At 60.0% G+C, this 41,979-nt stretch carries 37 protein-coding genes; 16 read left to right on the top strand and 21 right to left on the bottom strand.

The genetic code is table 11. From position 1 onward, the window contains the following. Window positions 1–98: 98 nt before the first annotated feature. The gene (gene lpdA / locus AC07YV_RS25585) at window positions 99–1,499 is read right to left on the bottom strand and encodes a dihydrolipoyl dehydrogenase (protein WP_102701952.1); all 1,401 of its coding nucleotides are present in this window, start codon (window positions 1,497–1,499) and stop codon (window positions 99–101) included. Window positions 1,500–1,708: 209 nt separating this feature from the next. Between lpdA and hflK (AC07YV_RS25590) the strand changes: the two genes are divergently transcribed. The 5 genes from hflK (AC07YV_RS25590) (at window position 1,709) to cfaB (ending at window position 9,072) form a co-directional block, all read left to right on the top strand. Beyond that, a complete protein-coding gene (gene hflK / locus AC07YV_RS25590) occupies window positions 1,709–3,667 on the top strand; it encodes a protease modulator HflK (protein WP_102701951.1) in 1,959 nt (652 codons plus the stop codon). Continuing rightward, window positions 3,664–4,707 carry a protease modulator HflC gene (gene hflC / locus AC07YV_RS25595; RefSeq protein WP_102701950.1) on the top strand — a complete coding sequence of 348 codons (1,044 nt, stop codon included), beginning with the start codon at window positions 3,664–3,666 and terminating at the stop codon, window positions 4,705–4,707. Before hflK (AC07YV_RS25590) ends, hflC begins: the two co-directional genes overlap by 4 nt. Then, on the top strand, window positions 4,704–5,762 hold the full coding sequence (hflK, locus tag AC07YV_RS25600) for a protease modulator HflK (protein ID WP_102701949.1): 1,059 nt from the start codon (window positions 4,704–4,706) through the stop codon (window positions 5,760–5,762). Before hflC ends, hflK (AC07YV_RS25600) begins: the two co-directional genes overlap by 4 nt. Continuing rightward, complete coding sequence (locus AC07YV_RS25605) at window positions 5,759–7,669, top strand: cation-translocating P-type ATPase (RefSeq protein ID WP_102701948.1); 1,911 nt, start codon at window positions 5,759–5,761, stop codon at window positions 7,667–7,669. The genes hflK (AC07YV_RS25600) and AC07YV_RS25605 overlap by 4 nt, the downstream gene beginning before the upstream one ends. Before the next feature lie 218 nt (window positions 7,670–7,887). Continuing rightward, the gene (gene cfaB / locus AC07YV_RS25610) at window positions 7,888–9,072 is read left to right on the top strand and encodes a C17 cyclopropane fatty acid synthase CfaB (protein WP_102701947.1); all 1,185 of its coding nucleotides are present in this window, start codon (window positions 7,888–7,890) and stop codon (window positions 9,070–9,072) included. On the opposite strand, the gene cls is transcribed toward cfaB, so the two are convergent. Next, window positions 9,069–10,508 carry a cardiolipin synthase gene (gene cls / locus AC07YV_RS25615; RefSeq protein WP_102701946.1) on the bottom strand — a complete coding sequence of 480 codons (1,440 nt, stop codon included), beginning with the start codon at window positions 10,506–10,508 and terminating at the stop codon, window positions 9,069–9,071. The genes cfaB and cls overlap by 4 nt on opposite strands. Before the next feature lie 133 nt (window positions 10,509–10,641). Here cls and AC07YV_RS25620 point away from each other — a divergent pair, with 133 nt between their 5' ends. Next, window positions 10,642–11,163 (top strand): DUF3617 domain-containing protein, encoded by a 522-nt coding sequence (locus AC07YV_RS25620; protein WP_102701945.1) that lies wholly within the window; start codon window positions 10,642–10,644, stop codon window positions 11,161–11,163. A gap of 97 nt (window positions 11,164–11,260) precedes the next feature. On the opposite strand, the gene AC07YV_RS25625 is transcribed toward AC07YV_RS25620, so the two are convergent. The 4 genes from AC07YV_RS25625 to AC07YV_RS25640 form a co-directional block, all read right to left on the bottom strand. Further along, entirely contained in the window at window positions 11,261–12,139 is an 879-nt protein-coding gene (locus AC07YV_RS25625; protein WP_102701944.1) for a His/Gly/Thr/Pro-type tRNA ligase C-terminal domain-containing protein, read from the bottom strand. Between the two features lie 149 nt (window positions 12,140–12,288). Beyond that, complete coding sequence (locus tag AC07YV_RS25630; RefSeq protein ID WP_102701943.1) at window positions 12,289–12,849, bottom strand: gamma carbonic anhydrase family protein; 561 nt, start codon at window positions 12,847–12,849, stop codon at window positions 12,289–12,291. Then, entirely contained in the window at window positions 12,846–13,772 is a 927-nt protein-coding gene (gene folE2, locus AC07YV_RS25635) for a GTP cyclohydrolase FolE2 (RefSeq protein WP_102701942.1), read from the bottom strand. Before folE2 ends, AC07YV_RS25630 begins: the two co-directional genes overlap by 4 nt. 181 nt (window positions 13,773–13,953) lie before the next feature. After that, complete coding sequence (locus tag AC07YV_RS25640; protein ID WP_102701941.1) at window positions 13,954–14,331, bottom strand: glutamine synthetase; 378 nt, start codon at window positions 14,329–14,331, stop codon at window positions 13,954–13,956. A gap of 142 nt (window positions 14,332–14,473) precedes the next feature. Between AC07YV_RS25640 and zigA the strand changes: the two genes are divergently transcribed. Beyond that, window positions 14,474–15,679 (top strand): zinc metallochaperone GTPase ZigA, encoded by a 1,206-nt coding sequence (gene zigA, locus AC07YV_RS25645; protein WP_102701940.1) that lies wholly within the window; start codon window positions 14,474–14,476, stop codon window positions 15,677–15,679. A gap of 15 nt (window positions 15,680–15,694) precedes the next feature. Here zigA and AC07YV_RS25650 read toward each other — a convergent pair whose 3' ends face one another. Further along, window positions 15,695–16,051 (bottom strand): NADH:ubiquinone oxidoreductase, encoded by a 357-nt coding sequence (locus tag AC07YV_RS25650; RefSeq protein WP_102701939.1) that lies wholly within the window; start codon window positions 16,049–16,051, stop codon window positions 15,695–15,697. 27 nt (window positions 16,052–16,078) lie between these two features. Between AC07YV_RS25650 and AC07YV_RS25655 the strand changes: the two genes are divergently transcribed. Continuing rightward, entirely contained in the window at window positions 16,079–17,050 is a 972-nt protein-coding gene (locus AC07YV_RS25655) for a CobW family GTP-binding protein (protein WP_102701938.1), read from the top strand. Window positions 17,051–17,054: 4 nt separating this feature from the next. Here the strand turns inward: AC07YV_RS25655 and AC07YV_RS25660 are convergent, their stop codons facing one another. Continuing rightward, entirely contained in the window at window positions 17,055–17,468 is a 414-nt protein-coding gene (locus tag AC07YV_RS25660) for a DUF3301 domain-containing protein (RefSeq protein WP_007971681.1), read from the bottom strand. A gap of 119 nt (window positions 17,469–17,587) precedes the next feature. On the opposite strand from AC07YV_RS25660, the gene pdxY reads away from it, so the two are divergent. Beyond that, window positions 17,588–18,460, top strand: a complete 873-nt coding sequence (gene pdxY, locus AC07YV_RS25665) for a pyridoxal kinase PdxY (protein ID WP_015097416.1) — start codon at window positions 17,588–17,590, stop codon at window positions 18,458–18,460. 64 nt (window positions 18,461–18,524) lie between these two features. On the opposite strand, the gene AC07YV_RS25670 is transcribed toward pdxY, so the two are convergent. Continuing rightward, a complete protein-coding gene (locus tag AC07YV_RS25670; protein ID WP_007971685.1) occupies window positions 18,525–19,007 on the bottom strand; it encodes an acyl-CoA thioesterase in 483 nt (160 codons plus the stop codon). 286 nt (window positions 19,008–19,293) lie between these two features. Between AC07YV_RS25670 and AC07YV_RS25675 the strand changes: the two genes are divergently transcribed. After that, window positions 19,294–21,057 carry a cation:proton antiporter gene (locus AC07YV_RS25675; RefSeq protein ID WP_095964378.1) on the top strand — a complete coding sequence of 588 codons (1,764 nt, stop codon included), beginning with the start codon at window positions 19,294–19,296 and terminating at the stop codon, window positions 21,055–21,057. Window positions 21,058–21,079: 22 nt separating this feature from the next. Here the strand turns inward: AC07YV_RS25675 and AC07YV_RS25680 are convergent, their stop codons facing one another. The 4 genes from AC07YV_RS25680 to uvrD all read right to left on the bottom strand — a co-directional run bounded on the left by AC07YV_RS25680 (window position 21,080) and on the right by uvrD (window position 25,454). Then, window positions 21,080–21,487 (bottom strand): SMI1/KNR4 family protein, encoded by a 408-nt coding sequence (locus AC07YV_RS25680; protein ID WP_003187120.1) that lies wholly within the window; start codon window positions 21,485–21,487, stop codon window positions 21,080–21,082. Window positions 21,488–21,625: 138 nt separating this feature from the next. Continuing rightward, on the bottom strand, window positions 21,626–22,504 hold the full coding sequence (locus tag AC07YV_RS25685) for a Tim44 domain-containing protein (RefSeq protein ID WP_095943446.1): 879 nt from the start codon (window positions 22,502–22,504) through the stop codon (window positions 21,626–21,628). A 179-nt stretch (window positions 22,505–22,683) separates the two neighbouring features. Continuing rightward, window positions 22,684–23,124 carry an EamA family transporter gene (locus tag AC07YV_RS25690; RefSeq protein WP_102701937.1) on the bottom strand — a complete coding sequence of 147 codons (441 nt, stop codon included), beginning with the start codon at window positions 23,122–23,124 and terminating at the stop codon, window positions 22,684–22,686. Between the two features lie 146 nt (window positions 23,125–23,270). Further along, on the bottom strand, window positions 23,271–25,454 hold the full coding sequence (gene uvrD, locus AC07YV_RS25695; protein WP_102701936.1) for a DNA helicase II: 2,184 nt from the start codon (window positions 25,452–25,454) through the stop codon (window positions 23,271–23,273). Between the two features lie 257 nt (window positions 25,455–25,711). Between uvrD and AC07YV_RS25700 the strand changes: the two genes are divergently transcribed. After that, window positions 25,712–28,582 (top strand): EAL domain-containing protein, encoded by a 2,871-nt coding sequence (locus AC07YV_RS25700; protein WP_102701935.1) that lies wholly within the window; start codon window positions 25,712–25,714, stop codon window positions 28,580–28,582. A gap of 60 nt (window positions 28,583–28,642) precedes the next feature. On the opposite strand, the gene AC07YV_RS25705 is transcribed toward AC07YV_RS25700, so the two are convergent. Then, window positions 28,643–28,957 carry a hypothetical protein gene (locus tag AC07YV_RS25705; RefSeq protein WP_102701934.1) on the bottom strand — a complete coding sequence of 105 codons (315 nt, stop codon included), beginning with the start codon at window positions 28,955–28,957 and terminating at the stop codon, window positions 28,643–28,645. A 351-nt stretch (window positions 28,958–29,308) separates the two neighbouring features. On the opposite strand from AC07YV_RS25705, the gene hexR reads away from it, so the two are divergent. Both hexR and AC07YV_RS25715 read left to right on the top strand, forming a co-directional pair. Beyond that, window positions 29,309–30,175: a transcriptional regulator HexR gene (gene hexR / locus AC07YV_RS25710; RefSeq protein WP_007954250.1), complete on the top strand. Its 867-nt coding sequence runs from the start codon at window positions 29,309–29,311 to the stop codon at window positions 30,173–30,175. Window positions 30,176–30,376: 201 nt separating this feature from the next. Beyond that, window positions 30,377–30,586 carry a PA3496 family putative envelope integrity protein gene (locus AC07YV_RS25715; RefSeq protein ID WP_007971698.1) on the top strand — a complete coding sequence of 70 codons (210 nt, stop codon included), beginning with the start codon at window positions 30,377–30,379 and terminating at the stop codon, window positions 30,584–30,586. On the opposite strand, the gene AC07YV_RS25720 is transcribed toward AC07YV_RS25715, so the two are convergent. Then, window positions 30,528–31,490, bottom strand: coding sequence for a LysR family transcriptional regulator (locus AC07YV_RS25720; RefSeq protein ID WP_007971700.1), 963 nt, complete (start codon window positions 31,488–31,490; stop codon window positions 30,528–30,530). The genes AC07YV_RS25715 and AC07YV_RS25720 overlap by 59 nt on opposite strands. 192 nt (window positions 31,491–31,682) lie before the next feature. Here AC07YV_RS25720 and AC07YV_RS25725 point away from each other — a divergent pair, with 192 nt between their 5' ends. Further along, window positions 31,683–33,098 carry an acetyl-CoA carboxylase biotin carboxylase subunit gene (locus AC07YV_RS25725; RefSeq protein ID WP_007971702.1) on the top strand — a complete coding sequence of 472 codons (1,416 nt, stop codon included), beginning with the start codon at window positions 31,683–31,685 and terminating at the stop codon, window positions 33,096–33,098. Window positions 33,099–33,109: 11 nt separating this feature from the next. Continuing rightward, window positions 33,110–34,918 carry a sodium-extruding oxaloacetate decarboxylase subunit alpha gene (gene oadA, locus AC07YV_RS25730; RefSeq protein ID WP_102701933.1) on the top strand — a complete coding sequence of 603 codons (1,809 nt, stop codon included), beginning with the start codon at window positions 33,110–33,112 and terminating at the stop codon, window positions 34,916–34,918. A 137-nt stretch (window positions 34,919–35,055) separates the two neighbouring features. Here oadA and AC07YV_RS25735 read toward each other — a convergent pair whose 3' ends face one another. From AC07YV_RS25735 to AC07YV_RS25745, 3 genes are read right to left on the bottom strand one after another with little or no spacing between them, the layout of a single operon-like run. Continuing rightward, window positions 35,056–35,727: a GNAT family N-acetyltransferase gene (locus AC07YV_RS25735; protein WP_102701932.1), complete on the bottom strand. Its 672-nt coding sequence runs from the start codon at window positions 35,725–35,727 to the stop codon at window positions 35,056–35,058. Window positions 35,728–35,744: 17 nt separating this feature from the next. Further along, window positions 35,745–36,191 (bottom strand): GNAT family N-acetyltransferase, encoded by a 447-nt coding sequence (locus AC07YV_RS25740; RefSeq protein ID WP_102701931.1) that lies wholly within the window; start codon window positions 36,189–36,191, stop codon window positions 35,745–35,747. A gap of 10 nt (window positions 36,192–36,201) precedes the next feature. Further along, window positions 36,202–36,825, bottom strand: a complete 624-nt coding sequence (locus AC07YV_RS25745; protein WP_102701930.1) for an FMN-binding negative transcriptional regulator — start codon at window positions 36,823–36,825, stop codon at window positions 36,202–36,204. 92 nt (window positions 36,826–36,917) lie between these two features. Between AC07YV_RS25745 and pdxR the strand changes: the two genes are divergently transcribed. Then, on the top strand, window positions 36,918–38,471 hold the full coding sequence (pdxR, locus tag AC07YV_RS25750) for a MocR-like pyridoxine biosynthesis transcription factor PdxR (protein WP_102701929.1): 1,554 nt from the start codon (window positions 36,918–36,920) through the stop codon (window positions 38,469–38,471). Between the two features lie 63 nt (window positions 38,472–38,534). Here pdxR and AC07YV_RS25755 read toward each other — a convergent pair whose 3' ends face one another. The 3 genes from AC07YV_RS25755 to AC07YV_RS25765 form a co-directional block, all read right to left on the bottom strand. Then, complete coding sequence (locus tag AC07YV_RS25755; RefSeq protein ID WP_102701928.1) at window positions 38,535–39,635, bottom strand: polyamine ABC transporter substrate-binding protein; 1,101 nt, start codon at window positions 39,633–39,635, stop codon at window positions 38,535–38,537. 11 nt (window positions 39,636–39,646) lie between these two features. Then, complete coding sequence (locus tag AC07YV_RS25760) at window positions 39,647–40,678, bottom strand: histone deacetylase family protein (protein ID WP_102701927.1); 1,032 nt, start codon at window positions 40,676–40,678, stop codon at window positions 39,647–39,649. A 173-nt stretch (window positions 40,679–40,851) separates the two neighbouring features. After that, complete coding sequence (locus tag AC07YV_RS25765) at window positions 40,852–41,844, bottom strand: AraC family transcriptional regulator (protein WP_102701926.1); 993 nt, start codon at window positions 41,842–41,844, stop codon at window positions 40,852–40,854. Window positions 41,845–41,979: the final 135 nt, after the last annotated feature.

Below are 41,979 nucleotides of genomic sequence, written 5' to 3' on the forward strand. Positions count from 1 at the left end.
AGCCCGCTCCCACATTGGTTTTGTGTGCGCCACAAATCAAATGTGGGAGCGGGCTTGCTCGCGAAGGCGATAGATCAGTCACCGCAACGCTTCAAGTCTTACATCTGCGTCGCCATCCCCTCCACATTCATCGCCGCCTGGCGCAACGCCTCGGAGCGGGTCGGGTGTGGGTGGCAGGTCAAGGCGATGTCTTCGGCCGAGGCGCTGAACTCCATGGCCACGCAATACTCGCCGATCATTTCACTGACACTCGGGCCAACCAGATGCACGCCGAGGATTTCGTCCGTGCGCTCATCGGCCAGCACTTTGGCGAAGCCTTCGGTTTCATGGTTGATCTTCGCCCGGCTGTTGGCAGTGAACGGAAATTTGCCCACCTTATATGCCCGGCCTTCGGCCTTGAGCTGCTCCTCGGTCTTGCCGACGCTGGCCAGCTCCGGCCGGGTGTAGACCACGCTGGGAATCAGGTTGTAGTTGACCTCGCCAGCCTTGCCGACGATCTGTTCGACGCAGGCCATGGCTTCGTCCTCGGCCTTGTGCGCGAGCATGGGGCCGGAGGTCACGTCACCAATCACCCAGACTCCGGCGGCTTCGGTGCGATGCCCCTTGTTGGCGAGCATGCCGCGCTTGTCCGTGGCGAGGCCGACGTTCTCCAGGCCCAGGCCCTGTGTATAAGGTCGGCGCCCGATGGCCACCAACACATAATCCGCTTCCAGCAACTCGGCAGTGCCGCCTGCGGCAGGCTCGATGCTGAGCTGTACGCCGGTGGCGGAGGTGGTGGCGCTGGTCACTTTTGAACTCAACTTGAAGCTCAAGCCTTGCTTGCTCAGGGAGCGTTGCAGGGTTTTGCCGGCTTCGATGTCCACGCCGGGGCAGATCCGGTCAAGGAACTCGACCACCGTCACCTGCGCCCCCAGGCGCCGCCATACCGAACCCAGCTCCAGGCCGATCACGCCAGCGCCGATCACCACCAGATGCTTGGGCACCTCGGTCAGCGCCAGGGCACCGGTGGAGTCGAGGATGCGCTTGTTATCGATGTCCACGCCGGGCAGGGGAGTGGGCTCGGAACCGGTGGCGATGATGATGTCCCTGGCGCTCAGTTCGGTCTTGCCACCGGCGCTGTCGGTCACCGTGACTTTGCCCGGCCCGTCGATGTGGCCCCAGCCCTTGATCCAGTCGACTTTGTTCTTGCGGAAAAGAAACTCGATGCCCTTGGTCAGCCCGGTAACGCTTTCATCCTTTTGCTTCATCATCTGGGCGAGGTTGAGGCTGGGCTTGACGTCGATCCCCAGGTTGGCGAATTCGGCGCCCATGGCCGCGTCGTACAGTTCGGAGGCATGCAGCAATGCCTTGGATGGCATGCAGCCGACATTCAGGCAGGTACCGCCGAGTGTGGCGCGCCCTTCCACGCAGGCCGCCTTCAGACCCAGTTGTCCGGCGCGGATCGCCGCGTTGTAACCGCCGGGGCCACCGCCGAGTATCACGACGTCATAAGTGCTCATGGATGTACTCCTGGATCGAAAGGGGATGGGTAAAAGTAGTTCCTGAATAAAATTACGAACGTAATATGTGCGCGCCGCAGCCTTTCGGTCAAGGCTTCAGCCAAGCGACAGGTTGGGCATCTTTAGATAGCGCGCTTGAATACGGAAATTTCACTATTTTCGTTATATCGTAACGAATTGTCCTGTAAGCGAAGACGCTCTGGGGTGGTATGCAAGTCGATCTCGATGTTGATGAAACGCCGCTGGCCGGGTTGCCCCGTTTTCAGCAGGCGTTCATTCAAGGGCGGCGTTTGCGCCAGTTCGCCATCGGTGCGGGCGTACTCGCCACCGTGGCTGTGTTGCTGGCGTTTTTTGCCGGGCTGTTCGCCTCGAAAACGCTGTGGCCAGCGTTGTTGTTGAATTTGAGCGCTGCGTTTGTGGTGCTGATAGCGGGCTTGCAATCGGCCGGGTGGGTCGCCCAATGGCGTGCCCGCGCCATGAATCCCGTGACGCCGGTGGTTGTAGTGGAGGAATCTGCCGAGCCTTTGGGCTGGTATGAACGTTTGCTGGACCGGATCAGCCGGCAATCGCACAACCTGCTCGGGCAAATTGGCGCGCCGACACTGTGGCTTGGCGGTTGGGCATTGTTGGCAGTATTGAGCGTCGAACAGGCCTGGGACCTTTCTTTGCCCCCGTCAGGGCTGGGGTTGGCAACCACTGTCGGGGCGGCGTGCTCATTGCTGTTGGCCTTCGGCCTGTTGGTGATGGAGCGCCATCTGGCGCAGGAAAATACCGCGCAATGGCCTGAAGCCGCCGCGTTGGCGCAATTGACCCGTGTGCCGATCATCAGCCTGTTACTCGCTGCGTTTTGTCTGTTGTTTGCCGATGAAACCTCGGTATGGCCCGTACGCCTGGCGGTGTTGTCCGGACTGTTGCCGGGGCTGGTGGCGGCAGAGCTGTTGCTGCGTGCGGTGTTGTCATTGTTCAGTCCGCGCCGCGAACGCCTTGAGCCGGAGCTACTGGCGCGCAGCTTTGTCGCCGACATGCTGCGCTGGCCACCACAGCCATTGCTGGCGTTACAGCACGAATTACACAACCGCTTCGGTATAGATCTGCGGCAGATCTGGGCTTTCACTTACATGCGTCGGGCGTTACTGCCGGTTTTTGGGGTGGTTACGCTGGTTGGCTGGTCGCTGACGGGCATTCACGAAATTGCGCTGCAAGGGCGTGGCATTTATGAACGATTCGGTAAGCCGGTGGAGGTGTTTGGCCCGGGTTTGCATCTAGGTCTGCCTTGGCCATTGGGCCGGGTGTTGCGCGTCGAGAATGGCGTGGTTCACGAGTTGGCCACCAGTGTTGGCGAAACCACGATCCCTGATCAGGCCGACCCTGCTGAAGGCCCGGCTCCGGCAATTGCCAATCGCCTGTGGGACGCCAGCCATGTGAACGACAAATCCCAGGTGATCGCCAGCAGCCGAGCCGACAAGCAGAGCTTTCAGATCGTCAACATGGATGTGCGCTTCGTCTATCGCATCGGTCTGAGCGATGAGGCGGCATTGGCCGCGACCTATAACAGTGCCGATGTGCCGATGTTGATTCGCAGCACGGCCAGCCGAATTCTGGTTCACGATTTTGCCTCGCGCACCCTCGACGGTTTACTGGGTGAGGACAGGGTAGGGCTGGCGGAAGAAATCGGCCGCGCCGTACAGGCGGACCTGGAAAAACTCGACAGCGGCGTGGAAATTCTCGCCACGGTGGTCGAGGCGATTCACCCGCCGGCCGGTGCCGCCAACGCCTATCACGGCGTGCAAGCGGCGCAGATTGGGGCGCAAGCCTTGATTGCCCGTGAACGCGGTGCCGCCGCCGAAGCCACCAACCAGGCGCAGTTGCAGGCCAGCATCGCCCGCGATCAGGCGACGGCCAGCGCCCGTGAAATCAATGCAGGCGCCCAGGCTGCGGACCTGAAATTCAACGCTGAGCAGAAAGCCTATGCCAGCGCTGGCCAGGCCTTCATGCTGGAGCAGTATTTCAGTCAGTTGTCCCAGGGTTTGGCCAACGCCAGATTGCTGGTGCTCGATCATCGTCTGGGTGGCAGCAGCAATGCGCCGACCATCGACCTCCGTACTTTCACGCTGCCGGTTGACCCCGCGCCGTCGCGTAAAACCGCTCAGCCAGGAGCCGCCAATTGAGCCAGTCCCAGACGCACGATCACGATGACCACAGCGGCCACGATCACGGCCATGGCGGGCATCACCATCACGGCCATCACCATCATCACCACGGCGATCCGCAGGAGGCCGGTCCATTCCCGTGGCGCCGCATGGGCTGGGCGGCATTGCTGGTGGCGTTTGCAGTCGCCGCCGCGAGCCTGGTGCAGGTGCGTTCGGGGGAGGCCACAGTGATCACGCGCTTCGGCAACCCTTCACGGGTCTTGCTGGAGCCGGGGTTGGGCTGGCGCTGGCCGGCGCCGTTCGAGGCGGCGATTCCGGTGGATCTGCGGCTGCGCACCACGTCCAGCGGTTTGCAGGATGTCGGCACCCGGGACGGTTTGCGCATCATCGTCCAGGCCTATGTGGCGTGGCAGGTGCAGGGCGATCCGGACAATGTGCAACGCTTCATGCGGGCGGTGCAGAACCAGCCTGATGAGGCTGCGCGGCAGATTCGTACCTTTGTCGGCTCCGCACTGGAGACCACCGCCAGCAGTTTTGATCTGGCGAACCTGGTCAATACCGATGCCAGCCAGGTACGCATCGCCGATTTCGAAGCGCAACTGCGCAAGCAAATCGATCAGCAGTTGCTCAGCACTTATGGCGTGCGCGTGTTGCAGGTCGGTATCGAAAGACTGACGCTGCCTTCGGTAACGCTCACCGCGACCGTCGACCGGATGCGCGCCGAGCGTGAAACCATCGCCACTGAACGCACGGCCGTCGGCAAGCGTGAAGCCGCACAAATTCGTTCCGCCGCCGAACGTGATGCGCGAATTGTGCAGGCTGATGCCACAGTGAAAGCGGCAGATATTGAAGCGCAATCGCGCGTCGAAGCGGCGCAGATTTATGGTCGCGCCTATGCGGCTTCGCCGCAGCTCTACAACCTGCTGCGCTCGCTCGACACCCTGGGCACGGTGGTGACCCCGGGTACCAAGCTGATTCTGCGCACCGATGCCGCACCGTTCCGGGTGTTGGTAGACGGTCCGCCGAGTCTCGACAACAAGTCCGGATCGCAGCCATGAGTTTGGTTCCACGTGGAACAAATGAGTTGAGCAGCCCCTGGATTCAGGCCGGGCGCCTGGCGTTTATTGCGCTGTATGCGGTGACGGTGTTGGCGGCTTTGGCGTGGGCGTTTTCCAATGTGCGGCAGATCGATCCACAAAACCGCGCCGTGGTTTTACATTTCGGCGCGCTGGATCGCATTCAGAATGCCGGGCTGCTTCTGGCTTGGCCGCAACCCTTCGAGCAGGTGATTTTGTTGCCGGCGGCGGACCGGGTGATCGAGCGTCGAGTGGAAAGCCTGTTGCGCAGTGATGCCGCGACGCAGGCTGATCGCGTGGCCAGTTTTGCCACGCCTATCAGCGATGCCCTCGCAGGCTCCGGCTATCTGTTAACGGGTGACGCCGGCGTGGTGCAACTCGATGTGCGGGTTTTCTACAAGGTCACCGAGCCCTATGCGTTTGTGCTTCAGGGCGAACATGTGTTGCCGGCTCTGGATCGGCTGGTGACCCGCAGCGCACTGGCGCTCACGGCCGCACGGGATCTGGACACCATTCTGGTCGCTCGTCCGGAACTGATCGGTGCCGATAGCCAGGCGGCGGAACGACGGGAGCGCTTGCGCGGTGATCTGGTGCAGGGCATCAATCAACGGCTGGCCGAACTGACTGCAACAGGGCAAGGCTTGGGCATCGAAGTGGCACGGGTCGATGTGCAGTCGAGTTTGCCAAGCCCCGCAGTGAACGCTTTCAACGCGGTACTGACCGCCAGCCAGCAAGCCGATAAGGCGGTCGCCAATGCACGCACCGAAGCCGAGAAGCTGACGCAAACCGCCAACGAGCAAGCCGACCGTACGCTGCAAGTGGCCCATGCCCAGGCGAGTGAACGGCTGGCCAAAGCGTCTGCCGATACGGCCACCGTGTTGAGCCTGGCCAAGGCGGAGCAGCAAGGTATCGACCCGCAGATGTTGCTGCGCATTTATCGCGAGCGCATGCCGAAAATTCTCGGCCAGGCCGGTTCGGTCACCACGGTCGATCCCAAAGACGATTCCCGCCTGATCATTCAGGGAGCTGCACAATGACCGCTCAAACCGCCGCTGCACCGAGCCTGTTGTCTTCGGCTGAACAGCGCCGCGCCGCGCGCCAGTTGACCCTGGCCATGCTCGCATTGGGCCTGCTTGCACTGGGCCTGATCTGGCGTTGGCTGGCGCCGGAGCAGACCGGAGTCAGTCAGTTGCTGTTGGGGTTTGCTTCGTTGCTGGTTGCTGTACCGGTCATGCGTTCGGCCTGGTACAGCCTGCGTTATCCGAGCCTGCACGGCATCACTGATCAGTTGATTGCCCTGGCCATGCTGGGTGCCTGGGCCACCGGGGATCTGCTGACGGCGGCCCTGTTGCCGATCATCATGATCTTCGGTCACGTGCTGGAGGAGCGCAGCGTGATCGGTTCCCAGGAGGCGATTCACGCCCTCGGCAAATTGACCCGCAGCCACGCACGCAAGGTACAGGCGGACGGCTCCATCATCGAAGTCGACAACGGCACGCTCAAGGCCGGCGATCGGGTCGAGGTGCGCGCCGGGGACCGGGTACCGGCGGATGGCCGGGTGTTGTCCGGCCAGGCCAGTCTGGACACCGCCTCCATTACCGGCGAGTCGGTACCGATGGAGGCCGGTGTCGGCATGTCTGTGTTCGGTGGTGCAATCAACCTCGATGGTCTGTTGCGAATCGAAGTGACCCGCACCGGCCATGAGTCGACCCTCGGCAAAGTGATTGCCCTGATGCAAAACGCCGAGCGTTCGAAGCCGCCGATCACTCGTCTTCTGGAGCGTTACGCCGGCAGCTACATGGTGTTGGTACTGCTGCTGGCGGCCGTGACCTGGTTCATCACCAACAACGCCCAGGCGATGCTCGCGGTGTTGGTGGCGGCCTGTCCTTGTGCGCTGGTGTTGTCGGCGCCGGCCACGGCGATTGCGGGTGTGGCGGTGGCGGCACGCCACGGGATTCTGATCCGCAGTTCCGCGTTCCTTGAAGAGTTGGCGGACCTGACCTCGCTGGTGGTCGACAAGACCGGGACGCTGACCTTCGGCACCTTGCGCCTGCAATCCATCGACAGCCCGCTGGAGGATCGCAGCCATGTCCTGACGCTGGCGGCGAGCCTCGGCTCGGCCAGCAGCCATCCAGTCAGCCGCGCCCTGGCGGGGTTGGTGGCCCAGGAACATTTTCTGCTGCTGACCGACATTCATGAACGCCAGGGCCTGGGCGTGGTGGCGATGACCGGGCAGGGCGAAGCGGCACTCGGCCGGCCGGAGTTGTTCGCGCAGCTGGGCATCAGTACAACGGCGGTTCCCGATCACGATGGTCCGATTGCCGGGCTGGCGCTCAATGGGGCGTTTCTAGCCTGGCTGTTGCTGGCCGACAGCGTCAAACCCGAGGCGCAGTTTGCCTTGGGTGAGTTGCGTGAACTGGGTCTGGGTCGTCAGTTGTTGCTCACGGGTGACCGCCATAGCGTTGCGCAAACGCTCGCCCGGGATGTCGGGATCAGTGACGTCGAAGCGCAAGCCCTGCCCGAAGACAAACTCAACCGCGTGCTCAAGGAAATCGACAGCGGCTTCCGGCCGATGGTGGTCGGCGATGGCATCAATGATTCACTGGCCCTCAAGGCGGGTGTGGTCGGTGTAGCCATGGGCGCGGGCGGTGCAGACATCGCCTTGGCATCGGCTGACATCGTGCTGATCGGCAGTGACCTGCGTCGCCTCGGCACCTGCGTGCGCCTGAGTCGTCAGTGCCGCCAGACATTGCAGGTCAATGTGATCATCGGGCTGGGCTGGACCCTGGCGATTGTGGCCTTCGCCGCGTTCGGCTGGCTCGGCGCTGCCGGGGCGATGATTGCGGCGTTGTTGCATAACCTCAGCACCTTGCTGGTCTTGGGCAATGCCGGGCGATTGCTGCGGTTCCAGGAGCCGTTGCTCAAGCTCAAGGACGAAGTCTGAAGGCGAATGCTCTAAACCGGGTGATTACGCGTCTTCAAATTTTTAGAACTGTGGGCGTGGTGTGTAGTCATTGGAAGTGAGGGCACATCATTTTTTGCGTTCGCGGCGGCAGGTGTCGGCGTCGCGAATCATTGAAAATGGCTATTAATTCGATAGCCAGCTATTTTTCAAGGATGGTCTACCCTCTGATCAGACGTCTGAAACAAGGGGGATTCTCCATGCTCGCGCAACTTCCACCGGCCTTACAGAATCTGCAGTTACCGCTTCGCCTGAGACTCTGGGACGGCCATGAATTCAATCTGGGGCCGACGCCCAGCGTCACGATTGTGGTCAAGGACCCACAAATGGTTTCCCAGTTTACCCATCCAAGCCTTGATGCCCTCGGCGCTGCTTATGTCGAAGGCAAACTGGAACTCGAAGGCTCCATCAGCGATGTGATCCGCGTCTGTGATGAATGGAGCCAGGCGTTGCTGGACGAAGATGATGACAATCAGCCTGTCCGTACGGTCCACGACAAAGAGACGGATGCCAAGGCGATTTCCTACCACTACGACCTTTCCAACGCGTTCTATCAGCTGTGGCTCGACAGCGACATGGCGTATTCCTGCGCGTACTTCGAGACCGGCAGCGAAAGCCTCGAGCAGGCCCAGCAAGCCAAGTTCCGTCATCTGTGCCGCAAGCTGCGCCTGCAACCCGGCGAGTATCTGCTGGATGTGGGGTGTGGTTGGGGCGGATTGGCGCGTTTTGCTGCGCGAGAGTTTGGCGCGAAAGTGTTTGGTATCACCCTCAGCAAGGAGCAGTTGGCTCTGGCCCGGGAGCGCGTAAAAGCGGAGGGCCTGGAGGACCTGGTCGAACTGCAACTGCTCGACTATCGCGATTTGCCGCAGGATGGCCGTTTCGACAAGGTTGTCAGCGTCGGCATGTTCGAACACGTGGGCCACGCCAATCTTGCCGAGTATTGCAATACCTTGTTCGGCGCGGTGAAAGAGGGCGGGCTGGTGATGAACCACGGGATCACCGCCAAATACACCGATGGCCGTCCGGTGGGGCGCGGTGCCGGTGACTTCATCGGGAAATATGTGTTCCCCAACGGCGAGCTGCCGCACCTGTCGATGATCTCTGCGCAGATCAGTGAGGCCGGGCTGGAAATCGTCGACGTCGAAAGCTTGCGCCTGCACTACGCCCGCACGCTTGATCACTGGAGCGAACGCCTCGAAGACAATCTCGAAGCGGCTTCCAAACTGGTACCGGAACAAGCCCTGCGCATCTGGCGGCTGTACCTGGCCGGTTGCGCCTACGCGTTCGCCCGTGGCTGGATCAACCTGCACCAGATTCTCGCCGTGAAGGCCCACGCCGATGGCAGTCATGAACTGCCATGGACCCGGGACGATATCTACCTTTAAAGAACCGGCGAAATAAGCCGGGCGACCCGCATGCCGAGCTGCTGCAGGCGGTGGGTCTCCCGGCCCTCTCCTTTGGCGATTTCGTGGGCGTTGGCGAAGTCATCGTTGAGCATCTGTTCCACCTCGGCGGCAAAGGCGCTGTCGACGGTCAGCAACATCACTTCGAAATTCAGCCGGAACGAACGGTTGTCCAGGTTGGCGCTGCCGATGGCGCTGATTTCGCTGTCGATCAACACCACTTTCTGATGCAGGAATCCGGGTTCGTAACGGAATACCCGCACACCCGCGCGCACTGCTTCGAAGGCGTAGAGGCTGGAGGCGGCGTAGACGATTCGATGGTCGGGTCGAGACGGCAACAGCAGACGCACATCCACACCGCGCAGGACCGCCAGACGCAATGCTGCGAACACGGCTTCATCGGGGATGAAATACGGGCTGGTGATCCAGACCCGTTCCGTCGCCGCATGGATCGCTTCGACAAAGAACAGAGAACAGGTTTCGTAGGCGTCTGCCGGCCCACTGGCAAGCAACTGGCACAGCACGCCGTCTTCCGGATAAACCTCGGGCAGGATCAGTGGCGGCAGGGCATGAGCCACCCAGAACCAGTCTTCAGCGAAAGACTCCTGCATGCACGCCACCACTGGCCCGCGCACTTGCACGTGGGTATCGCGCCAAGGGGCCAGGGGCGGTTTCTCGCCCATGTATTCATCACCCACGTTGTGCCCGCCAACAAAGCCGAGAATGCCGTCCACCACCACGATCTTGCGATGGTTGCGGAAGTTCACCTGAAAGCGATTGAACCAGCCACTGCGGGGGCCAAAAGCCTTGACCTCGACCCCGCCATCACGCAAGGCCTGCACGTAGCCGTTGGGTAGGGAATGGCTGCCGATTCGGTCATACAACAGATAGATCGCCACGCCTTCGGCGGCTTTTTTCAATAGCAAAGTGTGCAGGCGTTGGCCGAGGCGGTCGTCGTGGACGATGAAAAACTGGATCAGCACGGCCTCTTTCGCCTGGCTGATGGCATCGAAAATGGCCTCGAACGTCGACTGACCGTTGATCAACAACCGCGTCTCGTTATTGGCCAGGCACGGCATGTGTCCCAGCTTCGGCATCGCTCTGAGTGAGGCATACGCCGAGGAAGCACGGGCGGTGAGGGCTTCTTCTACCCAGGGTCGCCAGTTGAGTTCGGAAACAGCCTTGCGCATCTCCTCGTTGGCCTGCCGCCGGGCCTTGATGTAGCCATCAAAGGTGCTGCGGCCGAACATCAGGTACGGGATCAGCGTGAGGTAAGGGATGAAAAACAGCGACAGGGCCCAGGCGATCGAGCCCTGGGCGGTACGGACGGTCAACACGGCGTGGATGGCCGCGATCATGCCCAGCGAGTGCAGCAGGGCGATGGTGTAACCGAAAATATGCGGTCCGAAGTAATCCATGGGGGGCTGCCTTGCTCCTGAAGATTCAGTGCTTAACAGACCATGTTCCGTGCAGAATGTCGCTAATTAATTGGCCCATGAACCGAAGCCTGCGGCTGACGTCTAACGGCCACTACTGATCAGGAGTTACTCGATGAACGTTCGTCTGCTGGGTTTGGCCATGGCACTGGGTTTGGCACTTCCTGTGGCGGCTCACGCGCAAATGCTGCAACCAGGTTTGTGGGAGCTGACCACGAGCAACATGAAGGTCGATGAGCAGAATATGCCGGACCTGCAGTTGATCCTCGGTCAGATCCAGAGCCAGATGACCCCTGAGCAGCGTGCGCAGCTGGAAAAACAGGGGATCACCATGGGGGGTAAAGGGATCCGGGCGTGCCTGACGCCGGAGCAGGTCAAGTCTGATGACATTCCGCTGACCGATCCGCAGTCGGGCTGCAAGCAGGAAATCACCGACCGCTCAGGCAACCAGTGGAAGTTCCGCTTCAGCTGCCCGAGGGCCCAGGGCGCCGGCGTGGCGACATTCCTCAGCGACCGTGAATTCACCACCAAGGTCAACGGGACGTTCAACGCCACCGGCATTCAGCAGAAGGGCAGCCTTGAATCCCGCGCTGTCTGGCTGGGGCAGGATTGCGGTACGGTGAAGCCGAGAGCTTAAAAGCTTCGCGAGCAAGCCCGCTCCCACACTGGATTTGTGAACGACACAGATCCAGTGTGGGAGCGGGCTTGCTCGCGAAGGCGTCCATCCAGTCTCCCTAGATCCCCGGCTGACTCAACCACTCACACGCCACCTCGACAGCCATCCGGCCAAAATCCTCCCCCGTGCGGCTGCGCACACTGACAAACCCCCCGGCCTGTTCTTTTTCGCCGACCACCACCAGGTACGGTACGGTCCGGCTGTGCTGGCGAATCTTGAAGTGGACTTTTTCGTTGCGCAGGTCAGCCCTTGCGCGCACCCCCCTTTGGCGCAAGGATTCGGTCACCGCTTGTGCATAAGTCGTCTGGCGGTCATCCATGCTGACGACGACCACATGGGGTGGAAGGCTCCAGTGCTGCAGTTCCTGATGGCTGGACCAGCATGTGCCGTAGATTCGTTGTTGCAACGTGCCGCTGATGTGATCGAGGGCGAACGCCTGCAAGACTTTGGTGGTGGGGACGTGCGGTCCATGGCTCTGGTATTCGGTGTCCCCCAGACGGTACATCGACACCTCCTTGCGCGGTGGACGACGACGGATCGAATGATTGGTCGCTGCCAGTGACTGCATGCGCGCTTCGATGAGAGGCAGGTCTGCCGGAGTCAGCGGTCGCTCGACGACAAACTCGTAAAAGAAGCCATCGCCCAACTCCCGGCCCGCGCGCATTTGTGCATGGGGGTGGAGTTGCTTGACCGCCATGGCCAGCATCAAGGCACAGGAGCGGCGCAGGATCTCCAGTCCGTCCGGCTCGCGGGGGGTGACAATGCTGACCCGGGCATCCGCCTCGATCATGTATTCGCAGTCCACCAGTACACCATCGACCCGGCCCGCTACGGCCGCGCTGGCCAGTTCGGGGCCGATGCTGGCGGCCAACTCGTGCACGGACAGCGGTTGGTCGTATTCACGCAATGAACCATCGGACAGAGTGATCTGGATCATGGTCGGCGTACTCAGGTGCTGCTAACGAGCGTTATCGCATAAACCTAGTGCTAATTCCTGGCCGCTGTCATTAAGACCTTTGTCGTGCCAGGTAATTTGTATCGGCGCGTTCACCAGTCGGGCATTGCGAATCAGCATGCTGCTCATGGTCAGAACTCGTTTTGCAGGGCTTTGTAGCCGCGCACCAGATCGACGTTGGTGCGCGCCACGTCTTCGGAAAACTCCGAAGCGCTGACGCTCACCGGCGGGTATTGCGAGAGGTCGGTGTTGGGGCCGATCCGCGTTGTGGAGGGCACGTAGAAGGCCGCAGGCAGGTCACGCCCGTCGACCACCGAGTTGTGCCGTACCACGCAACCGTCGCCGACCACGCAGTTGAACAGCACGCTGTTGAAGCCGATGAACACCCGATTACCCACGGTGCAGGGGCCATGCACGATCGAGCGGTGGGCGATGGAACTGAACTCGCCAATGGTCACCGCCGCGCCGGATTTGGAGTGGATCACCACGCCGTCCTGGATGTTCGAGTTGGCACCGATGGTGATCGGCTGCATGTCGCCCGACTCATCGACTTCGTCAGCGCGGATCACGGCGTAGGGCCCGACGAACACGTTCTCGCCAATCACCACTTTGCCGCAAATGATTGCCGTCTTGTCGACATAGGCCGACTCGGCAATCAGCGGTAAATCTCCGGATGGATTTTTGCGGATCATGACTTGCTCAACGCGTTGTACAGGGTGTTGAGGTTGTCCCAGTTGAAACGGCTTTCGGCAACGGCGTCATGGGCGTGCAGGCTTTCGGCGTGGATCACACGAATGTGGGCGGCATTGATGCCTGTGGAACGTTTCAGGGCCAGATTCAAACGGCGTGCGGCGTCCTCGCAGAACATCAGGTTCTGACCATTGGCCAGGGCGAAGGCCTGTTCGTCGGCGCGTTTTACCGCAGTTTGAACGGCTGTGCCGAGTGCGGCTTCGGCGTCGTTGATGATGGCAATCAACGGCAACTCATCCAGGAAATCAGCCAGCCGTACGCGCAACTTTGCGCTGCTGCGCTGGCTGTGAGGTGTGGCGACGATGCCGTTTGTGGAGCCGAGCCACGCTAAAACGTCGGCGTGTTGCAATGACTTGTTGGCGAAATCATCGACGAATTGCTGCTGTATCAACTGTCGAGATAGGGCCGCGGAGCACGGACAGGTTGAGGAATAAGGCAAATCGATTTTTAGTTCCACGTGGAACATCGCGTTTTTCAAACGCGCTTCGATGCTCACCGGATAGCTTTTCCAGCCTGCCAATGGGCTGATCAGCGCCGGTCTTTTCAGCAGCACTTCGGCGTGAATGGTTAAGTGCGCACTGCTGGACAGGCCCTCGTGAGTCTCAAGAAAACGTTGTAAAACCCGCCGCAATAAAGCCGGTGAAAGGCTTTTCTGCTCCAGCAATTCAAGCGCCAGATAGAGCCGTGACATATGAATGCCGCGCGCATTGCCATCGTCGAGGCTCACGCCGGCATCGGCCGTTGCATTCAAGCGTTGGCCATCAAACAAAACAGGAAGAGCAATGCCGCACATGCCCACCCACTCCAGTGGCAGGGCTTGGCGTGAGGCCTGCGCGGCGATATCCGGCAGAGTCAGCGCATTCATGAGCAGGTCCGTCGTGGGAGTTGATTTGACATGTTATAGTATAACAATCAAATCGACGATGCCTTTTTCATGAACAGGTCTTCATCATGCCCGGGTGCCATGTGCTTAACCTGATTTTGGCCGGTGCGGCCTTAGCCCATTGGTGCGTCGGCTACGCAAATTCGAAGAAAAACCGGCAGGCCTAACAGCCCGTGATCCGGTTGCAGGTGAACTTCGCACTGCTGCCACCGGAACTGGAAAACCGGTTGATCGTGGTCCAGCCGACGCGCTGGTTGTAGCCAACCCAGGCCTCGCCATCGGAAGCGATGCCGGTGAAAAACACCAGCTGACCGTAGCGGCTGTTGGTCTGCACCCAATGGCGCTTTCCAGCCATTTCGAAACCCCGCAGATAGATTGTGTTTCCGGCGGTGTTGACGCTGTAGGCGTTGCCATCCGCATCCACGCAGGCCAGCAGGTTGGCGCTGCGGGTGCACCTGGCCAGGCTCGGGACTTGGGCCATCGCGTCGGCAGCCACCAGCAGGGAAAGCATGATCAAGGCAGTTTTCAGGATGTTGCGCATGGGCTTTCTCACGTCGGAAGCGGCATTCAGCGTCCTGCCCTTTACCCGGCTGGGCAAGAGGGGATGGTTTATTTGTGTTGTTACAGTATAACATTGTGTAAGCCCGACACAGCGACCGGGCATCCCTGTGAGGAATATGCAGATGTCCAATCGACTCCCCGTGACCGTTCTCTCCGGCTTTCTTGGTGCCGGAAAAAGTACACTTCTTAATTACATACTACGTAATCGCGATGGTTTGCGGGTTGCGGTCATCGTCAACGATATGAGCGAAATCAACGTAGATGGCACCGAAGTCCAGCGTGATGTCAGCCTTAATCGGGCTGAAGAACGGTTGGTGGAAATGAGCAACGGGTGTATTTGCTGTACGTTACGTGAAGACTTGCTCGAGGAAGTGAGCCAACTCGCCAGGGAGGGTCGCTTCGACTATCTGCTGATCGAATCCACCGGCATTTCCGAACCGCTGCCGGTGGCGGAAACCTTCACCTTTCGCGATGAAAACGGCCAGAGCCTCAACGACATCGCACGTCTCGACACCATGGTCACTGTGGTCGACGGCATGAACTTCCTGCTCGATTACCAGGCTGCCGAAAGCCTGGCTTCCCGGGGAGAAACACTTGGCGAAGAAGACGAACGTTCAATTACCGATCTGTTGATTGAGCAGGTCGAGTTCGCCGATGTGATTCTGCTCAGCAAGATCGACTTGATCAGCAGCCACCAACGCGAGGAATTGATCGCCATCCTCGAGCGGCTCAACGCCCGGGCGGAAATCATTCCGATGACGATGGGCGAAATCCCCTTGGATAAAATCCTCAACACCGGTCGTTTTGACTTCGAAAAGGCTGCCCAGGCGCCGGGATGGTTGCAGGAGCTGCGCGGGGAGCACGTGCCGGAAACCGAAGAATACGGCATTGCTTCCAGCGCTTACCGGGCACGTCGGCCGTTCCATCCACAGCGTTTCTTCGACTTCATCGACGGCCCCTGGGACAACGGCAAGCTGTTGCGTTCCAAGGGCTTTTTCTGGCTGGCGAGCAAGCATATGGACGCCGGCAGCTGGTCCCAGGCCGGTGGATTGATGCGCTATGGTTTTGCCGGACGCTGGTGGCGTTTCGTACCGAAAAACCAATGGCCGCAAGACGAAGAAAGTACCACCGGGATCATGAAGAACTGGACCGCCGACAGCGGGGATTGTCGTCAGGAACTGGTGTTCATCGGCCAGAACATCGACTTCACGCAGCTCACCGCCGAACTGGACGCCTGCCTGTTGAGCGATAAGGAAATGGCGTTGGGCGTAGAGGGTTGGCGTTTGCTGCCTGATCCCTTCGGCCCTTGGTACGAAGAAGCTGCCTGATCCTCTGATGGCGCTTCAAGGCTTGAGCCAGGCGCCCTGGCTCTGGGCCTCGCAGTACGGCTGCAAATACGCCGCGTCGGTGGCAACGCCGTAATAGTGAATATCCTGGCGGTAGGGCATATTGGCGACTTGGGCGTTGCTGCAGATGCCAAATGCGCCGCCGGGGCATTGATCGACATACTTCACATCGACTTTCTGCCCCGCCAGGTTCGGCTGGCAGAAACCATCGGCGAAGAGTTTTGGCGGGATGTTGCGGTTCTGCTGGCAAACCTGGACATCAAGCCGCTCGGCCTGGCTGTGCACCACACAGGCCTGGGCCAGCGCCTCGCCTGAAACGAGTGCCAGGAGCAACGACAAGCCAATCAACCGCATCCATCACCTCCTCAGAAATCATCGACCATGCTGCAGAATATCCCCACCCATGTCATTGCCGGTCCGTTGGGCGCCGGCAAGACCAGCCTGATCAAGCACCTGTTGGCACAGCGCCCGGCAGGCGAGCGGTGGGCGGTGTTGATCAACGAGTTTGGCCAGATCGGTCTCGATGCTGCGCTACTGACCCGGGATGCCGATGGTATCGCACTGGGTGAAGTGGCCGGGGGCTGCCTGTGCTGCGTCAACGGTGCACCCTTTCAGATTGGGCTTGGGCGCTTGTTGCGCAAGGCGCAACCGGATCGGCTGTTCATCGAGCCCTCGGGCTTGGGGCATCCGGCGCAGTTGCTCAGGCAATTGAGCGAGGCGCCGTGGCAAGGCGTGTTGGCTGTCCAGCCTTGTGTGCTGGTGCTGGACGCTCAGGCGCTCGCCGCGGGCAAACCGTTGCCGGATGCGCAACAGCAAGCCCTGAGCCATGCGGGATTGTTACTGCTGAACAAGTCCGAAGGTCTTGAGGAAGATAGTCGCCAGCGAGTCGCCGCACTATTGCCGCCGACCCCCCTGTGCTGGACGCAACAGGCGGTTCTACCCTTGAGCGAACTGCCGGGGCTGAACGCCAAAGCGTGGGCAGGTGTGGATAACTTCGTCGTGCCCAAGGGATTGGCGCAGCTGCCGGCGGTCTGGAGCGATCCTGCATTGCCCATTTGCTTGAATCAGGAACAGGACGGCGGCTGGAGCATCGGTTGGCGTTGGCACCCAAGCCAGGTATTTGATGTCGCGCTGGTGGGCCGGTGGCTAGAAGACCTTGACTGGAGGCGGGCGAAGCTGGTTATCCACAGTTCTCACAGATGGGTCTCGGCAAACGCGGTGGATAACTCGGTGCTGGACTGGCAGCCCAGCGAGTGGCGGCAGGATTCACGCATCGAGCTGATTTTCAGTGAACCCCAGGATGCAGAGCGGTTGCAGAGCGAACTGGCAGCGTGCCGAGGTGAATCGGCTTAACGGCTCACGGCCGCCACTTGGTATGTTCCTGACGCCACTGGCTCAGCTCGATCACTTCTGCGCGAGGCTTTACCACATCGACCACTGGTTCGGTTTCGTCGAACGGGACCGGGTAGGGCGCCAGTTCAATCTGTGCGCTGTGAGCGCCGAATTGGGTGATGGTGCCGTTGTGGCGGGTTTCGCCGGTCACGGTGAATTCGAAGTTATACACACGGGCCAGGCGTCGCCGACCACTGGCATCCCTGATGAATGCGATTCTTTTCAACGCCACGTTGCCGTCCAGCAATTCGATCCCCAGCTTGGTGCAATGCTGCTTGACCCGCTCCAGCGCGCGCTCGCGCAAGCCGTGGTTGTGCCATAGCCATGCGCCGGCAGTGGCGAACAGCATCAGCACGAATATATTTCCAAGGGTCAGCATCAACAGGGTGCTCCAACAAGATAGTGTCAGCTTAACTGCGTCGCTGGTCTGTCGTACAGGCTGCGTTTAGTCGCATACTGCGCGGCTAGAATTTCAATCGTTTTACGGAAATCCACCGCATGAAACGTACACCGCATTTGCTCGCTATCCAGTCCCACGTGGTATTCGGTCACGCCGGCAACAGTGCCGCGGTTTTCCCGATGCAACGGGTCGGGGTGAATGTCTGGCCGCTCAACACCGTGCAGTTCTCCAATCACACGCAGTACGGTCAGTGGGCCGGTGAAGTGCTGGCGCCGCACCAGATACCTGAGCTGGTCGAGGGTATAGCGGCGATTGGCGAGCTGGGCAACTGCGATGCGGTGCTCTCCGGTTACCTCGGCAGTGCGGCCCAGGGCCGGGCGATCCTGACGGGGGTGGCGCGGATCAAGTCGATGAATCCCAAGGCGCTGTACCTGTGTGACCCGGTCATGGGGCATCCAGAGAAGGGCTGCAGTGTTCCGGCGGAAGTCAGTGATTTTCTGCTGGAGGAGGCCGCCGCCGTCGCGGACTTCATGTGCCCGAACCAGCTGGAGCTGGACAGTTTCTCCGGGCGCAAGCCGCAGTCGCTGTTCGATTGCCTGGCCATGGCGCGTGCATTGCTGGCGCGCGGCCCGAAAGCGGTGCTGGTCAAGCATCTGGACTACCCAGGCAAGTCGGCAGAGGTCTTCGAGATGCTGCTGGTGACAGCCGAAGGCAGCTGGCATTTGCAGCGCCCGTTGCTGGCGTTCCCGCGTCAGCCGGTGGGCGTGGGCGATCTGACGTCCGGGCTGTTCCTGGCACGTGTGCTGTTGGGTGACAGCCTGGTGGCCGCGTTCGAGTTCGCAGCGTCGGCGGTGCATGAAGTGCTGCTGGAAACCCAGGCCTGTGCCAGCTACGAATTGGAACTGGTTCGCGCTCAGGACCGGATTGCCCATCCGCGGGTGCGGTTCGAGGCGACCTCGATCAGCCTGTAGTCCATTTACAGCAAAAAGATCGCCGCCTGTTGTAGGAGCTGCCGAAGGCTGCGATCTTTTTTCTTCAAGCGTCGCCCTTGATCTCCTGATAACGCTTTTCCAGTTCCTGACGAATCTGCCGGCGCTGCTGGGCCTGGATGAAGCGGCGTTTGCTCTCGCTATTGTCCGGTTGCAGCGGCGGTACCTGGGCAGGTTTACGCTGGTCATCCACCGCGACCATGGTGAAGAAGCAGCTGTTGGTGTGGCGCACCGAACGCTCGCGAATGTTCTCGGTCACCACTTTGATGCCCACCTCCATGGAAGTGTTGCCGGTGTAGTTGACCGAGGCGAGAAAGGTCACCAGTTCGCCGACATGGATCGGCTCACGGAAAATGACCTGGTCCACCGACAGGGTCACCACATAACGGCCGGCATAACGGCTGGCGCAGGCGTAGGCCACCTCGTCGAGGTACTTGAGCAGGGTGCCACCGTGAACATTGCCAGAGAAGTTGGCCATGTCAGGGGTCATCAATACCGTCATCGACAGCTGGGCGTTTCCGGGTTCCATAGCATTCTCACGGGTCAAGGCCAGGTTTGAGGGATGCACCTCTGCGGGTGCCTCGGCGGTTTTTTCAAACCAACAGTTATCGGGACGCCGGGCGCAGAGTCGCCGTCACGCCGGATCGATCTGTTTCCATATATTGCACCGCCTTTCTGCCAGAAGTCGCGGTGTTACCCTGCAAAAGCCCAGACATAAGGGCATTTCCTACGCGCAAAGCAGACTTTTGCTCGGCTCGACCAGACGATTCCTACGGTCTGTGAATGGGGCAACTTCAATCAGGGAGCCGCTTGCCATGCATGCCATCAGTTTCATTCAGGATCTGGCAGTGATCATGTTGATCGCAGGTGTGGTGACGGTGGTTTTTCATCGCCTGAAACAACCGGTGGTGCTGGGCTATATCGTGGCCGGTTTCATCATCGGCCCGCATACCCCGCCATTCGGCCTGATCCATGACGAAGAAACCATCAAGACCCTGGCCGAACTCGGAGTGATATTCCTGATGTTCTGCCTGGGCCTGGAGTTCAGCCTGCGCAAGTTGTTCAAGGTTGGTGCCACGGCCTTCATCGCGGCATTCCTGGAAATCGTGCTGATGATCTGGATCGGCTACGAGATCGGTCGCTGGTTTGACTGGAACACCATGGATTCACTGTTCCTCGGCGCGATCCTGGCGATTTCCTCAACCACCATCATCGTCAAGGCACTCAACGATCTGAAGTTGAAGAACGAGCGGTTTGCGCAGTTGATATTCGGTGTGCTGATCGTCGAAGACATTCTGGGCATCGGCATCATCGCGCTTCTGTCCAGCATCGCCGTCAGTGGTACGGTCAGCTCGGGCGAAGTGTTTTCTACAGTGGGCAAACTGTCGCTGTTCATGATCGTCGCATTGGTCATCGGCATTCTGTTGGTGCCGCGGTTGCTGGCATACGTGGCGAGGTTCGAGAGCAACGAAATGCTGCTGATTACCGTGCTGGGCCTGTGTTTTGGCTTCTGCCTGCTGGTGGTCAGGCTTGAATACAGCATGGTCCTCGGCGCGTTCCTGATCGGCGCGATCATGGCTGAATCCCGGCAACTGCTGAAAATCGAGCGCTTGATTGAACCGGTTCGAGATCTTTTCAGCGCGATTTTCTTTGTGGCCATCGGGCTGATGCTCGATCCGGCGATCCTGCTTCAGTACGCCTGGCCAATCGCCGTAATCACTGTAGCCGTGGTGCTCGGCAAGATGTTGTCCTGCGGCCTTGGTGCATTTATCGCCGGTAACGACGGACGCACCTCGCTGCGGGTCGGGATGGGTCTTTCACAGATTGGCGAATTCTCTTTCATCATTGCTGCACTGGGCATGACGTTGCAGGTCACCAGTAACTTTTTATACCCGGTGGCTGTGGCGGTGTCGGTGATCACGACCTTGCTGACGCCTTATCTGATTCGCGCGGCTGATCCATTGTCGATCAAGCTCGCGGGCGTCATGCCGGAACGCCTGGGGCGGGTGTTGGGGATGTACGGCGAATGGCTGCGCAGCATCCAGCCTCAGGGTGAGGGGGCGTTGCTGGCGTCGATGATCAGAAGGATTTTGCTGCAGGTCGGGGTCAACCTGGCACTGGTGATCGCGATTTTCTTTTCGGGCGCGTACTTCGCTGAACGCATGTCGGCTTACGTGCAAGGCTGGATCAGCGACCCGAGCTGGCAGAAGGCATTGATCTGGGGTGGAGCGCTATTGTTGTCGCTGCCTTTTTTGATTGCGGCGTACCGCAAGCTCAAAGCCCTGTCGATGTTGCTGGCGGAAATGGGCGTCAAGCCAGAGATGGCCGGGCGCCACACGCAGCGAGTGCGCAGGGTGATCGCCGAAGTGATCCCGATCCTGTCGCTGCTGGTGATCTTTTTGCTGTTGGCAGCCTTGTCGGCCAGTATTCTGCCGACCAACAAGTTGCTGGTACTGATCGCCGTGGTCGCGGCCGCCGTGGCGGCGCTGCTGTGGCGCTGGTTCATTCGTGTGCATACGCGGATGCAGGTGGCGTTGCTGGAAACCCTCGACAATCACAAGGAGTCGTCCGGGCATTGACCACCCAGCGGCGTTGACTGGATCAGCTTTCCAGCCAGACGTCCCGTGCCCAGTGCCACACCGACTCCCAGGTTTCTTCGGCGATCAGCTCTTCTTCGGCCTGCCAAAGCACCACGGTGCCGTCTTCTTCGACGCAGTAGTAGTCGTCACCGTCCTGGCAGATCGGGATCAGGCTGCGATCGACGCCGGCGTCCCAGGCGTTGGCGGCAACGTCGGGCAGGTAGGTGTGGGATTGCGGGTCAGTCACGGTGACCGGTTCCAGGCTACCGTAGACCACGTCGCTGACGGTCAGCAGAAACTCTCTGAAGACAAACGGAATGTCGATGAACAGTTGTTCTTCGATTTCCACCAGCAGGTCTTCGTCAGGCAATTCCAAGGGGACCGGTACCGGTTCGTTGGCTTCACGCAGTTGTTCGATGATTTCTTCCACGTCCGGGATCCTCTTGCTTGTATGGCGCGGTTTATATGGGGCGGTTTATACAGTAGCTTGCTATAGATGCAACCGCGAAATAGAAAACCCCGGCCGAGGCCGGGGTTTTCTTTACAGCAAGTGAAGCGCGGTGCGTGATCAGCCGTTCTGGCGGATACCGGCCACCAGCCAAGGCTGGTTTTCGCCCTGTGCACGTTCCATGTTCCAGCTTTCGCTGAAGACTTCGCCCTGGTCGAAACGCGAGGTTTTCGACACGCCGGTGAAGGTCAGGGTGGCAATGGTCTTGTCGGCGCGATCATCCACACCGTCCAGCTGTACATTGAGGTTATCAATGTAGGTGGACTGGAAACCGTCGCCCAGGTCGGCACGCTCACGCTTGAGGAACTCCAGCATTTGCGGGGTCACGAACTCGGCGATCTTGTCCATTTCATTGGCGTCCCAGTGCTGTTGCAGGGACTGGAAGTGATTGCGCGCCGCTTCGACGAAGTTTCTTTCGTTGAACCAGGCTGGAGCGTTGATCACTGGTCGAGCGGCAACAGGCGCTGCCGAACCTCCGAAGATCGAACCACCGGCAGGCTTTTGTTCGAACGCTTCACGTTGCATCGGCGCGTGGCCGGCCGGCGCGTATTGCTCCTGCTGCTTGCGACGACGGGCGGCGATAAAGCGGAAGACCAGGAATGCAATGACAGCCATGATCAGGATGTCGAAGATCTGCATGCCCTGGAAGCCGTCGCCCATGAACATGGATGCCAGCAGGCCGCCGGCCGCGATACCGGCCAGAGGGCCGAGCCAGCGCGAAGCGCCACCGGCCTTGGCAGCGGCGCCAGCGGCACCGGCAGCACCAGCGGTCGCCGCAGCGCCGCCCATGCCTGGAGAAGAAGGAGCCATCTGGCTGGTCTGGTGCGTCGGCGCAGCGCCTGCGCTTTTGCCACCACCGAAGCGCTTGGCGGCATTGACGTCGAGACTCATCGTCAGGCCGATGCACAACGCCATGGCGATGCTAAGAAAACGTTTCATAAAGGGAATTCCCATTTGTGGAAGGCACGCGCGCCATGTTGCACAGCTGAAGTGTTACTGGCTAGCGGCAGAGTGTTTCGGGCTTTTGCCTGACAGGTTTCATTCAGCTTCAGTCAGTGCAATAGGGCCTTTTAACTTTGATCTGTCAGATGAGTGGATAACCTTTGTAGGACGCTCGCCTAGCGACGAAATGCCAGCATGACGACTCCGGCCGTGATCAGACCGATTCCGCCCCATTGGCGCAGGTCGAGTTTTTCACCCAGCAGGACTACGCCAAGAACGGCCACCAGCACCACGCTGAGTTTGTCCACCGGGGCAACCAGTGACGCCGGGCCGACCTTGAGTGCACGGAAATAGCAGATCCACGACGCACCGGTGGCCAGGCCCGACAACAGCAGGAACAGGTAGCTCTTTGCCGAGATCGATCCTAAAGACTGATATTGGCCCGTGGCGTACAAAATCAAGGCCAGGCTGACCAATACCACGATCGTCCGCAGCAGGGTGGCGAAGTCGGAATTAACGTTTTCGATGCCGACTTTCGCGAAAATGGCGGTCATCGCCGCGAACGCCGCCGATAACAGGGCCCAGAATGTCCAAGATGAAAAAAAGCCAGTGCCCATGTCCATTGCACCTTTAAATTCAGATATAGGCCTGGAACCTACCTACAACCTGTGGGAGCGAGCTTGCTCGCGATGACGGACTGACAACCAGAAATAATGTCGACTGATCTACCGCTATCGCGAGCAAGCTCGCTCCCACAGAAAAGCTAGATCGCTTCCAGCTTGGCATAACCCAACATCAACCACTTGCTGCCTTCGCTGAAGTTCACCTGCACCCGGGCCTGGGCACCGGCGCCCTCGAAGTTGAGGATCACGCCGTCACCGAAGATCGAATGGCGTACGGTCTGACCCAGACTGAAGCCGGTTTCCGGAATTTCGCTGCCGCTGAACAGGTTGCTGCCACTCATCGACTGGTTGCCACCAAACGGCCGGCTGACGCTGTTGGACAACCGCACTTCCTGAATCAGGCCTTTCGGTACTTCGCGTACGAAGCGCGACACCTTGTTGTAGGTCTCGCTGCCATAAAGGCGTCGGGTTTCAGCGTAGGTCATCACCAGGTTCTGCATCGCCCGGGTAATGCCGACGTAGGCCAGACGACGTTCTTCCTCAAGGCGGCCGGGTTCTTCCAGGCTCATCTTGTGCGGGAACAGGCCTTCTTCCATGCCCACCAGGAACACGTAAGGGAATTCCAGGCCTTTGGCGCTGTGCAGAGTCATCAGTTGAATGCTGTCTTCGTGCTCGTCGGCCTGGGTATCGCCGGCCTCCAGCGACGCGTGACCGAGGAACGCTGCCAATGGCGTCAGGTCTTCGTCTTCTTCGCTGTTTTCGAAGTTGCGTGCGGCGCTGACCAGTTCCTCAAGGTTTTCCACCCGGGCCTGGCCTTTCTCGCCTTTTTCCGCTTCGTGATAGGCGATCAGCCCCGATTGCTCGATGACGGTCTGGGTCATCAGGTGCAGCGGCATTTCCATGCACTTGGCGGCGAGGTTCTCGATCAACTCGATAAACGCGCCAAGGGCGCCGGCCGCACGACCGGTCAGGCCTTTGTTGGCCACCAGTTGGCGCATCGCTTCCCACATCGACACATCGCTGTGGCGCGCATGGTCGCGGATCGCTTCGACGGTTTTCTCGCCAATGCCGCGGGCCGGCACGTTGATCACCCGTTCCAGCGCGGCGTCATTGCCCCGACCTTCGAGCAATCGCAGGTAAGCCATGGCGTTCTTGATTTCGGCGCGCTCGAAGAAGCGCTGGCCGCCATAGATGCGGTACGGAATGCGTTCACGCAGCAGCGCTTCTTCCAAAACCCGCGATTGGGCGTTGGAGCGGTACAGAATCGCGATATCGCTGCGAGCCAGGCCGGTTTTCAGCGCGCTTTCGATGGTTTCGACAACGTAGCGAGCTTCGTCGTGTTCGTTGAAGGCGGCATACAGATTGATTGCCTCGCCGTCGCCACCGTCGGTCCACAGCTCTTTGCCCAGGCGCCCGGTGTTGTTGGCGATCAAGGCGTTGGCTGCCTTCAGGATGCCGGCGGTGGAGCGGTAGTTCTGCTCCAGGCGAATGGTTTCGGCGTCCGGGAAGTCTTCGGAATACTGGTAGATGTTCTCGATTTTCGCGCCACGCCAGCCGTAGATCGACTGGTCGTCATCGCCCACCACCATCAGGCTGTCGCCACCCTTGGCCAGCAGGCGCAACCAGGCGTACTGCACGGCGTTGGTGTCCTGGAACTCGTCCACCAGGATGTGCCGGAAGCGCTTTTGATAGTGAGCGAGCAGGCCTGGGTGATCGCGCCACAGATCGAGGGCGCGCAGCAACAGTTCGGAGAAGTCGATGACACCGGCGCGCAGGCACGCGGCCTCGTAGGCCTCATAGATGCCGCGCATGGTCGCCAGGAACAGATCGCCACTGGCTTGAATGTGTTGCGGGCGCAGACCTTCGTCTTTCTGCCCGTTGATGAACCATTGGGCCTGACGGGCCGGCCAGCGTTGCTCGTCCAGGCCGAGTTCGCGGATCACCCGCTTGACCAGCCGTTGCTGGTCATCGCTGTCGAGAATCTGGAAGGTCTGGCTCAAGCCTGCTTCCTGCCAGTGCGCCCGCAGCAAGCGGTGAGCCAGGCCGTGGAAGGTGCCGACCCACATGCCGGCCGGGTTGATACCCATCAGTTGCTCGATGCGCTGGCGCATCTCGGCAGCCGCCTTGTTGGTGAAGGTCACCGACAGGATGGAGTGGGGCGAGGCGTTTTCAACCTGGATCAGCCAGGCGATACGGTGCACCAGCACTCGGGTTTTACCGGAACCAGCACCGGCCAGGACCAACTGACGACCCACGGGGGCCGCTACGGCCTGGCGTTGGGCATCGTTGAGGGAGTTCAGCAGAAGGGAGAGATCATCGCGCATCGGGGCATTCTAGGGGGCCGCGACACACCGGGCAAACTCCGCTTCGCATTAACCGATGAAAGTTACGCGAGGGACGACCGGTCGGTCATCGGCTGCGGGCGTTGGCGGGGCGTGCCTTTAGCGTTTTCAGGGAGGGGCGGCGGCTGAAAAATTTGGCGATTTATTGATCAGCAGCAGTTTGGTCCGGGCAATTGCTTGTGTATGCTCCGAGCAGTTTCGGGCCCATGCTCATCATTATAAGAACAAGAACATCGCCTATGACCCTCAGCTTCGACCTGTCGGGCCCCACTGTGGAGCCCCGGGTTATCAGAAAGCAATTCGCCATGGAAATGGCGGTCGAACGCACGCGCCTGTTGTATCAGGGCTCGCTGCTGCCCACGTTGTTCATGCTGATCAATGGCCTGGTCTGTGCCGGGTTGCTCTGGAGCCCGCAGCGCTATTTCCTGGTCAGTGTCTGGCTGGTGTGGTTGTTGTCTTTGGTGGCATTGCGGGTGATTCAGGTCGCAGCCTTCGATTCGGCCATCCCCAATCGTCAAGCCCAGCCCATTTGGCGACGGATGTTTTTGCTGGGTTCCGGCCTCACCGGCCTGACCCTGGCCGGTGCCGGCATTGCTTTGGTTCCCGCCGATAACTTCATTCAGCAAGCCTGGGTCTTCGGCCTCATCGGTGCCGCAGCGCTCTCGGCCAGCGTGGCGTATGCAGTCAGTTTGCCGGCCTTTCTGTCTTTCACCTTGCCCTGCCTGCTACCGGCCATTGCCTATATGTTTTGGGGTGGTGACGAACAGCAGCAGGGCTGGGGCTGGTTCGGGCTGATTCTGCTCGGTGCATTGAGTGTGGTTGCCTGGCAGGTCAATCGATTGATCGATCGGGGCTTGATGCGACGCTTTCAGAACCAGGCATTGATCGAACATCTACAGCAGGCGCAAAGCAGCAGTGATCAGCTCAATCAAAAGCTGGCCAAGGAGATCGAACAGCGTCGACGCGCCGAGAACGAATTGCGAGAGATCCAGGTCGACCTGGAAAACCGCGTCGCTCAGCGCAGCCTGGAGCTGGACGCCGCCAACCAGGCGCTGAGCAAGAGCGAAGCACGCCTGGCGCTGGCATTGAAGGCCAGCGAGTTGGGGTTGTGGGACTGGAATCTGCAAACCGACGAAGTCCATCACACGCAGATTCAGGAATTGTTCGGCCTGGAGCCGGACCAGGTCACGGCAATCCTGCGTCACCTCAAGCCGCGCCTTCACCCCGAGGACCTTCCAGCGCTGAGAAGGGCGCTGGTCGAGCATCTGAAGGGCCGCACCGAGGACTATCAAATCGAGTATCGCGTGCGCCATGGCGATGGCCACTGGGTCTGGATCGAGGACCGTGGGCGGGCGGTGGAGCGTGCCGAGAACGGACGGGTTTTGCGCATGGTCGGCACTCGGCGCGACATCAGCGTCAGCAAAAACCTGGAAGAGCAGCGGCAACTGGCGGCGACTGTATTCGAGGCGGCCAGCGAAGGGATTGTGATTTTCGACCCGAACTATGCCCTGATCGCAATCAATCAAGCCTTCAGTCGGGTGACCGGCTATGCCATCGAAGACATGATCGGACGCAAAGTCGTTGAGTTGCCATGCAGTCGAGATGCGCGTCGGCATTACGCCGCGATCCATCAGGCGTTGGAGCAGCAAGGCAGCTGGCAGGGTGAATTGGTGGAAACCCGCAAGAACGGCGAGATGTATCCGCAATGGCTGCAATTGAATGCCGTGCGCGATAGCCGGGGAAATGTCAGCCATATCGTGGGCTTCTTCGCGGATCTTTCTGCCCGCCGGGAATCCGAAGAGCGTATGCGCTATCTGACCCATTACGACGAACTCACCGGTCTGGCCAACCGCGCGATGTTCCGCGAGCGTCTCAGCGAGGCTCATCAACGAGTACGACAGGGCGGTTATCGCAGCCTGGCCTTGCTGCACATCAATCTCGACCGGTTCAAGCAACTCAACGACAGCCTGGGGCATGAAGTCGCCGACCAGTTGTTGCAGAAAATGGCCCGGCGACTGGTGAATGCATTGCCTGAAGCAGACACCATCGCGCGCCTGTCCGGCGATGAGTTTGCCGTGCTGTTCAACACCTACGGCAACCTTTCGAGCCTGGCCCGGGTGGCGACTCGTCTGGCGACCAAGTTGCGCGTGCCGGTGACCATTGAGGGTCATGAACTGGTGGTCAGCGCGTCCATGGGCATCAGCCTGCTCCCGGATAACGCCCGGGAAATTTCCGCGTTGGTCAGTCAATCGAACATGGCCATGCAGCACGCAAAGCATTTGGGTGGCAACAACTTCCAGTTCTACACCGACAGCCTGCAAGCCAGCACGCTGGAGCGTTTGCAACTGGAAAACCAGTTGCGCAAAGCCATCGAAGAAAAGCAGTTGAAGGTGTTCTACCAACCCAAGCTGTGCCTCGCCACGGGCAAGCTGAATGCTGCCGAGGCGCTGGTGCGTTGGGATCACCCGACCATGGGCCGCGTGCCGCCGGGGGATTTCATCGGTCTGGCGGAAGAAACCGGATTGATCGGCCCGATCGGTGAGTTCGTGCTGCGTCAGGCCTGCTGGCAAGCCTGTGAGTGGCAGCGGCAGGGGCTTGATGCGATTCGGGTGTCGGTCAATCTGTCGGTGCATCAATTGCGCCAGGGCAAGCTCGTCAGTCTGGTGCGCCAGGTGCTGGAGGAAACCGGGCTGGAGCCACGCTACCTGGAGCTGGAACTCACCGAAAGCCAGTTGCTGGACAGCGTCGAACACATCATCGCAACCTTCCAGCAACTGCGTGATCTCGGGGTGAAACTGGCGATCGATGATTTTGGCACCGGGTATTCGTCTTTGAGTTATCTCAAACGCATCCCGGTGGACTACGTGAAGATCGACCAGGCGTTTATCCGCGGACTGGGTGAGGGCAGCGGAGATGCCGCGATCACACGGGCGATCATTGCCATGGCCCATGGCTTGTCGTTGAAGGTTGTCGCGGAAGGGGTGGAACACCAGGAGCAGCTTGAGTTTCTCAAGGCTGAGCGCTGCGATGAGGTGCAAGGTTATCTGATCAGTCGGCCGGTCGAGGCGCAGGTCCTGGCCGTTCTGCTGCGAGAGAATGGTGTGGATTGACCGAAATGGCTTCCCGTCAAGCCGTGGCGGCCTGACGGGAAGTTTGCGGCGGGTAATTCTTTAATCGGTGATCAGTACGTCATAAATATGGTGCAGTAACTTTCCTTCGAAAAAAATACTGACGCCTGTGACGTTGGAGGGCCCCATCTTCTTATATTCGACAAACTTGTCTGTCAGGACTTGCAGTGCAGGTTCGTGGGTAGTTTCAAGTTCCAGGTTAAGTCGTAAGTCAAAAGACTTGTCCTGAGTATCGTTCAGTACCAGCTTTGGCGTAATGCCGGAGTGGGCAACGGTTACCGTGCCAAAGGCACGGAAGGAAAGCGCGCCGGGCATGCGGTCAATTTGAGCGGTCCAATTTTTAGTTGTAATGGTCATTGTGTGTAACTCCTGTAATTAAGATAATTGCGACCTGCCTGTTTAATATATCCCTCTGTGTTTGATTGGTGGATGGCGATACTTAACTTGTTTGTAAGTTAATGTGGGTTATACGTTGTTGGTGAGTTAACCAGTTTTGATGTTTGTAAGAGGGGCTCATTTTTGCCGCAACGCCAAGAGGCGGGCATTGATGAGCAACGGGAAAGCTCGGAATGAGCGCTACATGGAGCGTGCATGCCTGAATGCCGAGGGATGTGGTTACGCATTGAGGAGGCAAAAAGCCGATTCATGTAGTATAACTACAAGCGTGCTACATCCCCGGCACCTGCCAATAACAAAGAGTCCAGCCCTTTGAATCTGCTGCAACACATCGCCCAGTCTCGCCACCTGTTACGCAAGTCGGAGCTCAAGGTCGCCGACCACGTGCTGCTTGATCCTGCGGCCGTGATGCACAGCTCCATGGCCGACCTGGCCCACAGCGTGGGCATCAGTGAACCGACCATCGTGCGTTTTTGCCGTGCCATCGGTTGTTCCGGCTTTCAAGACCTGAAGCTGAAGCTGGCCCAGAGCCTGGCGGCCGGTGCGAGTTTTGGCCAGTTTGCGATCCACGAAGACGATTCGGTCGCCGACTACAGCCTGAAAATCTTCGACACCACCCTGCATACCCTGATGGAGGTTCGCGAGAAACTCGATCCGCTGGAGTTGCAGAGGGCCGTGACGCTGATGTCCCAGGCCCAGCGTGTCGAGTTCTATGGTTTTGGCGCCTCGGGTGCGGTCGCGGCGGATGCGCAGCACAAATTCTTCCGCTTGCTGCTTACCGCAGCGGCGTACTCCGACCCGCACATGCAGGCGATGTCGGCCGTGACATTGAAGCCGACTGACGTGGCCATCTGCATTTCCCAGTCGGGTCGTTCCAAGGACCTGCTGATTACCGCCAACCTGGTGCGCGAAAGCGGCGCTTCGTTGATCACGTTGTGTCCAAGCCAGACGCCATTGGCCGAGTTGTCGACGGTCAACCTGGCGATCGATGTGCACGAGGACACTGAAATCTATACGCCGCTGACCTCGCGTATCGCCCACCTGGTGGTGATCGATGTGCTGGCGATGGGCGTGGCCATGGCCCGCGGCCCGAGCCTGGTCAATCACCTCAAGAGCGTTAAACGCAGTTTGCGCAGTTTGCGGTTGTCACCCAAGTCGGTGAAAGCGCTGGACGACTGACGTCGTCGTAAGGTCGTTCCGACCTTAATCGCGAGCAGGCTCGCTCCCACAGGAGATCGCGGTCAAAGGTGGGAGCGAGCCTGCTCGCGATGGCGTCCTCGAATACGCCGCAATTTTCATCAGTCTGTAACACCCGAGCCGCCAAATCGTCATCCCTCGCGCCTATCTTGAAACTCCCGTACTCGCCTTGGGAGACTCGAAATGGCCATGCCCTACGAAGAACGCAACAGCGCTGTCAAAACCCGTCGTCAGCAGGAAGACCAGCGCCGCATGGAATTCCGTCGCGCCATCGAAGATCGCTGCGAACGCCGTCAGCTTCTGGCCGAGATTGGCGACTTTCCGGAGTTGGAACTCAACTTCTGGCAGGCATCTCCCTCGACTTCCCGTCGAAACGCTCAACCAGCGCGCTGATCTGGATCCGTTCGCTGCGGATAAACGCCAGGAAGGCGTGAGCCACCGGTGACAGGCGTTTCGCCTTGGCCTGCACCAGGCACCAGCTGCGAAACAGTGGCAGCTCTTCGATGGGTAGCTCGATCAACCCGCCGGTTGCCAGCTCAAGGTTCAGGGCGTGGCGCGTCAACAGCGCAACGCCCAGGCCTGCCAGTACACATTCACGCTGAGCTTCAGCAGACGAGACCTCCTGGGTCTGGTTGAAGTGCACGCGCTTCTCTTTGAAGTATTCCTCGCACGCCAGCCGCGTCCCGGAGCCTGGCTCACGCAGCAACAGTGTGTAAGGCTCGAGATCCTGCAGGCGCAGCGGCCCCATGTGACACAGCGGGTGATCCGGTGGCGCCACGGCAACGATCGGGTTGTTCAGGAACGGTAGGAACTCCAGGCCCATGTCCTGAGGCACCATGGACATGATCACCAGGTCGTCGCGGTTGTCCGACAGCCGCCGAATGACCTGGCCGCGATTGACCACCGTCAGTTGCAGGTTCACCTCCGGGTGCTGGCGTTTGAATGCGGCAAACAGATGCGGCACGAAATATTTGGCGCTGGATTCCACCGCCAGTTTCAGTTGCCCCTGCAACGAGCCCTGCATGTCCGACAGCTGCATATCGAGGTTTTCCAGGCGCCCGAAGATGTCCCGGCTGGCTCGCTGTAACGCTTCAGCGGCTTCGGTCATGTAGAGCTTTTTGCCGACATAATCGAACAACGGCTGGCCAATCAGCTCTTCGAGCTGACGAATCTGCAGGCTGACGGCAGGTTGTGTGAGCGACATTTCGTCGGCCGCGCGGCTGTAAGATCGCAAATCACAGACTTCATTGAAGATCTGCAATTGCCGCAAAGTCATACGCATCAATGACTTACGCATTATCCGGTCACTCTCGTCGCTGGCTGGTGAATCAACTATAAGTCTTTACTTATGCACGACCCAATTTTTATTCATTTTTGTTAATCCCTTGTGGGCGCTAGTGTGGGCCTGCGACCAAAATGAAACATTTGGTCACGCGTCGACCTGGGTCTAGCAGGTCGTGGGTACCACCGGCCTCAAGGGAAACTCCAAGTGATAACAAAGATCCTGATCGCCAACCGTGGTGAGATTGCCGTACGAATCGTACGTGCCTGTGCCGAAATGGGCATTCGCTCGGTCGCGATCTATTCCGACGCCGACCGTCATGCCTTGCATGTGAAGCGTGCGGATGAGGCCCACAGCATTGGTGCCGAACCGCTGGCTGGTTACCTGAACCCGCGCAAGCTGGTGAACCTGGCTGTGGAAACCGGTTGCGATGCACTGCACCCCGGTTATGGCTTCCTTTCGGAAAACGCCGAACTGGCGGAAATCTGCGCTGAGCGCGGGATCAAATTCATTGGTCCATCGGCTGAAGTCATTCGCCGGATGGGCGACAAGACCGAAGCCCGCCGCAGCATGATCAAGGCTGGCGTACCGGTTACCCCGGGCACCGAAGGCAACGTGTCGGGCATCGAAGAAGCCCTGACCGAAGGCGATCGCATTGGCTACCCGGTGATGCTCAAGGCCACATCCGGTGGCGGTGGTCGCGGTATTCGTCGCTGCAACAGCCGTGAAGAACTCGAACAGGCTTTCCCGCGGGTCATTTCCGAAGCCACCAAGGCTTTTGGTTCGGCGGAAGTGTTCCTGGAAAAATGCATCGTCAATCCCAAACACATTGAAGCGCAGATCCTTGGCGACAGCTTCGGCAACGTGGTGCACCTGTTCGAGCGTGACTGCTCGATCCAGCGTCGCAACCAGAAGCTGATCGAGATCGCCCCGAGCCCGCAACTGACCCCGGAACAGCGCGCCTACATCGGCGACCTGTCGGTGCGTGCAGCCAAGGCCGTGGGCTACGAGAACGCCGGCACTGTGGAGTTCCTGCTCGCCGAGGGCGAGGTGTACTTCATGGAGATGAACACCCGGGTGCAGGTGGAACACACCATCACCGAAGAAATCACCGGCATCGACATTGTCCGCGAGCAGATTCGCATTGCCTCCGGCCTGCCGCTGTCGGTGAAACAGGAAGACATCCAGCACCGTGGTTTCGCCCTGCAATTCCGGATCAACGCCGAAGACCCGAAGAACAACTTCCTGCCGAGCTTCGGCAAGATCACCCGTTACTACGCCCCCGGCGGCCCCGGCGTGCGTACCGACACGGCGATCTACACCGGCTACACCATTCCGCCGTTCTACGACTCCATGTGTCTGAAACTGGTGGTGTGGGCGCTGACCTGGGAAGAGGCGATGGACCGCGGTCTGCGCGCCCTCGATGACATGCGTCTGCAAGGGGTCAAGACCACTGCCGCGTACTACCAGGAAATCCTGCGTAACCCGGAATTCCGTAGCGGCCAGTTCAATACCAGCTTCGTTGAAAGCCACCCTGAACTGACCAACTACTCGATCAAGCGCAAACCCGAAGAGCTGGCCCTGGCCATCGCCGCCGCCATCGCCGCCCACGCAGGCCTGTGAGGAATAGAACAATGAGCAAGCAAATCCACGTTACCGACACGATCCTGCGCGACGCCCACCAATCGCTGCTCGCCACCCGCATGCGCACCGAAGACATGCTGCCGATCTGCGACAAGCTCGACAAAGTCGGCTACTGGTCGCTGGAATGCTGGGGCGGCGCGACCTTCGACGCCTGCGTACGTTTCCTGAAGGAAGACCCGTGGGAGCGTCTGCGCCAACTGCGCGCTGCGCTGCCTAACACCCGCCTGCAAATGCTGTTGCGCGGCCAGAACCTGCTGGGCTACCGCCACTACAGCGACGACGTGGTCAAAGCCTTCGTCGCCAAGGCCGCGGTCAACGGCATCGACGTGTTCCGTATCTTCGATGCGATGAACGATGTGCGTAACCTGCGCGTGGCCATCGAAGCGGTGAAGGCTGCCGGCAAACATGCCCAGGGCACCATCGCCTACACCACCAGCCCGGTGCACACCATCGAGGCTTTCGTGAACCAGGCCAAGCAAATGGAAGCCATGGGTTGCGACTCGGTGGCGATCAAGGACATGGCCGGTTTGCTGACCCCATACGCCACTGGCGAACTGGTCAAGGCACTGAAAGCCGAGCAATCGCTGCCCGTGTTCATCCACTCCCACGACACCGCCGGCTTGGCTGCAATGTGCCAGATGAAGGCTATCGAAAACGGCGCCGACCACATCGACACCGCGATCTCCAGCTTCGCCTGGGGCACCAGCCACCCGGGCACCGAGTCGATGGTCGCCGCCCTTAAAGGCAGCGAGTTCGACACCGGCCTGAACCTGGAGCTGCTGCAAGAGATCGGCCTTTACTTCTACGCCGTGCGCAAGAAGTACCACCAGTTCGAAAGCGAATTCACCGCCGTCGACACCCGTGTGCAAGTCAACCAGGTGCCGGGCGGGATGATCTCCAACCTGGCCAATCAGTTGAAAGAGCAGGGCGCGCTGAACCGCATGAGCGAAGTGCTGGCCGAAATCCCGCGCGTTCGCGAAGACCTCGGCTTCCCGCCGCTGGTGACCCCGACCTCGCAGATCGTCGGCACCCAGGCGTTCTTCAACGTGCTGGCCGGCGAGCGCTACAAGACCATCACCAACGAAGTGAAGCTGTACCTGCAAGGCGGCTACGGCAAGGCGCCGGGCACCGTCAACGAACAACTGCGTCGCCAGGCCATCGGCAGCGAAGAAGTGATCGACGTGCGTCCAGCCGATCTGCTCAAGCCGGAAATGGCCAAGCTGCGCGCCGATATCGGTGCTCTGGCCAAGTCTGAAGAAGACGTGCTGACCTTCGCCATGTTCCCGGACATCGGTCGCAAGTTCCTCGAAGAGCGCGCGGCCGGAACCCTGACTCCTGAAGTGCTGTTGCCGATTCCGGAAGCCGGCACAGTGGCTTCGGCGGGCGGTGAAGGCGTGCCGACCGAGTTCGTCATCGACGTTCACGGCGAAACCTACCGCGTCGACATCACCGGTGTTGGCGTCAAGGCTGAAGGCAAGCGTCACTTCTACCTGTCCATCGACGGCATGCCGGAAGAAGTGGTGTTCGAACCGCTCAACGAATTCGTCAGCGGCGGCAGCAGCAAGCGCAAGCAAGCCACTGCACCGGGCCATGTCAGCACCACCATGCCGGGCAACATCGTCGATGTGCTGGTCAAGGAGGGCGACACCGTCAAGGCGGGCCAGGCCGTGCTGATCACCGAGGCGATGAAGATGGAAACCGAAGTCCAGGCAGCCATCGCCGGTAAAGTCACCGCCATTCACGTGGCCAAGGGCGACCGGGTGAACCCGGGCGAGATCCTGATCGAGATCGAAGGCTGATTTAACAGCCTCGATACAACGCTTTAAACCTCGGGGGGGCATGTGCTCCCCTTTTTTTATCCATGGCAAAGCAAAGAGCTTGTGGGCGTCAGCGCGCCTTGGATGCGTTGGGCTGCGATCTTTTGCTTTTGGTTTTTTTAGCCGCGGCACTCAACGAGGCTTTTCAACTGCCCCGACCCCGTCTGGTTCTCATCACTCAACCACTTCTCAAACCCGGCCCCAATCGCCGGCCATTCCGAATCCAGGATCGAGTACCACGCCGTATCGCGGTTCTGCCCCTTGACCACCATGTGCTGGCGAAACACACCCTCAAAACTGAAACCCAAACGTTCGGCCGCATATTTGGAGCGGGCGTTGGCGTTGTTGCATTTCCATTCCAGGCGACGGTAGCCGAGGGCGAAGGATTCCTTGGCCAGCAGGTATACCGCCTCGGTGCTTTTCGGTGAGCGCTGCATCGGCGCGCTGAAGGTGACGTGGCCGATTTCGATGCGCCCCTGGGCCGGGACGATGGACATCAGGCTGAGGATGCCCTGGACCTCGCCGCTGGCGCGATCGATCACGCTGAAGAAGTACGGGTCGCTATTGGCCGCGTGGTTGTTCAGCCAGTCGTTGAAGGCGCTGCGCTCCGGGAAGGGGCCGTATGGCAGATAGTCCCAAAGCTTCGGGTCGGCGCCCGGGCCTTGCAGCGCTTTGAACAGGTCGTCGCCGTGGCGCGCCGGGTCGAGTTTTTCCAGGCGGATGAAGCGTCCTTCGATCAGTTGCGTCGTGGGGGCCGGGACGCCTTTCCAGTTGGCGAGTGAAGTCGACATGTTGTTCTCCTTGAACCTTAAATGGCTTTGCGAAACTGGATGAAACCGGGGCGTTCTGCAATGCGCTCGTAGAGCTGGATCGCGGTGGCGTTGGTTTCGTGGGTCAGCCAGTGCACCTTGTTACAGCCGTCGGCCTTGGCCGTGGCGTAGACGAACTCGATCAGTTGCCGGCCGACGCCGGTGCCTCGGGTTTCCGGAACCACCAGCAAGTCTTGCAGGTAGCAGGCGTTTTCGATGGCCCAGTTCGAACGATGGTAGATGAAATGCACCATGCCCACGGCTTTGTTGTCAGCCCAGGCGAGGGCGGCGTGGGTCGGTTCGTTCGGGTCGAGCATGCGCTGCCAGGTGCTGTGAGTGACGGCCTCCGGCAATTCGGTTTTGTAGAAGCGCAGGTAGGCTTGCCACAGCGGCAACCAGGCCGCGTGATCACCGGCGGTGACTTGGCGAATGTCGATTTGACTCATGGTGATTTCCTTAGCGCATCAATTGGGCGAGGGTCTGGTCGTTGACGTCGGGGCTGGCGGCCAGGCCTTCGCGTACGCCGGCGATGTCGGCGGGGCTGCGGTTCTGGCTGAGCTTGCGCTTGCCTTCCAGACGGTCGATGGGAACGGCGAAACCGACGATGGCCTTGAGCATGCCGTCGATGTAATCGGCGGGGGCATCGGCCACGGACCACGGTTGGGCGCGGCCAGCTTCATGACGATCGGTGAGGGTGCTGACGATGTCGAGCAGCCGCCCGCCATCGCTAAAGGTTTCGGCTCGGCCATAGGCGTGTACGGCGACGTAGTTCCAGGTTGGCACGACTTTGCCGTGTTCGGCCTTGCTCGGGTAGAAGCCGGGGCTGACGTAGGCGTCGGCACCGGCAAAAATCAGCAGGGCTTCGGCACCGTCGCGCAGGTCTTTCCACTGTGGATTGGCTTTGGCCAGATGCCCGTACAACGTGCCGTTCAAGCCTTGTTCGCAATGCAGCAGCACCGGCACATGACTGGCTTGCAGGCCGCTTTCGCCGTGGGTCACCAATATGGCGAGACGGGTGGCGAGGATCAGTTCATGCAGTTGGGACAACTCGTCGATGGCAAAAGCGCGTGGCGTGTACATGGAGATATTTTCCTTGGCGAATGTCTTCATCCTAGGCAGGCTATTGGTCTGTTGTAAGAGCCATTAATGACCAATTTCATGGGTCCATTGTCATGACGGATGCGCCGCTTTCCCTGTCGTTCAACCCGGCCGGTATCGAACTCGACCGTCGCCAGGGGTTGAGTCGCCAGCTCTATCAGGCCTTGCGCCTGCGCGTCCTCGACGGACGATTGGCCAGTGGAACGCGTCTGCCGGCCAGTCGTGACCTGGCCGCAGCGCTGGCTATTTCCCGCAACAGCGTGGTGCGTGCCTACGATCAGTTGTACGCCGAAGGTTTCATTGAGGGGCGAGTCGGGGACGGCACTTATGTCGCGCAACTGCCTCAGGCGGCGTTGCCGGCAAAAAAACTATCCACAAAAGTATCCACAGGCTTTTCAACAGGGTTATCAACAGTCTTATCCACAAATTGGCTCGATTTACCTGTGGATCCATCCAGCAAAGTTATCCACAACGATCCGTTGGCCCGGGTGAAAAACAACCATTTACCCAGTCCGCCGAGCGGTCCGCCACGGGCATTTCGGGTCGGTGTTCCGGCGTTCGATCTGTTTCCATTCGAGGTCTGGGCCAAGCTGAATGCGGCTTTCTGGCGCAAACCGGATTTGCAGCAGCTGTGCTACGGCGACCCGGCTGGCGATGTGCGCTTGCGCGGGATGATTGCTGCGTATTTGCGCAGTTCCCGTGGCATGCAGTGCACGGCTGAACAAATTGTGATCACCTGTGGCGCGCAGCAGGGGATCAGCCTTTGTGCACAGCTGCTGGTGGAGCCCGGTGACGGGGTGGCGATTGAAAATCCCGGGTATCGGGCGGCCGGTCATGCGTTCGCCGTGGCAGGTGCGAAGTTGCATGGGGTGGCGGTGGATGGCGAGGGCATCGACTGCGCTGAACTGGCGCAGCTGCGCGATTGCCGTTTGACCTACGTCACCCCGTCCCATCAGTACCCGACCGGGGTGGTGATGAGCCTGGCTCGCCGTCTGGAGCTGCTGGCCTGGGCCGAACGCACCCAGGGCTGGATCGTCGAGGATGACTACGACGGCGAGTACCGCTACAGCGGTGCGCCGCTGGCGCCTTTGGCGGCACTGGATCGGCAAGGCCGGGTGCTCTACGTCGGCACGTTCGGAAAAGTGGCGTTTCCGGCGTTGCGCCTGGGTTACCTGGTGCTGCCGACGGGGCTGGTGCAGGCCTTTGCCCAACGCCGTGCCGTGGACGTACGCCATTCCGAGGTCAGTACCCAGGCGGTGATGGCCGAGTTCATGGCGGCCGGGCATTTCCAGCGGCATATCCGCCGCATGCGCCGTGCGGCGTTGAGTCGCCGTAATGCATTGCTCAATGGCTGGCCGGCGGAGATTCCCGGGGTGGGACCATTACCCACCGTCGCCGCCGGGCTGCACATGACCGTACCGGTCGAGAGCGTGGCGCGTGAACGTGAATTGATCGAGTTGGCGCAAAGTGTAGATGTCGAGATCAACGGCTTGAGCAGCTATTGGTTGCCCGACTCCACGACACCGATGGATCAGCGAGCGGGGCTGGTGCTGGGTTTCGCCGCCGTGCCCGAAAAGGCGATCGAGGCGGCGCTGCAACGGTTGCGGGCGGTGTGGTGTGCCGGCTGAAGCGCGGGCAAAAAAAGACCTGCGTAAACGCAGGTCTTGAGGATGACGGGAACGACGTGGTTGTCAGGTACCGGACTTGATCTTGGTCCAGGCCCGGGTCCGCGCACGTTCGGCATCGCGCGGCAACGGTTGCAGGGTGTAGAGCGTGCTCATTGCCGTGTCGGTCGGGTACAGGTTCGGGTTGTTGCGGATCGCCGGGTCGACCAGTTCCGTGGCGTCCTTGTTCGGGTTCGGGTAGCCGACGAAGTCACTGACCGGCGCAATCACCTGGGGTTGCAGCAGGTAGTTGATGAAGGTGTAGGCGTCTTCCGGATTCTTCGCGCCCTTGGGTATTGCGAGCATATCGAACCAGATCGGCGCGCCTTCCTTCGGCAAGCGCATGTCGACGATCACACCGTTCTTGGCTTCCTTGGCGCGGTTGGCGGCTTGCGAGAAGCTGCCGGAATAACCGACCGCGACGCAGATGTCACCGTTGGCGATATCGGCCATGTACTTCGATGAGTGGAAGTAGGTGATGTACGGGCGGATCTTCATCAGCAGCGCTTCAGCCTTGTCGTAGTCCGCAGGCTTCTTGCTGTTGGGATCGAGGCCGAGGTGCTGCAGGGCCAGCGGCAAGATCTCCGAGGGCGAGTCGAGCAGGGCGACGCCGCACTGCTTGAGCTTGCTGATGTTCTCTTCCTTGAAGATCAGGTCCCAGCTGTCCACTGGCGCGTTGTCGCCGAGCACGGCCTTGACCTTGTCCGGGTTGAAGCCGATCAGGATGGTCCCGTACATGTAAGGCACGGCGAATTTGTTGCCCGGGTCGTTGGCTTCGATCAGCTTCATCAGCTTGGGATCGAGATGGTTCCAGTTCGGCAACTTGCTGCGGTCCAGTGGCTGGAACACGCCGGCTTCAATTTGTTTGGCGAGGAACACGTTGGACGGCACCACCACATCGTAGCCGGAGTTGCCGGTCAGCAACTTGGCTTCCAGTGCTTCGTTGGTGTCGAAAATGTCGTAGACCAGTTTGGTCTGGCTGTTCTGGGCCTTGAAGTCTTCCAGAGCCTTGGGGGTGATGTAGTCGAACCAGTTGTAGACACGCAACGTTCGTTCTTCAGCATGGGCAACGCCACTGAGCACCAGGGCGCCCAGGGCTGGAACGATCAAACGCTTGAGTCTTGTCATTGTTCTAATCCTCATTGGGCGTTTTCGAAACCTTCGAGAACGTTCACGGCGTTGATGCCGATTTCTTCTACCGCGTAGCCGCCTTCCATCACGAACAGCGTTGGTTTGCCGAGCGCCGCAATGCGCTTGCCCATGGCCAGGTAATCCGGGCTGTCGAGTTTGAATTGCGAGATGGGGTCGTCCTTGAACGTGTCGACGCCCAGGGAGACCACGACGATGTCGGCGCCGTAGCTTTCGATCTCTTTGCAGGCCTGTTCCAGCGCCGCGCTCCAGGTGTCCCAGCCCGAACCCGCGGCCAGAGGATAGTTGAAGTTGAAGCCCTCGCCGGGGCCTTCGCCCAATTCGTCTTCATAGCCGAGGAAGAACGGAAACTCGGCTTCCGGGTGGCCATGGATCGAAGTGAACAGCACGTCGCTGCGCTCGTAGAAAATCGACTGGGTGCCGTTGCCGTGGTGGTAATCGACGTCGAGGATCGCGACCTTTTTGTGGCCCTGATCGAGGAAGGCCTGGGCGGCGATGGCGGCGTTGTTCAAGTAGCAATAACCCCCCATCAAATCGCTGGCGGCGTGGTGTCCCGGTGGACGGCAGAGGGCAAAGGCCGAACGGGCGCCGCGCTGGATTTCCGCCTGGGCGGTGAGGGCGACTTGCGCTGCGCTATACGCCGCCTGCCAGGTACCGGCGGTGATTGGCGCGCCGCCGTCGAAGCTGTAATAGCCGAGTTCGCCGTGCAGGCTGGTGGGTTTGATCCGGCGCAGGGTGCGGGCCGGCCAGGTGTAGGGCAGCAAGTCACCGTCGGTGTTGAACTCGGTCCAGCGTGCCCAGGCGCCTTTGAAGAAGTCGAGGTAGTCGCGGCTGTGAATGCGTTCGATCGGCCCGAGGCCGAAATCCTTCGGCGCTTCGACAGGGCCGAGATTTTGATTTTGCACCCGTGCCAGCACATGGTCGGCACGTGAAGGCATTTCGAAGCAGGGCTTGAGTTGCCCGTCTATCAATTCACAGCGGCCGTGGTGCAGGTGGTGATCGTTCGAGTAGATCGTCAGCATTTTGTTGTTCTCCGCAGGCTGATTCGGTTGAACACAGTCTTGCGGTGCAGACGGTTTAGGAGAACGGCAGGAAAGGCCAAAAGGGGATCGATATGGCCAAAACATTTGACCGAAATTCGCCCCTTTGAAGATCAAAAGATCGCAGCCTTCGGCAGCTCCTACAAAGGCTGCGATCAAGGCCGAAACTGGCTCGGCGCCACACCGCTCCAGCGCACGAACGCATGGCGAAAACTCGCGGTCTCGCTGAAGCCCAGCGCCTCGGCAATCTGGTAGATCGGCAATTGATCCTCACACAGCATTTGCTTGGCCTGCTCGAAGCGCAGTTCGTCGAGCAATTCCTGATAGCTGCAGCCCATGTCCTTGAGATGCCGACGCAAGGTTCGCGCCGAGCAATTCATCTGCTCGGCCAGGCCCTCCAGCCCCGGCGCTGCATTCAATTGCGCGCTGAGCAATTGGCGGATCCGTCCGAGCCATGCCTGACGCCCGGTGAACTCGATGTTCTGTTTGCGGCAGCGCTCGGCCATGGCTTGATGGGTGATGACATCGGCCAGCGGCAACGGCTGGTCGAGCCAGCGCTTGTCGAAGGCGAAGGCATTGTTGCGCGCGCCGAAATCCAGCGGGCAGTTGAAATGTTCGGCGTAGCTCGGTTCGTAGTCGGGTGCGGCATGTTCGAAGCGTGCGCCGAGCAAGGGCAGGGGATGGCCAAGCAGGTCGTCGCAGGTGACTTTCAGCGATACGAGGCAGAACTCGGCGTTGAACACTGCCATGGCCGGGCTCTCGCGGTAATCGGCGGCGGCGAACCAGATACGCTCGCCGTCGTCCTCCAGGCTCAGCTCGAAAAGTGTTCCCAGCAGCGCCGGATAGCGTATCGCCAGGCGCAATGCGTCACCGAAGGTGGCACTGGTGAGCAGGGCGTAACCGAGCATGCCGTAGCAGGAAACGTGCATCCGCCGACCCAGTTCCAGGCCGATGTCGCGCTTGAGGGCAACGGCGTTGGCACAGACCTGCATCTCTTGATTGGTGGTGATGCGCGTGTCGGCCCGGTTCAGATCCGCCGCACTGATGCCGCTGCCGGCCAGCAGCGCTTCGCTGGACAGGCCTTGTGCCTTGAAGGCATCGAGTACCAGGGAGACGGCATTGAGGGTGGTGAGGTGGGAGTGGAGCATGAGGACTTCCAGCCTTGGGATGCTGGAATGCGGAGCAAGTTGTGTGCCGGGTGAGATTCCCAATGTGGGAGCGGGCTTGCTCGCGAAGGCGGCGTGTCAGTCAACATTGATGTCATCTGACACGCCACCTTCGCG

Source organism: Pseudomonas sp. GW456-E7, assembly GCF_059424105.1.

Bases quoted from the DNA above. Each gene is read 5' to 3' on its own strand.
- lpdA (WP_102701952.1), bottom strand. From the start codon at position 1,499: ATGAGCACTTATGACGTCGTGATACTCGGCGGTGGCCCCGGCGGTTAC.
- hflK (WP_102701951.1), top strand. From the start codon at position 1,709: ATGCAAGTCGATCTCGATGTTGATGAAACGCCGCTGGCCGGGTTGCCC.
- hflK (WP_102701949.1), top strand. From the start codon at position 4,704: ATGAGTTTGGTTCCACGTGGAACAAATGAGTTGAGCAGCCCCTGGATT.
- AC07YV_RS25605 (WP_102701948.1), top strand. From the start codon at position 5,759: ATGACCGCTCAAACCGCCGCTGCACCGAGCCTGTTGTCTTCGGCTGAA.
- cfaB (WP_102701947.1), top strand. From the start codon at position 7,888: ATGCTCGCGCAACTTCCACCGGCCTTACAGAATCTGCAGTTACCGCTT.
- cls (WP_102701946.1), bottom strand. From the start codon at position 10,508: ATGGATTACTTCGGACCGCATATTTTCGGTTACACCATCGCCCTGCTG.
- AC07YV_RS25620 (WP_102701945.1), top strand. From the start codon at position 10,642: ATGAACGTTCGTCTGCTGGGTTTGGCCATGGCACTGGGTTTGGCACTT.
- AC07YV_RS25625 (WP_102701944.1), bottom strand. From the start codon at position 12,139: ATGATCCAGATCACTCTGTCCGATGGTTCATTGCGTGAATACGACCAA.
- AC07YV_RS25630 (WP_102701943.1), bottom strand. From the start codon at position 12,849: ATGATCCGCAAAAATCCATCCGGAGATTTACCGCTGATTGCCGAGTCG.
- folE2 (WP_102701942.1), bottom strand. From the start codon at position 13,772: ATGAATGCGCTGACTCTGCCGGATATCGCCGCGCAGGCCTCACGCCAA.
- AC07YV_RS25640 (WP_102701941.1), bottom strand. From the start codon at position 14,331: ATGCGCAACATCCTGAAAACTGCCTTGATCATGCTTTCCCTGCTGGTG.
- zigA (WP_102701940.1), top strand. From the start codon at position 14,474: ATGTCCAATCGACTCCCCGTGACCGTTCTCTCCGGCTTTCTTGGTGCC.
- AC07YV_RS25650 (WP_102701939.1), bottom strand. From the start codon at position 16,051: ATGCGGTTGATTGGCTTGTCGTTGCTCCTGGCACTCGTTTCAGGCGAG.
- AC07YV_RS25655 (WP_102701938.1), top strand. From the start codon at position 16,079: ATGCTGCAGAATATCCCCACCCATGTCATTGCCGGTCCGTTGGGCGCC.
- AC07YV_RS25660 (WP_007971681.1), bottom strand. From the start codon at position 17,468: ATGCTGACCCTTGGAAATATATTCGTGCTGATGCTGTTCGCCACTGCC.
- pdxY (WP_015097416.1), top strand. From the start codon at position 17,588: ATGAAACGTACACCGCATTTGCTCGCTATCCAGTCCCACGTGGTATTC.
- AC07YV_RS25670 (WP_007971685.1), bottom strand. From the start codon at position 19,007: ATGGAACCCGGAAACGCCCAGCTGTCGATGACGGTATTGATGACCCCT.
- AC07YV_RS25675 (WP_095964378.1), top strand. From the start codon at position 19,294: ATGCATGCCATCAGTTTCATTCAGGATCTGGCAGTGATCATGTTGATC.
- AC07YV_RS25685 (WP_095943446.1), bottom strand. From the start codon at position 22,504: ATGAAACGTTTTCTTAGCATCGCCATGGCGTTGTGCATCGGCCTGACG.
- AC07YV_RS25690 (WP_102701937.1), bottom strand. From the start codon at position 23,124: ATGGGCACTGGCTTTTTTTCATCTTGGACATTCTGGGCCCTGTTATCG.
- uvrD (WP_102701936.1), bottom strand. From the start codon at position 25,454: ATGCGCGATGATCTCTCCCTTCTGCTGAACTCCCTCAACGATGCCCAA.
- AC07YV_RS25700 (WP_102701935.1), top strand. From the start codon at position 25,712: ATGACCCTCAGCTTCGACCTGTCGGGCCCCACTGTGGAGCCCCGGGTT.
- AC07YV_RS25705 (WP_102701934.1), bottom strand. From the start codon at position 28,957: ATGACCATTACAACTAAAAATTGGACCGCTCAAATTGACCGCATGCCC.
- AC07YV_RS25715 (WP_007971698.1), top strand. From the start codon at position 30,377: ATGGCCATGCCCTACGAAGAACGCAACAGCGCTGTCAAAACCCGTCGT.
- AC07YV_RS25720 (WP_007971700.1), bottom strand. From the start codon at position 31,490: ATGCGTAAGTCATTGATGCGTATGACTTTGCGGCAATTGCAGATCTTC.
- oadA (WP_102701933.1), top strand. From the start codon at position 33,110: ATGAGCAAGCAAATCCACGTTACCGACACGATCCTGCGCGACGCCCAC.
- AC07YV_RS25735 (WP_102701932.1), bottom strand. From the start codon at position 35,727: ATGTCGACTTCACTCGCCAACTGGAAAGGCGTCCCGGCCCCCACGACG.
- AC07YV_RS25740 (WP_102701931.1), bottom strand. From the start codon at position 36,191: ATGAGTCAAATCGACATTCGCCAAGTCACCGCCGGTGATCACGCGGCC.
- AC07YV_RS25745 (WP_102701930.1), bottom strand. From the start codon at position 36,825: ATGTACACGCCACGCGCTTTTGCCATCGACGAGTTGTCCCAACTGCAT.
- pdxR (WP_102701929.1), top strand. From the start codon at position 36,918: ATGACGGATGCGCCGCTTTCCCTGTCGTTCAACCCGGCCGGTATCGAA.
- AC07YV_RS25755 (WP_102701928.1), bottom strand. From the start codon at position 39,635: ATGACAAGACTCAAGCGTTTGATCGTTCCAGCCCTGGGCGCCCTGGTG.
- AC07YV_RS25760 (WP_102701927.1), bottom strand. From the start codon at position 40,678: ATGCTGACGATCTACTCGAACGATCACCACCTGCACCACGGCCGCTGT.
- AC07YV_RS25765 (WP_102701926.1), bottom strand. From the start codon at position 41,844: ATGCTCCACTCCCACCTCACCACCCTCAATGCCGTCTCCCTGGTACTC.